Annotated in this window: 54 protein-coding genes and 1 pseudogene (1 of these 55 running past the window's edge); 32 read left to right on the top strand and 23 right to left on the bottom strand. The window is 36.8% G+C overall.

All coding sequences use genetic code 11. The features are described 5' to 3' along the window. The 5 genes from LEP1GSC203_RS05800 to LEP1GSC203_RS05770 all read right to left on the bottom strand — a co-directional run. A protein-coding gene (locus LEP1GSC203_RS05800; RefSeq protein WP_039937341.1) for a hypothetical protein crosses the window boundary here: on the bottom strand, positions 1 to 534 show its 5' portion. Its footprint begins 414 nt before the window's first position; only the first 534 of its 948 coding nucleotides appear in the window; it begins with the start codon at positions 532 to 534; the stop codon falls past the left edge of the window. A gap of 30 nt (positions 535 to 564) precedes the next feature. Beyond that, the gene (locus LEP1GSC203_RS05795; protein WP_002973099.1) at positions 565 to 795 is read right to left on the bottom strand and encodes a hypothetical protein; all 231 of its coding nucleotides are present in this window, start codon (positions 793 to 795) and stop codon (positions 565 to 567) included. 287 nt (positions 796 to 1,082) lie between these two features. Beyond that, positions 1,083 to 1,547 carry an AgmX/PglI C-terminal domain-containing protein gene (locus LEP1GSC203_RS05790; RefSeq protein ID WP_002973119.1) on the bottom strand — a complete coding sequence of 155 codons (465 nt, stop codon included), beginning with the start codon at positions 1,545 to 1,547 and terminating at the stop codon, positions 1,083 to 1,085. Between the two features lie 31 nt (positions 1,548 to 1,578). Beyond that, the gene (locus LEP1GSC203_RS05785; protein ID WP_002973011.1) at positions 1,579 to 1,977 is read right to left on the bottom strand and encodes an FG-GAP repeat protein; all 399 of its coding nucleotides are present in this window, start codon (positions 1,975 to 1,977) and stop codon (positions 1,579 to 1,581) included. 1,130 nt (positions 1,978 to 3,107) lie between these two features. Then, positions 3,108 to 3,380, bottom strand: a complete 273-nt coding sequence (locus tag LEP1GSC203_RS05770) for a hypothetical protein (RefSeq protein WP_002972996.1) — start codon at positions 3,378 to 3,380, stop codon at positions 3,108 to 3,110. Between the two features lie 467 nt (positions 3,381 to 3,847). Between LEP1GSC203_RS05770 and LEP1GSC203_RS05765 the strand changes: the two genes are divergently transcribed. From LEP1GSC203_RS05765 to LEP1GSC203_RS05750, 4 genes are all read left to right on the top strand, one after another. Further along, entirely contained in the window at positions 3,848 to 4,402 is a 555-nt protein-coding gene (locus LEP1GSC203_RS05765) for a hypothetical protein (RefSeq protein ID WP_232225808.1), read from the top strand. A gap of 131 nt (positions 4,403 to 4,533) precedes the next feature. Beyond that, positions 4,534 to 4,935: an LIC11213 family lipoprotein gene (locus LEP1GSC203_RS05760; protein ID WP_156808571.1), complete on the top strand. Its 402-nt coding sequence runs from the start codon at positions 4,534 to 4,536 to the stop codon at positions 4,933 to 4,935. Continuing rightward, positions 4,905 to 5,486, top strand: coding sequence for a YceI family protein (locus LEP1GSC203_RS05755; protein WP_039937336.1), 582 nt, complete (start codon positions 4,905 to 4,907; stop codon positions 5,484 to 5,486). Before LEP1GSC203_RS05760 ends, LEP1GSC203_RS05755 begins: the two co-directional genes overlap by 31 nt. Continuing rightward, positions 5,468 to 6,529: a DUF5777 family beta-barrel protein gene (locus LEP1GSC203_RS05750; protein WP_002973104.1), complete on the top strand. Its 1,062-nt coding sequence runs from the start codon at positions 5,468 to 5,470 to the stop codon at positions 6,527 to 6,529. Before LEP1GSC203_RS05755 ends, LEP1GSC203_RS05750 begins: the two co-directional genes overlap by 19 nt. A gap of 552 nt (positions 6,530 to 7,081) precedes the next feature. Here LEP1GSC203_RS05750 and LEP1GSC203_RS05740 read toward each other — a convergent pair. The 3 genes and pseudogenes from LEP1GSC203_RS05740 to LEP1GSC203_RS19960 form a co-directional block, all read right to left on the bottom strand. Continuing rightward, positions 7,082 to 8,086: a hypothetical protein gene (locus LEP1GSC203_RS05740; RefSeq protein ID WP_002973151.1), complete on the bottom strand. Its 1,005-nt coding sequence runs from the start codon at positions 8,084 to 8,086 to the stop codon at positions 7,082 to 7,084. 255 nt (positions 8,087 to 8,341) lie between these two features. Continuing rightward, positions 8,342 to 9,352: a hypothetical protein gene (locus LEP1GSC203_RS05735; protein ID WP_002973122.1), complete on the bottom strand. Its 1,011-nt coding sequence runs from the start codon at positions 9,350 to 9,352 to the stop codon at positions 8,342 to 8,344. 207 nt (positions 9,353 to 9,559) lie between these two features. After that, positions 9,560 to 9,693, bottom strand: a pseudogene (locus tag LEP1GSC203_RS19960) (helix-turn-helix domain-containing protein); the annotation flags it as partial. 153 nt (positions 9,694 to 9,846) lie between these two features. Here LEP1GSC203_RS19960 and LEP1GSC203_RS05730 point away from each other — a divergent pair. Beyond that, positions 9,847 to 11,286, top strand: a complete 1,440-nt coding sequence (locus LEP1GSC203_RS05730; RefSeq protein ID WP_002973172.1) for a lactonase family protein — start codon at positions 9,847 to 9,849, stop codon at positions 11,284 to 11,286. A 797-nt stretch (positions 11,287 to 12,083) separates the two neighbouring features. On the opposite strand, the gene LEP1GSC203_RS05720 is transcribed toward LEP1GSC203_RS05730, so the two are convergent. Further along, positions 12,084 to 12,329 (bottom strand): hypothetical protein, encoded by a 246-nt coding sequence (locus LEP1GSC203_RS05720; protein ID WP_002973108.1) that lies wholly within the window; start codon positions 12,327 to 12,329, stop codon positions 12,084 to 12,086. Positions 12,330 to 12,861: 532 nt separating this feature from the next. Continuing rightward, the gene (locus LEP1GSC203_RS05715; RefSeq protein ID WP_002972985.1) at positions 12,862 to 14,100 is read right to left on the bottom strand and encodes an adenylate/guanylate cyclase domain-containing protein; all 1,239 of its coding nucleotides are present in this window, start codon (positions 14,098 to 14,100) and stop codon (positions 12,862 to 12,864) included. 655 nt (positions 14,101 to 14,755) lie between these two features. Here LEP1GSC203_RS05715 and LEP1GSC203_RS05710 point away from each other — a divergent pair. Further along, the gene (locus LEP1GSC203_RS05710; protein ID WP_156808566.1) at positions 14,756 to 15,145 is read left to right on the top strand and encodes a hypothetical protein; all 390 of its coding nucleotides are present in this window, start codon (positions 14,756 to 14,758) and stop codon (positions 15,143 to 15,145) included. 4 nt (positions 15,146 to 15,149) lie between these two features. On the opposite strand, the gene LEP1GSC203_RS05705 is transcribed toward LEP1GSC203_RS05710, so the two are convergent. Continuing rightward, complete coding sequence (locus tag LEP1GSC203_RS05705) at positions 15,150 to 16,019, bottom strand: hypothetical protein (RefSeq protein WP_002973007.1); 870 nt, start codon at positions 16,017 to 16,019, stop codon at positions 15,150 to 15,152. A 14-nt stretch (positions 16,020 to 16,033) separates the two neighbouring features. Next, on the bottom strand, positions 16,034 to 16,591 hold the full coding sequence (locus tag LEP1GSC203_RS05700; protein WP_039937331.1) for a hypothetical protein: 558 nt from the start codon (positions 16,589 to 16,591) through the stop codon (positions 16,034 to 16,036). Positions 16,592 to 16,894: 303 nt separating this feature from the next. Here LEP1GSC203_RS05700 and LEP1GSC203_RS05695 point away from each other — a divergent pair, with 303 nt between their 5' ends. Further along, entirely contained in the window at positions 16,895 to 18,217 is a 1,323-nt protein-coding gene (locus LEP1GSC203_RS05695; RefSeq protein WP_002972958.1) for an LA_0442/LA_0875 N-terminal domain-containing protein, read from the top strand. A 126-nt stretch (positions 18,218 to 18,343) separates the two neighbouring features. Next, positions 18,344 to 19,291 (top strand): DUF1554 domain-containing protein, encoded by a 948-nt coding sequence (locus LEP1GSC203_RS05690; RefSeq protein WP_002973107.1) that lies wholly within the window; start codon positions 18,344 to 18,346, stop codon positions 19,289 to 19,291. Positions 19,292 to 19,465: 174 nt separating this feature from the next. On the opposite strand, the gene LEP1GSC203_RS05685 is transcribed toward LEP1GSC203_RS05690, so the two are convergent. Then, positions 19,466 to 20,359 (bottom strand): LysR family transcriptional regulator, encoded by an 894-nt coding sequence (locus LEP1GSC203_RS05685; RefSeq protein ID WP_002973086.1) that lies wholly within the window; start codon positions 20,357 to 20,359, stop codon positions 19,466 to 19,468. 92 nt (positions 20,360 to 20,451) lie between these two features. Here LEP1GSC203_RS05685 and leuC point away from each other — a divergent pair, with 92 nt between their 5' ends. The 6 genes from leuC to LEP1GSC203_RS05655 all read left to right on the top strand — a co-directional run bounded on the left by leuC (position 20,452) and on the right by LEP1GSC203_RS05655 (position 26,392). After that, a complete protein-coding gene (gene leuC, locus LEP1GSC203_RS05680) occupies positions 20,452 to 21,855 on the top strand; it encodes a 3-isopropylmalate dehydratase large subunit (RefSeq protein WP_002973113.1) in 1,404 nt (467 codons plus the stop codon). After that, positions 21,852 to 22,478, top strand: a complete 627-nt coding sequence (gene leuD, locus LEP1GSC203_RS05675; protein ID WP_002972972.1) for a 3-isopropylmalate dehydratase small subunit — start codon at positions 21,852 to 21,854, stop codon at positions 22,476 to 22,478. Before leuC ends, leuD begins: the two co-directional genes overlap by 4 nt. Before the next feature lie 265 nt (positions 22,479 to 22,743). Next, entirely contained in the window at positions 22,744 to 23,685 is a 942-nt protein-coding gene (locus LEP1GSC203_RS05670; protein WP_156808565.1) for a hypothetical protein, read from the top strand. Positions 23,686 to 23,777: 92 nt separating this feature from the next. After that, complete coding sequence (locus tag LEP1GSC203_RS05665) at positions 23,778 to 24,782, top strand: alpha/beta hydrolase (protein WP_002973181.1); 1,005 nt, start codon at positions 23,778 to 23,780, stop codon at positions 24,780 to 24,782. 3 nt (positions 24,783 to 24,785) lie between these two features. Further along, positions 24,786 to 25,148 carry a YciI family protein gene (locus LEP1GSC203_RS05660; protein WP_002973126.1) on the top strand — a complete coding sequence of 121 codons (363 nt, stop codon included), beginning with the start codon at positions 24,786 to 24,788 and terminating at the stop codon, positions 25,146 to 25,148. A gap of 20 nt (positions 25,149 to 25,168) precedes the next feature. Further along, positions 25,169 to 26,392, top strand: coding sequence for an RNA polymerase sigma factor (locus LEP1GSC203_RS05655; RefSeq protein WP_002973149.1), 1,224 nt, complete (start codon positions 25,169 to 25,171; stop codon positions 26,390 to 26,392). 132 nt (positions 26,393 to 26,524) lie between these two features. On the opposite strand, the gene LEP1GSC203_RS05650 is transcribed toward LEP1GSC203_RS05655, so the two are convergent. Next, positions 26,525 to 29,005, bottom strand: coding sequence for a SpoIIE family protein phosphatase (locus tag LEP1GSC203_RS05650; RefSeq protein ID WP_002973042.1), 2,481 nt, complete (start codon positions 29,003 to 29,005; stop codon positions 26,525 to 26,527). Between the two features lie 131 nt (positions 29,006 to 29,136). Between LEP1GSC203_RS05650 and LEP1GSC203_RS05645 the strand changes: the two genes are divergently transcribed. After that, the gene (locus tag LEP1GSC203_RS05645) at positions 29,137 to 29,715 is read left to right on the top strand and encodes an RNA polymerase sigma factor (protein ID WP_002973194.1); all 579 of its coding nucleotides are present in this window, start codon (positions 29,137 to 29,139) and stop codon (positions 29,713 to 29,715) included. 8 nt (positions 29,716 to 29,723) lie between these two features. Further along, positions 29,724 to 30,284, top strand: a complete 561-nt coding sequence (locus tag LEP1GSC203_RS05640) for a ClpP family protease (protein ID WP_002973131.1) — start codon at positions 29,724 to 29,726, stop codon at positions 30,282 to 30,284. Between the two features lie 215 nt (positions 30,285 to 30,499). Here LEP1GSC203_RS05640 and LEP1GSC203_RS05635 read toward each other — a convergent pair whose 3' ends face one another. Beyond that, on the bottom strand, positions 30,500 to 31,900 hold the full coding sequence (locus tag LEP1GSC203_RS05635; protein ID WP_002973010.1) for a beta-propeller fold lactonase family protein: 1,401 nt from the start codon (positions 31,898 to 31,900) through the stop codon (positions 30,500 to 30,502). A gap of 322 nt (positions 31,901 to 32,222) precedes the next feature. Between LEP1GSC203_RS05635 and LEP1GSC203_RS05630 the strand changes: the two genes are divergently transcribed. Next, entirely contained in the window at positions 32,223 to 33,170 is a 948-nt protein-coding gene (locus tag LEP1GSC203_RS05630; protein ID WP_002973091.1) for an MBL fold metallo-hydrolase, read from the top strand. Positions 33,171 to 33,192: 22 nt separating this feature from the next. Here LEP1GSC203_RS05630 and LEP1GSC203_RS05625 read toward each other — a convergent pair whose 3' ends face one another. Continuing rightward, positions 33,193 to 34,755, bottom strand: a complete 1,563-nt coding sequence (locus LEP1GSC203_RS05625) for an aldehyde dehydrogenase family protein (RefSeq protein ID WP_002972971.1) — start codon at positions 34,753 to 34,755, stop codon at positions 33,193 to 33,195. Next, positions 34,745 to 36,094: a proline dehydrogenase family protein gene (locus tag LEP1GSC203_RS05620; RefSeq protein WP_232225806.1), complete on the bottom strand. Its 1,350-nt coding sequence runs from the start codon at positions 36,092 to 36,094 to the stop codon at positions 34,745 to 34,747. The genes LEP1GSC203_RS05625 and LEP1GSC203_RS05620 overlap by 11 nt, the downstream gene beginning before the upstream one ends. Positions 36,095 to 36,169: 75 nt before the next feature. Here LEP1GSC203_RS05620 and rocD point away from each other — a divergent pair, with 75 nt between their 5' ends. After that, on the top strand, positions 36,170 to 37,381 hold the full coding sequence (gene rocD, locus LEP1GSC203_RS05615) for an ornithine--oxo-acid transaminase (protein ID WP_002973132.1): 1,212 nt from the start codon (positions 36,170 to 36,172) through the stop codon (positions 37,379 to 37,381). Positions 37,382 to 37,448: 67 nt separating this feature from the next. Here the strand turns inward: rocD and LEP1GSC203_RS05610 are convergent, their stop codons facing one another. Beyond that, a complete protein-coding gene (locus LEP1GSC203_RS05610) occupies positions 37,449 to 38,492 on the bottom strand; it encodes an alpha/beta hydrolase family protein (RefSeq protein ID WP_002973185.1) in 1,044 nt (347 codons plus the stop codon). Between the two features lie 232 nt (positions 38,493 to 38,724). On the opposite strand from LEP1GSC203_RS05610, the gene LEP1GSC203_RS05605 reads away from it, so the two are divergent. The 4 genes from LEP1GSC203_RS05605 to LEP1GSC203_RS05585 all read left to right on the top strand — a co-directional run bounded on the left by LEP1GSC203_RS05605 (position 38,725) and on the right by LEP1GSC203_RS05585 (position 43,634). Further along, positions 38,725 to 40,446 carry a 7TM diverse intracellular signaling domain-containing protein gene (locus LEP1GSC203_RS05605; protein ID WP_232225804.1) on the top strand — a complete coding sequence of 574 codons (1,722 nt, stop codon included), beginning with the start codon at positions 38,725 to 38,727 and terminating at the stop codon, positions 40,444 to 40,446. Positions 40,447 to 40,535: 89 nt separating this feature from the next. Next, positions 40,536 to 41,435, top strand: coding sequence for a hypothetical protein (locus LEP1GSC203_RS05600; RefSeq protein WP_232225803.1), 900 nt, complete (start codon positions 40,536 to 40,538; stop codon positions 41,433 to 41,435). A gap of 17 nt (positions 41,436 to 41,452) precedes the next feature. Beyond that, complete coding sequence (locus LEP1GSC203_RS05595) at positions 41,453 to 42,142, top strand: LytR/AlgR family response regulator transcription factor (protein ID WP_002973058.1); 690 nt, start codon at positions 41,453 to 41,455, stop codon at positions 42,140 to 42,142. A 253-nt stretch (positions 42,143 to 42,395) separates the two neighbouring features. Then, entirely contained in the window at positions 42,396 to 43,634 is a 1,239-nt protein-coding gene (locus tag LEP1GSC203_RS05585) for a lactonase family protein (protein ID WP_039937323.1), read from the top strand. A 52-nt stretch (positions 43,635 to 43,686) separates the two neighbouring features. Here LEP1GSC203_RS05585 and LEP1GSC203_RS05580 read toward each other — a convergent pair whose 3' ends face one another. Further along, complete coding sequence (locus LEP1GSC203_RS05580) at positions 43,687 to 44,373, bottom strand: SH3 domain-containing protein (protein WP_039937398.1); 687 nt, start codon at positions 44,371 to 44,373, stop codon at positions 43,687 to 43,689. A 209-nt stretch (positions 44,374 to 44,582) separates the two neighbouring features. On the opposite strand from LEP1GSC203_RS05580, the gene LEP1GSC203_RS05575 reads away from it, so the two are divergent. The 9 genes from LEP1GSC203_RS05575 (at position 44,583) to LEP1GSC203_RS05535 (ending at position 52,209) form a co-directional block, all read left to right on the top strand. After that, the gene (locus LEP1GSC203_RS05575) at positions 44,583 to 45,695 is read left to right on the top strand and encodes an MBL fold metallo-hydrolase (protein WP_002973130.1); all 1,113 of its coding nucleotides are present in this window, start codon (positions 44,583 to 44,585) and stop codon (positions 45,693 to 45,695) included. A gap of 242 nt (positions 45,696 to 45,937) precedes the next feature. Then, entirely contained in the window at positions 45,938 to 46,966 is a 1,029-nt protein-coding gene (locus LEP1GSC203_RS05570; protein WP_002973114.1) for a hypothetical protein, read from the top strand. A gap of 222 nt (positions 46,967 to 47,188) precedes the next feature. Next, the gene (locus tag LEP1GSC203_RS05565) at positions 47,189 to 47,746 is read left to right on the top strand and encodes a hypothetical protein (protein WP_002973009.1); all 558 of its coding nucleotides are present in this window, start codon (positions 47,189 to 47,191) and stop codon (positions 47,744 to 47,746) included. 112 nt (positions 47,747 to 47,858) lie between these two features. Continuing rightward, positions 47,859 to 48,740: a hypothetical protein gene (locus tag LEP1GSC203_RS05560; RefSeq protein WP_002973049.1), complete on the top strand. Its 882-nt coding sequence runs from the start codon at positions 47,859 to 47,861 to the stop codon at positions 48,738 to 48,740. Positions 48,741 to 48,833: 93 nt separating this feature from the next. Continuing rightward, complete coding sequence (locus LEP1GSC203_RS05555) at positions 48,834 to 49,367, top strand: hypothetical protein (protein WP_002973160.1); 534 nt, start codon at positions 48,834 to 48,836, stop codon at positions 49,365 to 49,367. A gap of 122 nt (positions 49,368 to 49,489) precedes the next feature. Then, on the top strand, positions 49,490 to 49,942 hold the full coding sequence (locus LEP1GSC203_RS05550; protein ID WP_039937320.1) for a hypothetical protein: 453 nt from the start codon (positions 49,490 to 49,492) through the stop codon (positions 49,940 to 49,942). Between the two features lie 7 nt (positions 49,943 to 49,949). Beyond that, positions 49,950 to 50,474, top strand: a complete 525-nt coding sequence (locus tag LEP1GSC203_RS05545) for a hypothetical protein (protein ID WP_002973168.1) — start codon at positions 49,950 to 49,952, stop codon at positions 50,472 to 50,474. 74 nt (positions 50,475 to 50,548) lie between these two features. Continuing rightward, positions 50,549 to 51,607, top strand: coding sequence for an alkaline phosphatase D family protein (locus LEP1GSC203_RS05540; protein WP_002973056.1), 1,059 nt, complete (start codon positions 50,549 to 50,551; stop codon positions 51,605 to 51,607). Positions 51,608 to 51,642: 35 nt separating this feature from the next. Beyond that, positions 51,643 to 52,209 carry a TetR/AcrR family transcriptional regulator gene (locus tag LEP1GSC203_RS05535; protein ID WP_002973102.1) on the top strand — a complete coding sequence of 189 codons (567 nt, stop codon included), beginning with the start codon at positions 51,643 to 51,645 and terminating at the stop codon, positions 52,207 to 52,209. A gap of 42 nt (positions 52,210 to 52,251) precedes the next feature. Here the strand turns inward: LEP1GSC203_RS05535 and LEP1GSC203_RS05530 are convergent, their stop codons facing one another. The 4 genes from LEP1GSC203_RS05530 to LEP1GSC203_RS05515 form a co-directional block, all read right to left on the bottom strand. Continuing rightward, positions 52,252 to 52,947, bottom strand: a complete 696-nt coding sequence (locus tag LEP1GSC203_RS05530) for a DUF4349 domain-containing protein (protein ID WP_002973000.1) — start codon at positions 52,945 to 52,947, stop codon at positions 52,252 to 52,254. Between the two features lie 149 nt (positions 52,948 to 53,096). Next, positions 53,097 to 54,845: an N-acyl-D-amino-acid deacylase family protein gene (locus LEP1GSC203_RS05525; protein ID WP_002973176.1), complete on the bottom strand. Its 1,749-nt coding sequence runs from the start codon at positions 54,843 to 54,845 to the stop codon at positions 53,097 to 53,099. Positions 54,846 to 54,951: 106 nt separating this feature from the next. Beyond that, on the bottom strand, positions 54,952 to 56,136 hold the full coding sequence (leuA2, locus tag LEP1GSC203_RS05520) for a 2-isopropylmalate synthase LeuA2 (RefSeq protein ID WP_002972990.1): 1,185 nt from the start codon (positions 56,134 to 56,136) through the stop codon (positions 54,952 to 54,954). Between the two features lie 195 nt (positions 56,137 to 56,331). Further along, on the bottom strand, positions 56,332 to 56,985 hold the full coding sequence (locus LEP1GSC203_RS05515) for a sodium:solute symporter family transporter (protein WP_002973145.1): 654 nt from the start codon (positions 56,983 to 56,985) through the stop codon (positions 56,332 to 56,334). Positions 56,986 to 57,170: 185 nt separating this feature from the next. On the opposite strand from LEP1GSC203_RS05515, the gene LEP1GSC203_RS05510 reads away from it, so the two are divergent. Continuing rightward, the coding region (locus tag LEP1GSC203_RS05510; protein ID WP_002972978.1) for a helix-turn-helix domain-containing protein at positions 57,171 to 57,671 on the top strand (501 nt) is incomplete at its 3' end.

Below are 57,671 nucleotides of genomic sequence, written 5' to 3'. Positions count from 1 at the left end.
GATAGAACCTAATGAAAATTGTTTTCCAAATCCTAGGCTTACAAAACTTTCTTCAAAATTACCACGGTTACGGAATGTATTAGCTTGTGCTTTATAATCTACAATGTAGGTATTGGTAGTTAAAGCTTCTAGAAAAAGAAAATACGAGGATACAAAATGGAAACGAAGACCAATGCCAGCAAACAAACGTTGCACATTTCCACCTGCCTGGCGTTCGTTTCCAATTCCTCCGCCAAAACGGATATAAGGATCGAAAACAGAATTTGGTAAAAAATGAATTCCAAAGTCCAAATTCCCAGTTGTGATCGAAGAAATTCTTTGGTCTTTTCGAATTAAAAATGAAACTAATTCAGCCGAAAAGAGACTATCACTTATGGAACTTGAAGAATATTGACGTTGTAATTGGTTTCCCATTAAAAGCACTAAAGTAGGTTCCAACAGTCGTAAGTTAGATGCTTCTATCGATTGATAAACACCCGTTAGTCCAACTGAAATATATTTAAATAATGCATATTGTACTCCCAATTCGCCCAAATGGCTGTTCAATTGGATTTGGTCGGAATTTTATTCGGTAAGACCATAAAAATAAAGGGCTCTTGATTCAGGGCTAAGGCCATCGCGAAAAGTTAAATACGATGGAAAATTATATGTTTCCGCATAACGTTCTAAACTTCCTGAAGACATTCCTAGTCCATAGGAGCCAGAACCAAATAACATGAGATTGCCTTTTTGAAATCCTTCAGCAGATAGGAATTGGGGAACCAAAAATAAAAAAATCCACTTATATTTCCACATGGGGCAATTCTTTGAAAATCGTTGACTTTGCTCAACTTATTTTTTTAGATAATGAGAGAATAGAACTATATAATCACTTATTGGAATATGATATACAATTCAAATTAAATTATTTCCTGCTTATCGAACATGTTCCTTGGTTGTAGGGATTGTAATTTTTCAAAAGAGTATTTTGTTAAAAGCCTTATAATGTGTATTAGTTGCTAGGAATTATTTGATCACAAACGGAAGGTCAATTTTTTTCAATCCTCTTTTTGAAATAATAACGATGATTCGGGTCCCAGGCTTTATTTTGGAAGATTCACATCCTTTTTAAAGAAAAAAGTATATTCTGCATAAGTATTACGTGACCTATCAGGCGGAGGAGGAAATTCCCAAGACTTGATTTCATTTTGAATACAACCGATGAGGGTATCAGATGTAAAATCGGATTGGATGAGTTCCACTTTTTTGGGAACTCCATTGGGTTCGATTTGCCAATCGAATTGGATTTTGCCTTCTTCGATTTTAGGTTTTGTTTCTAAGTATAAATTGTAACAAATTTGAATTTTCCGTTTGTGTTTGGTGATGGTAAAATTCACTTCTCGTTTGTGGTAAGGTGAGAGACCTTTTTTATCCACTTCCATTGAGGGTGGCGTGAATTGATTTCCATTTGAGTTTGGTCGAAGGAAAAGAAAATACAAAATGCTTAAGATAAGGGTAGTTATTGTGACAAGAATGATTTCTTTTTGATAGGGAATCTGTTTTTTCATTTATGAATGTAATTTATGTTTCCAATCCGTTTTACTTTCTAAAAAACACAAAGGCTGCACCAGACGTTAAAGCTGAATTGTTTGTACTCGCAGCGGGTCCATTCGTAATTGTCGTTTGGTTACTTGACTCACCTGCAGCTCCCACCACGATTATATCACCAGAGACGGCTACGGAATATCCGAAGCCATCATTTGCATCTGCATTCGATGCTTTGAGATAGGCCTGTGTTTCCCAGAGTTTGGGCGAATTACCAACGCTAAATCCACAAAAGGGAATAGGAATTTCCGATACGGAAGCGAGTAACAAGGTCTCTATATATGCTTTTGATTTTTGATCGCAGGGGTTATTTAATGTTAATGGATTACAACTTCCGTAAAAAAGAAGCAGCAATATACCTGTGATTTTTCTCATCAATAACGAACGAAGCATGAAATTCTCGTTTCCCATTCAATTCCCCAGGTTCGTTTTTTCAGATAAAAAAATCACTAACATTTGTTAAAAACTCTTTTGTTTCATTCATGATTGGCAAGTTTTTTCTAATTTTCACTGGGAAGGGAATTAGATTTTCTTTATTTTTTCTAGTGCTTGCACTGTTGAAATCCAATCCTACCAGCTTATAAGCTATGATAAGTATACTCGTTTTAGGGAAGTATCGAAAGGGCGCGGTAGCGGTCGCTTGGCGACCGAAGCCCTGGATAGCCCGACCCCATAAAAATCTTTGGAATCATTTGGATTTTATCCTAGTTTGAGTCTGGGGTCTCGCCCGATAGCGAATCCAAAATCCCCCACCCGAGTTCGGGAGGAGGGGAGTGGCTCGTGGAAAGGTGCAAATGCCACAGTAATCTTATCTTCCTGGCAAACTGGTTTCGCAAAAACCGATTTTTATTCCAAAAGTTTTCACCTTTTGGTATGAATTGTAATCTTTTACTTTGTTAGGTGCTACGGAATAACGATTCGATGATTCAATGTTTTATAGACTGGGTGACTGGTTTTTTCTGAAAAAAGGAAAATGAATCTAAGTAGACGCAAGCATCGGTTAAAGTCGTCGTATCCAGACGGGTTTTGGTCCCGGAGGAATCGGGGTAGCGGCCTCTGTATTGTAATCCACTTTCATTTCCATATCATTACCGTTCAAAGCAACCTTCATACAATACTCATTTCAATTTCCAGTGACAAGCGGATCTGCAACAGGTGGTTTGCTGATTCCCTATTTCACCTGCCTCTTGTAGAAATTTTCCAACGGTGACACCGTCGGGTTGAAGAAGAATAGTTACCGGCCGCACGAGAAAAGCATCTATGGAATAATTCTGAAGGAATGCAATCCGAAAAGAAAATGTGATTGTGATGAGTTGAGAACCGTATACGACACTCGTTTGAATCTCTAAATCATTCAATAGAGGTATTTCATTTTGACTCATCACAAACCCTAGAATCAAATTGTCCTTATCAAATAAGGAATTTTCTTTAAAACATGAGCAGATAAAATAAGTCAAACATCCTAAAATCAAAAAGGAAATGGGTTTTCTGATTTTGAGATTTTGCTTTTAACCTATATTAACTTACTGAACAAATTTCCCATTCCTTATCGTTAGTTTGCCGTCTCGATTCGCATTCACTTTGTGTCCTGGAATTTCAAAACTACAAAATGTATAACCACAAAGACCATACAAAGTTCCGTTTGCTGCTATGTTGTGTGTAGATATGCTAAGATTTCCTTCACCTTGCACTTTCACAGTATATGCAGTACTGTCCTGGTTGGTCACGTCTGTTGCTTGTATCGACCCAGCGAATAAAAATAAAATTCCGACTATAATTCTAATTGTATTTTCCATTCCGTCGTTCTCCTTATTTTACAAAGAATATATGAGGTTGCTAGGTTTGTCGTCCTGGGACGGGAATTCGGAGTAAAAAATAAAAAGCCGCCTAGATTCCATAGGTAAAATTTTCATTGATTCAATTGAATATAATTTTCACCGTCTTCTCTTCGTAATTTGTTAGAAGAAAATAAATGACTATTGAAATCCATCGTTACTAATCTTACAAAATTTCTAGAATTATGAATTGATTTGAGGTTCGTTTCATTACCCTAGATACTCAATTCGAATTTATTAATTGTAGTTAGCTGCCTTATGATTAAAATTTCGTGTCCAGTTAATCACTATGGTGAAATATTTTTTGTCAATTTATTCTGAATTTAACTCCTGATTCCAGTCCCCGGACGACAACCATGATTCAATAGAGTAAGATTCAATATCAGGAGAACATCATGTTCTTCTGTAAGGAGTTAAAATTGAGAAAAATGAGAATCTGGAATCAGATATCAATTACTAAAAAAATTTTCATCTCATGCATATTAACTATTTTTATAGTTAATTGCGCAGGCGACAAGAAAGATGATAATGCAAGCGCTTTACTAGCCCCACTTTTGTTATATGCATATCCGACTAACGCGGATTTACCTCAGCCGGCACTGAATACTGCGAATTTGATTGTTGGTGAAGCTAGTTATACAAAGAATATTGGCATTTGTAGAGGGAATTTTGGTGTAGATGACAATATCCAGATTCCAAATAATGATTTTTCTTTGCCTGCATTCTTTTTACATAAAGTTGATTTTAGTAAAACGAGCGATGTGTTTGTAACTGATTTAGGAAACTTTGTTTTGAATGTAGGTATACCTCCTGGTGGTGGCGCGTATGATCCGATTGCATCATGCCCTGTCAAAATCATGGAAAACTCAAATACGATATACGACATCCAGGTAAAAGATTGTCAACTTGATAAAATTCAAGCTCCAGTTACTCCGGCAGTGATTACCCTTTCTTTCCGGGTTAGATGTTCGAAGGGTTTGTAGAATCAATAATAATTTTATCCATAACTCGCTTATGGATAAAATTAAATTTTCACGTTTGGTGCATACTTTATGAAGCACCACTGTTAAAAAAAATAAGGAAGTGATTTATGACTAGTTTAAAAAAAAGATCAATGTTTCTCTTTTTGTTTTGTATCTTATTAGTATCTGCATATTGTAAAAACGAGAAGAGTTCAGACAAAGAAGGGATTTTACAATATTACGCGCTGTTATTAGGTTCTAGTGCACCACTGACCAATATTACTGATGCAGATTGTACGGATCCTGCACCCGCATTCGCAACTCTTGCTCAAGCTGGAACGACCGCTAGTTGTTCTAATTGTCATAACGCAGGAAATGCAAATGCTGGTTTTGATATTACATCATTTAACAGTACACTAAATAGGGTCACAGTGGGTAATCCGAGAGGAAGTTTGTTATTTAATAAGATCAATTCAGGATCGATGAGAATATACAATAATAATTCGATCAACAAAGCGATTTATTGTTGGACCCTCAAAGGAGGAAATCCTTGATCTTCACTCAAGCTAAATTGGGTGTTCTTCTTTCACTAATAACAGTTAGCAATCTTTTCGCTGAAAAAAAGACAAATGATTTGGTTGTGAAAGAAGCCAATGTAAAATTTTTGAGCGAGGCTCCACAGGAAACCATTCAAGGAATGGTTTCCAAAGTGGAAGGTTTTGCAAATTTAGAGACCAAAAAAATTCTGATTCAAGTCGATTTAAGAGCCTTAAAGGTTCCAAATCGGATGATGAACAATCATATGCACGAGAATTATCTCGAAACGGAAATTCATTCCATCACTTCTTTCACGGGAACCATAACAAAATGGGATCTAAAATCTAAACAAGTAGTAATCGAAGGGGAAATCACACTTCACGGAGTTACTAAAAGGAATATTAAGATCCAAGGAAACATTGAGGAAAGGGAGAAAGATTATTCTATCCGTGCAGATTTCGAAATCTTACTTTCAGATTTTAATATCGAAATTCCTAAATTAGTGATTTTAAAACTTAATGAAAAAATTCAAATTCAAACAGAAATTGTATGGCAGTATCAAAAATGAAATATAATTATTTTCGTTTTTTGGTTTCATTCTCCTTTCTAATGTTTGTTTTTCCAACTCTTGCGCAAGAACAAAGAAAGACTGCATTTTTAGGAAGCAGTTTGATTCATATGCCGAGCACCGAAGATGTTGGTAAAAAAAGTATAGACTTTCGATTCAATCATAGGTTCGGTGATGCAAAATCAACTTCTTATGATTTTTTTGGTTTGGATAATGGAACGAATACTCAACTATCCTTGGATTACGGAATCACAGATCGGATCTCTGTAGGAATTGCGAGGACTTCGTATCAAAAAACTTATGAAGCCAGATCCAAAGTTAGACTGTTGACTCAGGATTCTGACTTTCCTTTGACCATCAGTTTTTTCGGAGCCTTTGGGCAAGATACTTCAAAACAAGAACAATTTTTTGGTCCTTATCTGAAACCATCCACAGGAATTTCAAGTATAGACTCAAATCTCGAAAAACAATTAAATACTTATGAATTGAGTTATACGGATAGACAAAGTTATCTTTCTTCTTTTTTGATTTCGCGAAGATTCAATGATTTATTTTCAATTCAGTTATCTCCTATGTTTGTACATAGAAATTATGTAAAAGACAATCTATCCAACGATCGAACTGGAATGGATATTTCGTTTCGGATTCATCTTTTTAAACGATTGGATTTTACATTTGGTACCATTCTCACTCCCAAACGAGATTACATTGGTGATTCATATACAACAGAAAGTCAAAAGACAAAAATTGATGGAACCAAATATTCTACTGCAGAGGTAAATGATTTGATTGCAAATGGCAGGTTGAATGACGCCTATATAAACAATGTTTTACTTTCAAAACCTGTGGAATATGCAACAGTTCCATTTAGTACTGGAATTGATTTTGAAACTGGAGGTCATGTTTTTCAGTTCTTTGTCACAAACAGTCGAACAATTGCACACACACAACTGCTACGGGGTGCAGATTACGATTACAATAAAAAGGAATGGACAATAGGATTTAATATCCACCGATATTTTTCCTTGGATACATCAGACTAATCAATTGAAAAAGAGGGGAAGATTCTTTGAAAACATTCATGGTCCAAAGATTTTGTATGTAGGAAATTCATTTTCCCCGATAGTATTTATTCTCTTGTAAGAAACAATAATTGAAAGAACGATTTTTATTCTCCAATCTTTTCGTCTTGCAAGCCTTAGTTTCAGATTTGTAAAATTTAGGAAATGCGGATGGTTTTTTGCAAAAAATGAATCAGCATCAACCATTTTAATATTAAATATAATTCAATTCAATTCTCCAAAATAAGGATCTATTTTACAAACTTTGTTTCGTCCTAAGTATTTTTGAATTTAGTTTTCAGAAATTATGAAACAAAGTATGGTAGAGTATTTTGATTTAGGGTTCGATGGATCGAATTCAGAGTGGTATATCGGAGTTTAAGTAGGACTTTTCTGAACTTATGAATCATTTAGAATTTGATTCTGGAGGGTTGATAGAATCCAAATATACCGATGTATTATTTGAATCCTACCTACGGTTGGTTTATATTTTAAAAATTAATTTTCACCTGTTCGGATCAACTTCTGATTTTTTTATTCCAACCTCATTCTATGAAAAATAGAAAAATCATGGAATCCTATTCCATCTTCAAAACTAACAAAACTTTGTAACTCCATACACATATGATTTTTTCCATACTCTGATATAGTCATTGTTACGGTTTGAAATCCTGGAGGAAGGGGAGGTTGGGTAGGGTTGAATTGATAGTATGTGCCATTAGATCCAAGAGGTGCTGCTGTTACTGACACAGCATAGATTTCCAATGCAAGGTTCTCGATGTCACCAGGATGTTTGTATTTGGCTCTAAATTCCATCTGACCTCCTACAATAGATGCTTCCATACAATGGTCATTACAGTCTCCAACGGTAGCTGGTGCCAGAGGCGCTCCAATGCAGTCGCGATTGTGAGAAAAATTGATTTCTTTGGAGGAAGAGCCAAATTCATTTCTTGCAACGAGTAATAGTCTATATTTTTCATTGGAACGATGGAGAAAACTAAACCAAAGGTTCCCGTCTGGATTCGGATTTCCCGGAGTCAGTGTTCGAAATTCCAAGGCATTGACAACTGTTCCATCTGGTTCTAATTTCAAATTCCTTCTTCCCAAATAAGCTGTAATCGTTGTTTGGTTGTGTACGGGTTGTTGGAAACTAATGTTATTCACAAGTATTTTCCCATAGATTCCGTACTGGTCTTGTGCAAGCGGTGCATCGGACACTTGGTTTTGTGGGTTATTTAAGACAGGTGCATTTAACGGTTGTCCTGGAGCAGCAGGTTGACCCACAACTGGCGGTATGGGTGGCAAAACAGGTTCTAGTTTCCCATCATTTGGTCCTTGGTCCGATTGTGTTCCAGAGTTCAGTCCCAATAGACCAATCATTGCAGAAGGATCAGAATCCGATTTTTTCTCTGAACAATTCACTAATAGTAGTGAGGTAAAAAGAAGTAGATAAAGGAATGATTGGTAAAACATCTTATCCATAGTTTTCTTTTTTTGAATATTTAAATCCTTATACAATATATTTCTTGACTGAAACATAAGAGAAACTCCTTAACAAAATGGAATATCTATATTCTAAATCAATACTATACTAATTCATTTTGGCTTAGTTGTCTTCCGGGGACGGGAATCTGGAGCCAAGAAAAAACTTTTTTTTCTGAACAAGGGAAGTAAGGGCTAGCGAAATATCTTTCATAGAAAAGTAGAACCCAAATATACCCCAGGTATAATTGGATTCTACTTTCGATTCTATACGAAATTTAATTTTAAAGTGCTTTGTTAACTTTCGTTTTCTTATTCCAACCTCATTTTATCAACCAATAGATTTTGGTGGAATCCGTTTCCATCTTCAAAAAAAATAAAACTTTGTAACTCCACACACATATGATGTTTTCCATGCTCAAACATCGTTGTTGTTACGGATTGAAATCCTGGAGGAAGAGGGGGTTGTGCAGGGTCGAAATCGTATGTTGTGACGTTTGATTCTAAAATAGGCGCTCCTCCCCTTGGAGAGTAACCTGAAATATCAAGCCAAAGGTGACCAATGTCACCAGGGTGTCTGTATTTGGCATGAAATTCCATCTGAGCTCCCACCAAAGATGCTCCCATACAATGGTCGTTACAGTCTCCAACGGTAGCTGGTGCCAAAGGAGCTCCAATACAGTCTCGGTTGTGAAAAAAATTAATCTCTTTGGAGGAAGAACCAAATTCATTTCTTGCAACAAGTAATAGTCTATATTTTTCATTGGAACGATGGAGAAAACTAAACCAAAGGTTTCCATCTGGATTGGGATTCCCTGGTGTTAATGTTCGAAATTCCAAGGCATTGACAACTGTTCCATCTGGTTCTAATTTCAAATTCCTTCTTCCCATATAAGCGGTAATCGTTGTTTGGTTGTGTACAGGTTGTTGGAAACTAATGTTATTCACTAATATTTTCCCATAGATTTTATACTGGTCTTGTGCAAGTGGTGCTTCGGTCACTTGGTTTTGCGGGTTATTTAAGACGGGAGCATTTAATGGTTGGCCTGGTGCGGCAGGCGGACCCACAACTGGCGGGATGGGTGGCAAGACTTCTCCTGGTTTCCCGTCGTTTGATCCTTGGTCCGTTTGTGTTCCAGCGTTTATTCCTAATAGACCAATTGTAGCCGAAGGATCGGAATCAGGTTTTTTTTCCGAACAATTTAAGGAAAATAGAAAGATAAAAAGAATAAGATAGCATAAAGAATTAGAAAACGTCTGACCTATCGTTTCCTTTATTTGAAATTTGAACACACGATATAGTGTAAACTTTGACTGACTCATTAGATACTCTCCCAAACCAAATGAAATAGTTATATTTCGTTTCTAAACCATAGTAAGTCATTTGAGTGGGATTGTCGTCCTGGGACGGGAATCAGGAGCTAAGTGCACCGTTAATTCTGAATAAATGAATCAAATTGAAACAATGAGTAACGGGAGTTAGTAAATTTTACTACAAAGGGAATTGGAAATTTGAACTCTAATATAATATCAGTAGGCCTTTTGTCTAAATTCGGACGCTGTTATTTTTAGTTTTTTTTGAATGCATCATAAAATAAGGAAAGTGATTTGTAGCCAACTTTGAATTCAATATCGCTCACATTCTTTTCCGGATACTTAATCAAATGCGGTTGAATGCACTATGGGAAATCTAAGATTTTTGTTTGAAATTTAACCTACTTGAATGATTGAAATTGTTATGCTAATCAATCCGAATTCCCGTCCCAGGACGACGAACACTAATTTTTTGTTTAGAATAAAATTCTATGGTATTCTAAATGAAAAATCAATTCTATGTTGTAAAATTATTTTTTAGTTTCTTTTTGTGGTTTTTAAATCATCAATGTGCACCGACCAAATTGAATGGTCCATGTGACCCGAAAAGTGAAAGTTTTCTACTTTCCGCCTTGTTGGAGTTTGGTTCTACCGACGAGACTTACTTATGCCCAATATTCTCCGGATTGAATCCTTTGCGTGTGGATTATGGAACTGATTTTCTTGTTTTTAGACAAGGAGAACCTATTGTTAATTTAAACCCATATACTTCAGAGCCCATCGAACATTGTGAATCTACTCCTGCATTGCCACAAGGCGTAAATTTGAATGAATCAACTTGCGCGATTTCGGGAATTCCAATTGTAGGAATGAATTCTACAAAATATTTTATTTTTGCAAAAAGCCGCAGTAAACAAACAACGATTCCACTTGTGATAAAGTCATTGTTTGCTTCCAAATTTGTATTTGTTGGATCAGAGTTAGGTCCTATAAATTCCTATACAATCAATCAAACATCAGGTGCACTAAATGCTGGAGCAAATATTGCTGGAGGTGTAACCGAAATGGAAATTAGTCCCAATCAAAAATATTTAACAATCACCAGTTTTTCTACTAACACGATTACTCAGTTATCAATCAATCCAACAAATGGAAATTTAACTTTAGTGGGATCTTTACCAAGTGGTGGGACTCCGATTAGCATTGCTTACCATCCGACAAAAGAATTATTATACTTAAGGAATGACTTTAGCATTACCACTTTTTCCGTAGATCTTTCCAGCGGGGATCTAAATTTAATTGATTCTTTACCTATGAGCTATACTGGTCTTAAATCAAAAATCGAAGTAGAACCATTTGGAAATTATTTGTACAGTATTAATTCAAATGGAAATATGATTGATACTTATCGGGTTGATCCAATTTCGGGATTATTGAATGGTAATCCTATACAATCGATTTCAACTGTATATAAACCTAATGAATTTGTAAACAGTGCCACAGGCAAAAGCATATATACTGTAAATAGCTTAGACAATAACGTATCGATTTTTCAAATCGATACTAGTTCCGGTATTTTGAATACCTATTATCTACCTAGCCCCACAACTGGAGTCGGTTTGAATTCGATTGTCGGCGATCCAACGGGAAGGTTTGTTTATGGGACTAACACGGACTCGGAAACTGTAGCTAAGTTCGGAACAAATCCTGTGAATGGAGATTTATATTCCTTATTACCGTTTACGACTAGTACTGGCGCGTTAACCCGGCCAATGGGAATTGCAACGGATACCCAAGGTAGGTTTTTGTACATAACAAATTTTCAAGCAAATAACGTGGGAATCTATTTAATCAACCAAAATGATGGAAGTTTAATTCCGAATGGCACTGTCGGTTCAACTAATTTTCCAACTGATATTGTAACAGCAGGTGTTAATCCTTAAGTAATAATAGTAATATATGTTTATATAATATTTAATTAAATGTTAATCGATACTCACGAAAGGTAAAATGAATAATACGATGATAATTCCTGAAGAATCTGAGGGATAAATGGATTGAAAATTAAACAATGGTTTACCAAATCAATTCGTTTAATTCCGAAATCATAAATTTGATTGATTAATATTATTAGATGGAAAAAAGAAAATCTATGCTATTCATAGAGTAGGAAACACTCAAAAGATCGATTAGAAATTTTTTGCTTAAAATACTTTGGTAAGAAATTTTAACCATTAGTTTTTGAGCGAACCATCTTGCAGATCAAACGTTTACTTATCCATTCCGATCTGGGTCCAGTGGAAACTGTGTTGTATACTGGATTTGAGGAATCGAATGCATTCCGTAAATTCTTTAGGCTTGACACAAAATTGACAATTGAAGAATTCAAAATGTTCCACAACCAGCTAGAAAAAAACGAAAATTTGAGTTTCAAATAGATAAAAGGTTAGATGGTTTTCTGATTTAATTAATAGGGACGGTATCGAAAAAGTTATGAAATTACTGCGTTAAATTCTACTTTTGATTGTTGATTATTAACTAATGATAGGGTGTTTTCTCACTATACTATCGAAATAAACCAACTTTTCATTATCATTTGCAAACCAAAACGTAGGCAAAAAAAACTCTTTCGAATGATTATTCGGATTCCAAAGAGAGGATTTAACTGAGTATTCAAAGTTTAATCGAATAAGTTAGAAGCTAAGATTTTTTCCTTACTTTCAATTGTTTCCAACTTAATTTAGTCTTTTTTGCAAACCGTATTCCACTGTGCTTCCAAACAAACATAGGATTGTTTTTTGCCACATCCTTCCACCAAAAAAGCACCGCCACCTAAAGACTTCACTTTGATTTTATCTTCAGGGCAAGATTCTTCGATTTCAAATCGATTGCGAACGACGCCCGATGAGCAATATACACCTAGGGAAATTACTGCGAGCAAAGATATCGACATAATTGTAGAAGCTAATTTATTTCTATATTTCATTTAAAAATCCTATTTCAATCATTTTTAATTCTAACAGAGGAAAGGAGGCATGTCGTCCTGGGACGGGAATCAGGAGTAAGAAAAAATATAAAAGTATAGCCACTTTCAATAAAAGTTACTACCAATAGATGGAAAATAGTAACTGACAATTGTCAACTGTGGTTCAATAAAATAAAACCACTCACCAAGAATTGATATTGAAAATCCTACAATTCATCTTTTCTTTTGATTTTTAGCAATAATAGCATTTTTTACTTTAACCAATGCCATATTGTAATCTGTTAAATACATATTAGATTTCAATCCCAAAAATAAATTTGGATTGGTGAAGCACGCAAGTAATTTATACATCAAAGAAATTTAAGTTTTTGTCTTTAGTTAGAGTGTGGGATCGTTGTCCTGATATAATTCATTCGATTTGAATAGAAATTTATTAAATTCTTGGAATCTGTTTTTTGAAAGTTAGCGATTCGATTATTTGATCTCTCTCAAGGAACATATTTAGGCTTTTGATTTTATTTACGATACCGTTTTAAATATCTAAACAAACAACTTCATACACAGTGATTGGATTTGATTTACCTTTGACGATGACTCTATCAATTTCTCGAATTTCAAAACCATCATCTAAGGAATATTTACCTTCTATTTGTTTGTAAGTTGTCTCAGATATTAAGATCGAGCAATTGTAATGTTTCGTTAATCCTTCGATTCTAGACGCCAAGTTTACATTGTCACCGATTACTGTATAATCCAACCTTCTGTCTGAGCCAATATTTCCAACAATGGCTTCACCTGTATGAATTCCGATTCCCACTTGTAATTTGTCTTGTGGATTCACCATTTTTTGGTTTAACTTTTCTAGTTCATATATCATTGCAACAGCGGATTTAACTGCACGGAGTGCGTCATCAACTTGTTTGAATGGAGCACCGAATATGGTCATGATAGCATCACCGATAAACTTATCAATTGTACCGTTGAATCGAAATATTACATCAGTCATTCGAGATAAATAATCATTCAAAAAAAAGACGACTTCTTCTGCAGATCGTTGTTCTGAGAATTTGGTAAATGATCTGATGTCGGAAAAAAGAATCGTTACCTCTTTGTTTTCGCCACCAGGTTCAAGCTGTGCTTTGTTTTTGTAAAATTCACTCACTAGCTGAGAGGGAAGATATCTTTCCATCATCTGCTTTGCATTTGCCTCTTTCACCATTTCAATATTGGAAACTGTTGTTACATAACCAATGGCAAGGATCATCCCCAATCCAATGATCATGGGAATAAAATCGATAGGATATCCTTCGCCTAATCCAATTGAAATCACGAGAAGAAAAACAAATGCTAAAAAAGCTCCGTAAATCGTGCCTATTTTTGAATGTCTTAGTAGGTTGAATTGGTAAATGAATATGGCGCTAATCATAGCGATAAAATAGATAACACCACTGCCTTTTTGAACTGTTGGATCAAAATAAATCATAAGTCCAATAATGATATAATCTAACGTGATAGTAAAAAATTTCAAATATGGTTTATAAGGATAATGGTTTAGGAAAAGAAGCACAATTCCTGCAAATACCAAAAATACTGTATCCAACAAGAGAGTGATGAAAGTTGGTGTGACAATCGTATAGTTGATCACTTGGAAATAAGATAAATAATCGAGGAGAGATGCGATAGAAAAGATCACAAATCTAACAATTGCTACAGTTTTCTCGTTTTTCATCTCTCTGGAGATTAAAATCTCATCCACGATTGATTTTTTCATTTTATATCTCCAAACTTATTGAATCAAAATACGTCGGTTGGCATTATTGAAATTTGCAAATTGTGTTTTTGCAATCTGATTTCCATAATGGAAACTAATAAGACTGAATCCAAAAATCTCAATAGCTCAATCAAAAACAAACGATAAATGATTGTCTATTTTGATTTCTGAATTGAAAAAGTTTAATCGCATGGTTATATGGAGGGGGAGTTTTTTTATTTGCTAACGAGAGATCGGGGACCAATTGATTTTCACTACTGATTCTGGGTGGAGTATGAAATCTTCAGCTCAATTTAATTTTTATTTGTTCTATAGTTTTTGAAAGGAATTCAATTTTAAAAACCTATCTATTCCGGTTTATACAAATAATTTGAGAGGTGCTTGGAAAAAGATTCTGAAGGGAGTGGAGATATATATGTTAGAAACTTTTTCCTAAAAAAGGGATTATGCAAATGATCTTCTGTGCAGTTATCGATAGTTTGGTGGTGATTGTCTGTTGTAAAATGGTCCGTTGTTTTTTTTGAATGTTTAGAATGATTCTGATAATGAGTTTAAGTTATGATTGTGTTTGGCCGAGTGATTCTTCGAATAAAATATTTTTATAAAAATATATGTATTTTGAATTGTCTTTTGAAGTAATTACGTCGAATTGATTATGAAATGCAAATATTTGTTATATGGAATGGTTCTTACATTTCTGAGTTGTAATCTGAATACCGCGGCTGACCAAAAAAAAGCGGAAGAGGATGCAGAATTACGCAAAACCTTGATTGCTCTTGTGCAATCAATACCTTCATGCCAAACAAATTCCACTGGTACTGTTTATTTTCTTAATACTTCCAATACCAATAGAACTTATGATATATTGTGGGACGGAGTTGTGTGGGCCACTGTAACACCTAACGGAAGAAGTTCGACTTTCACTGTGGCATCGGGTGCACACACACTTTTGTTTCGTATTACGAATACATCAACACAGGCTTGTACTCCCTCCACGCCAAATATTGCAATTTGTTCCAATACATATTATTTTTGCTCTGGTTGATATGTTAATTGATTGAGATTTGTAATGTAGTTTTTTGGTTATGATTTTTAAAAATTGCCCGTAGAGCAAATCCTATAACAATCATTTGGATGGGCATAAATACCAGATCCAAATGATTTTGCGACAGACTGATTACATAGGGACCTTTTAGATTGAGAGGTGAAAGAATTGGAAAACGTGTAAGTAACGTCAGAGTTGTGACAACGATAGTGTCAGCAAAACCAAAATAGTAGTGGAGAGGGAATTTCTTTTTGTCCACGTGATAAAGGACTGACATGATGAAAAGACTCAAAGGTTCCAAAAGCAAGTATTGTAGGCTATCAAAGCTTGGTAGCGACAGGAGTGCAATTCGATAAGCCGCGTGGCAATAGACCCAATGTAATGGTGAGGACCTAAAGATGAAAAATCCGCGTTCAAACTGTGTGGTCTGGAAGCGAACTTTAGCCATTTCCTGAAGCAACCAGACGAGGAGAGCAATACAAACTAAGCGACTTAGGAGTCCGCGATAGGTGTCACCATCAGGAGCGAAAACCATAACAAAAATATTAGCTATCACTGCAAAGTTGATATAACGAGTCATCGGAAGTAGGTACCTTTTCTGTTTATCCTCGGATAAAATAGCAAAAGTAAGCACGGCTCCCAAGCCAAGGGGCAAAAGCAACACGAGCTTGATAAAACCCATGATTTCAATTAAATCATGTTGTAATTTGTTAACGAATTGAATGCCAGCTAACAGCATAAAGGCCATCACGAGCATAAAAAGAATTGTTTGGCGAAAACTTGCCAGGTAGCATGCGAGAAATACAGCTACTATGGCAACGGTACTATTCCAAAGGAGTAACGTGAGATCCAAGCCCTGACCGTTATAAACCATTGAAAGTAAATTTTTCAGTCGTTGTCCTTCTTTCCCCGCGTCCAGTAATACCGAATGACACCGATGAAGGCAAAAAAGACGCAAACAAAAATTCCTGTGGTAGAAAAAATTCCAACTATATCTTTTGCACTGAAGACTTCGATTGGATTCGTTCCCAGTTGAGAAAGTAACGGATTTAGTATCCCAACCCAGAGCACAAACACAAACATAAATGCAGCACCGCGACCTGCCCAGCGGCGTATAATCGCAGGACTTCCTGGTTCGATTTTTTCTCTTACGACTAGATAGTCAACTAACAGACCTAAGGTCACTCCCAGAAATAAACCTTTGATTAGTCCCAGTATTCCCGTGGTAGTGATTAAGGACATAAACGATAGCACGATCAGAAAAAAGAATACTAGAACGATTGTCAGTAGGAATGCTCCTCCCACTCGTGCTGCTGGCAGTGTTCCCGATCCCAGTTCTATAGAAGAAAAGGCACTGGCAAATCCGCCAAGCCCTGCAATGACTTCTGCTACCAATGAAAAGAGAACACTTAGAATCAATACGAAAATCCAGAGTTTTCGGCGCATTCGCTGATTTCATGGTTAGGATAGTTTCTCGCAAGCACTTTGTAAATACTGACTGAAGTTGCGATCTTCTCAGCACAATCCCCGGTTGAAGAATCCATTCGTCTGATTTACTCTTGATTCTCAATGTTAATGTTTGCTTCTTAGAATTTTTTTTTCAAATGAAACTTTCATTTCTTAGAATCATTCTGTCTCGCGGGAAAGGTCTTTTTCTTTCCAATTCGATCTTTAAATTGTTTAATCGATTTGCGGAATTTAAGTGTTGTGTTAAGATTCTCCGATACCAGTTATGAATTGGCTAAAAATATGAAAATAATGATTCCCTTATGGTTCGCGGCGCTTTTTTTTGCAAACTTATCTCTTCGTAGTGAAACGATTCTCCTCAAGTCCGGAGAAAAATGGGAAGGTTCCGTTTTAGCCCAAGACAAAGATTCTGTGACTGTCAAACTTGCAGACGGTAACACAAAAGTGTTTTCGAAGTCAGTGATCCAAAAAGTTTCCTTTGGGAAAAAATCGGAATCCTCCACTCTTAAAAAAGAACCTCAAATTTCCGAAAAAGAAAAGAAAATCAAAGAAGAAAAAGAACTCGCAGAAAAACAAAAACAAGAAGCGGAGGATCTTAAAGCCAAGGAAGGAAAACAAAAAATTAGAGAGGAACAACTTTCTAATGCAAAACGTCATTATTTAGAAGGTTCTTTCGGTGTCGGAAGTGGTGAAAGCCAATCGGAGCTTCGTCCTTTCTTTCAAACCATTCAGTTGGCTGGTCTTATTTTTGGGAGCGGCGGACAAGTTGAGTTACAATCCACTCCTTACAAAACTAAAAATCAAAGTGGGACAGCGCGTTTGTTTTATGCCTGGGACAGGTTTACCTTTGAGATCCGAGGAACGGAAGCGAAGGGAAATTTCGATGTCGGTGGCTTACAAACTCTTTCTTACGGAAGTGGGGGTGGCTCATCTACCAGTACTGACAGTACTACTAATGTTCTTCTTGGAAACGGCGAAACAAAGTTTCAAAAATTTTCTTCCAGAGTTGGTTTTACTCCTTATCCACATCCAGTTTTAGATCTTCAAATTTTGGCAGGGGTGGAGAGAATTTGGACAAAGACAACACAAGAAGTCGATAGTGTCGGAGGGATTACCGCCACCGGAATGAATCCTAACCGAGTGAGTTACCGGGAGACTGACAATTCATTAAAAGGTTATAGTATTGGTATCGGGTATGAATGGAAATTTTTGGATCGGTTCACCTTACAAGGACAGATTTTACATTTAGATATGAAGGGCCCGTCTTCGTTTCGAAGTAACGAGTTCCGATTGGATGCCACTCCTTTTAAATTCAATCAATTTGGCCTAGACTACCAATGGAAAGCCACGGGAACCGAAGTGAATGTAAAATTTTCCAGCAAAATCAAAGGTGACTTAAGTTTGTTTGTGGAAGCAAGCAACATGACACTGAATAACAAATTGCAGTCGGGTTATATCACCGAAAATGATGGCGGAGGCAATTCGGATCCGTCACAAATCTTAGCGAAAGTTTATGCTCCTCAGATATTAATCCCTATGTTATTAGATTCGAAGACGGTGCTTACTTACGTTCAAGTTGGTGCAAACTATCGTTTTAATTTTTGAACCGAAGGAGAATTTGGTTTATCGTGATTATATTCGAATAAAGATAGGCTCGTAAATAAAATATAAAGTACAATAAATTATTGCTTACTATTGAGAATTAAAAAATAATCCTAACTATGCTTCACCATGAATCCAAATAACCAACGACTTATATATCTATTCTCAACTTTTTTCTTATTAAATCTAATGTTAACATATTGCCAACCATTAGAAATTAACAATGTATGCGATTCACGCTCAGAGGTATTTAAGGAAGTTCAAGTATTAAAAATAATTGGAAAAGATAGCTCTCCTCTTTGTGGTAAAGACTATATATCAACAATTATACCATATACAATTTCTGGATCTGTATCGGGGTTAAACAATTCAGGATTAATACTTTCTCTTAATGGAATAGTCACATTACCTGTTGAAAAAGGTAGCAGTGATTTTTATTTTTTGAACATAATTACTAGTGGATCTTCTTATTCGGTAAAAGTTCAGAATCAACCTTCCGGTTTATTCTGTAATATAACAAATGGAGACGGTATCGTAAAAAATGCAAATATCAATACGGTTTCCGTTAGCTGTGCCCCAACTTGTGATCCATGTTTTTTGTTCCTTACAAACTCTGGTTATCCTCCTAACCCAGGAAGTGCAAAAAATTTTGATACGTCTTGTAGTTCCGATGGGAATTATCCTGGTACCGGTAATTATAAAGCTATGGTAGTTGATGGGGTGACCAGAACTGCTTCTATTGGCGCAAACGTTGGTGATGGACAAACTGATTGGGTTTTTGCACCGAATCGAACCTATCATCAAACAGAGGGCGTTATCGGTACGACGAATTCTGCGGGTTTATTCGTTTCTACATTGTCACTGAGATTTTCAGTCAATTCAAAGTATTGGACTGGTTTGAATACAAATTGGACAACAAACACAAGTAATACCTGTGATTTATGGAGAAGTAATTCTGGCTCATTTACCGGAGTTATGGGCCAAGGAAATTCAACTGCAATTTCTGACATTACGGCAGGTTGGACTCCTGAAGCTTGCAATTTAAGTAACCAACAATTGATCTGCGTTGAACAATAGTTACGTTTTTGAAAATTTATTATCTAAACTTGTTTGGGAAATTTTCATATATTGTTGTAACTCTTATTTAATTAAAATAATATCGAATAAAACAAATGAACATTCAGTTTTAAGATATTCCGGTTCTAAGTTTCATCCTTTCATTGAAAGTGATGAAACTTAGTTCTGTTAACTTTAAGTAGCTTCCTTTTCTGATCTCCATTTCTCTGTGGATCTTAAAATTTCTTCCGCGAGTAGCGCAAGTGCAGGCCCTGATTTTTTGCGATAACAGAGGAAAAATTTCCTTTCTGTATTCCAGTCTTCGAATTTTATTTTTTTAAGTTTTGGACTTATAGAATATTCAGATAAAAAACCAATTCCCAGTCCCGCTTCCAATGATTTGATTACGGATTCTACACTTCTTAGTTCCATAGCGATCTTAGATCCAAATTCTTTTGGAAAAGATTTTATTTTCTTTTCCACAGCTTTTCTAAGAGCAGAACCTGGATGGAAAAATACAAAGGTTTGTTTTTTTAGATCATCGATTCTAATTTTCTTTTTAAGAAAAATGGGATGGTCTTTAGCAGCAACAGGAAAGATTCTATCGGATAAAAATTCTAAAACATTGAGACTAGGCTCAGATATGGGACCAGTTAAAATCCCAAGATCAACTTCTCCTTTTAATACGGCATCCTTAGTCTCTTTAGCATCTCCTTCTCTTACAGAAAGAGAAAGTCCTGGCCTTTTTTTTAAGATTTCTTTTAAAATTTGAGGTAAGACCCAGGCTGAGACTGTCCCTCCCGCAGAAATAGAAAAGTTACCTTTTAGTTCGTTATCATTAGAAAAGCCGTTTTGTATTTCTTCCCATAATTCTTTCATTCTAATCGAATACTGATAGAATCTTTCCCCTTCATGAGTGAGTCGAACCGACCTTCCCCCTCTTTCCAAAACACTGACCCCTAGTTCCTTTTCCAAAAGAAAAATTTGTTTTGAGAGTGCAGGTTGAGTTAATCCCAACTGCGATGCTGCTTTTTGGAATGTTCCTGATTCTGAGATTGCAAGAAAATAAACGATCTGTCTGAATTCCATTCGTACATATAACTTTTAGTTATATATTTTATAAAACCAATTTATTTGCATTATATCAGTTTATTTGATATCTTATTTACTAAGAGGGAAAAATGGGACAAACTCTATACGACAAAATTTGGGAAAGTCATAGGATCTTAGAGAATTCAGACTCTGAAACGATTTTATATGTGGACCGGCATATCCTTCATGAAGTGACTTCTGCCCAAGCCTTCGAAGGATTAAGAACGAAAAATAAAGATGTAAGAAGGACGGACCTCACCTTCGGAGTGGTGGATCATAATGTTTCCACAAGAGATCGTAAAAACAGAAATGCAGCAGGACCGATCTCCCGATTGCAGATCGATACCATGGAGAAAAACTGCAATGATTTCGGAATCCGTTTATTTGGTCCCGAAGATCCCGAACAAGGGATTGTCCATGTATTAGGACCTGAGTTAGGATTTACGATTCCTGGATCTGTGATCGTATGTGGAGATTCTCATACAGCAACACATGGAGCCTTTGGGGCATTGGCTTTTGGAATCGGAACTAGTGAAGTGGAACATGTTCTTGCAACACAAACTCTTAAGCAGGCCAAAACAAAATCAATGCTCGTTCGTTTTGTTGGTAAACCTGGATTTGGAATCACTGCAAAAGATGTAGTCTTAGAACTCATAACAAAGATTGGAACCTCTGGAGGCAGAGGATTCACCATGGAATATTCAGGGGATTGGATTCATTCTCTTTCTATGGAAGGTCGAATGACTCTTTGTAATATGAGTATCGAAGCGGGTGCAAGGGCAAGTCTCATCGCACCTGACCAGATCACATTTGATTATCTGAAAGATAGAAAGCTTATCCCTAAAGGAGAAAGTTTTCAAAAAGCGATAGAATATTGGAAAACTTTCTTCACAGATGACGATGCAGTTTTTGATGAGATGATTGAATTAGATATTTCTAATATAGAACCCCAAGTTACCTGGGGAACCAATCCTTCTCAGTCTTTGCCTATAGACGGTATTGTTCCGAATCCAAAAAAAATCTTAGACGCCAGAGCAAAAGAAACTGCCGAGAACGCACTTGCATATATGGGTTTAAAACCAGGAACACCCATTTCAGAAATTAGAATTGATAAGGTATTCATCGGCTCTTGTACGAATGCAAGGATAGAAGACTTAAGATCTGCAGCAGAAGTTGCCAAAGGAAAAAAAGTCCATCCGAATGTGCAAGCTTTGGTCGTTCCAGGTTCAGGCTCTGTAAAACGTCAGGCAGAACGAGAAGGTTTGGATCAAATTTTTATAGAAGCTGGATTTGAATGGAGAGAGCCTGGTTGTTCGCTTTGTCTTGCGATGAACGATGACGTATTAAAACCAGGAGAAAGATGTGCGTCTACTTCTAACCGTAACTTCGAAGGTAGACAAGGCAGGGGCGGGAGAACTCATTTAGTCAGTCCTTCTATGGCAGCGGCTGCAGCAGTGACCGGAAAATTTACAGATGTGAGGAAATTGGTATGAGCGTAGGAAATTGGACAATCCATACGGGAGTGGCAGTCACTATCCCAAGAGAAGATATTGATACGGACCAAATACTTCCTAAACAATTTATGAAATTAATCGATAAAAAGGGTTTTGGAAAACATTTATTTCATGATTGGAGATATCTAGATTTAGAAGGAACGATTCCAAATCCAGAATTCATTTTGAACCAAGAAGGATTTAAGAATGCAAGTGTGCTCATCGCTGGAAAAAATTTCGGCTGCGGCTCGAGTAGAGAACATGCGCCTTGGGCTCTTTCTGATTTCGGATTCAGAGCGATTTTGGCTCCCTCTTTCGCAGATATATTCTCGATTAATTCTGCGAAGAATGGAATAGCACTGGTTCGTTTGAAAGACGAAGAAATCCAATATCTTAATGAATGGGTTTCTAAAAAATCGGGATCTCCAATCAGAATCAATTTAGAAAATTTGGAAGTACAAGCGGGAGACCAAAGCTTTCCATTTCATTTGGATTCTGCTTCTGTGAATCGGATCCGGAGCGGTTGGGATGAAATCGATATCACACTGAAACATTCAAAAGAGATTTTGGGTTTCGAACAAATCCTAAAAAATGAAAAATCATTTTTGGAAGTGAATTGGTAAACACCTACATTTAAATTTTATAGCTTTCGCATTTTATTGTTATACTTTTTCCGAAGAAATGAATTGAGTTTATAAGGGATTTGTATAGGATGCTGTGAGATTAGGATATATAGTAAAGCTCGTGTTATCCGCAAAAATAAAGGAGTTTTTGTTTATGAAGGTTTCGATTGGCATATTTGGAAAAAATAGTCCGTTATGTGTAATTTACTTTTTAACTTGTTTCAGTTTCATTTTTACCTCATGTTCGAAGCAAAAAGACGACCAATTGCCTCTACTCCTTTTAGGACTCTATGCGACGCAAACCTGTGAAACCAATCCGGAACGCTGCGAGTTAAGTACTTTTACTAGTGCAGCTGCTTCTAGCTCAAAAGTTTGGGTAGCCGTCACCTTTGGAGGGAACCAATTTGTCTCAGTTGCCCAAGATGCTGCCCTTACCAACACAGTGATGACATCCCCTGATGCAAAAACCTGGACAGAGCGTACGGCTGGTGACTCGGAACAATGGCTTGGTGTTGCTTACGGAAATAACATCTTCGTGGCTTTGGCAAATTCGGGAGTGACGAACCGAGCTATGACTTCCACAGATGGAATCAATTGGATTATGCGTTCCTTACCAGGTGGTGGTACAGTCAATTGGACCAATGTACTTTTTGGGAATGGACGTTTTGTAGCGATTAGTGCAACGAGCATTGCCACCTCAACGAATGGTATCGATTGGACCAGTGTGGCTCCACCTGCAGGCGGTTACGAAGGTATCGCTTATGGTAATGGAGTCTTTGTCATTGTGGCGTCCGGTGGTCAAGTAGCCACCTCAACGGATGCTACCAATTGGACAGCACGCACAGCTGCTCAAACCAATGATTGGCGAGCTGTAACCTTTGGAAAAAATACATTTGTAGCCGTTGCAAGATCGGGGACAAACCGAGTGATGACCTCTTCCGATGGCATCAATTGGACAGCAAGATCGGCTGCGGAAAATAATGAATGGTATGGTGTCCAATATGGCAATGGCCTTTTTATGGCAGCATCTTTTACTGGTACCAGCCGCGCAATGACCTCGCTTGATGGGATTACTTGGACGGCAAGGACACCCCTTTCCACTGGCCAGTATCGTGGAGTGGCATATGGGAACGGAGCATTCGTATTGGTCTCAATCGCTGGACCAGCATCTGAACAAGTTCAATACGCAACTTGGGCGATTCGATAAGCAGTAGAATCAACATCCCCATCATTTCACTTTTTTACAGTCCCCTGTCCATTTTACCAATCTTCATTGGATATAAGTGACAGGAGATTGGCATGACCAAAATACAAAATTTAATCGAACCATTCAAAGGAAAAAAGAGACTTCGGAATCTCGGGTATTTCTCTGTGGTCCTTCTATTTATCTTCCTATTTGCTTTTACTTTCGCAATCTGGTCGGCGAGTAACCAGATTCTGTTTCCGGTCTGGAAAGGGATCAGTAAGAACTTTGAGAAATGTAGTATCGAAGGTGAAAAAGTTTGGGGAAAATTTTGTGGAAACATCCGCCTAACAAAGGAATTTGAATTTCAAGAAATTTCGGTTCCTTCCCTTAACGGATATAATCTTCCAGGTTGGTTTGTGTCAGCTAGTGATAACGGATCTATCCATGAAAAGGGAGTGATCCTACTGATCCATGGAGGAGGTGCCGATCGAAGAGAGCTGACCCGATTCATCCCGTTTTATCTAAGCCAAGGATTGAATGTTTTAAGTTTTGACCTTTCTTGTCATGGAGAGGCACCATGTTTAGTTCCAGGACTTAGTTTCGGAAACCGTGAATCTAGAGATGTGATCTCTGCATACTTGTATGTATCTAAAAAATATAAGAATATTCTAATGATGGGTTCTTCTGTGGGAGCTTCTTCTGTATTAATCTCTCTTCCTTTTTTAGAAAAGGTAAAAGGATTAATATTAGAAAATCCTATGCTAAGTTTTAATCGATTGATTTTGGATTCTCCAGAATCTGCTAACTTACCCAATTGGATGGTTTACACATTAATCGAACTTGTAAACAGCAGAGGGAAATTTGATTCATTGCTCTGTCCCGAAAATTCTTTACCATTCGCTAGTTCTGTGCCTCTATTGTTAATTCATAGTAAGGCAGATTCTGTAGTATCTTATGAACATTCGAAGTCACTGGCAAAACTTTATCCTGGACCAAGTGAAGTTTGGTTCCCTGATTTAGGGTCTCACGGTTCTATATGGGAAACGAATCAATATGAATACGAAACAAAGGTTCGAGATTTTATCCGTAGAAGTTTCAATGAGAAAAATAGGAGATAAACAATGGAAGAATATTTAATTTTAATGCGTTTAGACATTCTAACGAAGGAGAACCAACCTTCTCCTGAACAATTGCAAATTTATATGCAGCAATATCAGGAATGGGTAAACAGTATCGTTGCACAAAAGAAGTTTAAGTCAGGAACTGCCTTATCAACGGAAGGAAAGGTCATTCAATCGGATCATATCATTACCGATGGTCCCTATGTAGAAACTAAAGAATCTTTAGCTGGTTTTATTATGATTTTAGCAAATGATTTTGAAGATGCTGCCAATATTGCACAAAATTGTCCTATCCTTATGGGAGAAGGAAATAGCGTGGAGGTGAGAAAGGTAGTCGGTATTCATAAGGAAAAAGAACATTAATTGAATCTCTTTGTATATTCATGAATCATTCAGACTTACTTCCCAATTTGTTTCGAACGGAATATACAAAGATAATTTCTGTTCTCTGTAAACAATATGGGTTTTTTCAATTGGAAATTGCTGAGGATATTGCAAGTGAAACCTTTCTGACTGCATCACAAACTTGGGGGTTAAATGGAATCCCAGAAAATCCTATTGGTTGGTTGTATGCAGTCGCTAAAAATAAAGCTAAGAATTTTATCCATAGAGAATCTATTTTGTATAACAAGGTTCTTCCCGTTTATCAAAGAGAAAAAAATATAACAGAAATAGAGCTGGATCTTTCCGATGAAAATATTCTAGACAGCCAACTTCGAATGATTTTTGCCATTGCTCATCCTTCCCTTCCTTTAGAATCCCAAATTGGTTTATCATTACGAATCCTTTGCGGGTTTGGGATTGAAGAAATAGCAAGGGCATTTCTGTCAAATAAAGAGACAATTAACAAAAGACTACTTCGAGCAAAAAATAAACTAAGGGAAAACAATATTTCATTAGAATTTCCAAAACCTTGTGAATTAGAAGAAAGATTGTCCTCTGTGCTTCGAACCATTTATTTACTGTTTAACGAGGGATATTTATCACAAGTCCAAGACAGAATCCTAAGAAAAGATTTATGCCTAGAAGCCATTCGTCTTTGTACTATTTTATTGGAAAATAATGAAACTAACACTTCCGATGTGAATGCACTTCTTTCCCTCCTTTGTTTTCATATTTCTAGATTTGAAGCAAGGTTGGATGGAGAAGGGGGAATTATCCTTTATGGAGATCAGAACAGGGAACTATGGAATAAAGAATTCATTAAAAAGGGCGAATATTTCTTTTTCCAGTCAAGTAAAGAACCAAAATTTTCAAAATACCATTTAGAAGCAGCCATTGCTTATTGGCATACTAGGCCAGAGGATACTGGAAAAAAATGGGAGTCCATTTACGAACTTTACACTCACTTGTTAGAGTTGGAATACTCTCCCTTACTTTTATTAAATAGGGCCTTTGTACTATTTAAGGTAAAAGGAAGAGAAGCGGCACTGGAAGAGTTAAATGGAGTCGAACTAAAAACGAATCCATATTATTATTCCCTTTTGGGGGAATTGTATTGTGATCTAGAGCCAGAAAAAGCAAAAATTTACTTTCGAAACGCTTTGAATTTAGTAACCAAAGATAAAGAAAAATCTTCCCTCTTGAAACGATTAGCACAAATTTAATATGGTTATTATTGTGAAACGATAGAAGTGTAAATATAATTCAAAATAGTCTATAGCTCCAAAAAACTTCTGTCGTTACATTGACGATTATCCTCATTCCTAAATTTGTATGTTGGTTCGTATTAAAAAAAATTAATTTAAAAATTCAATGGAAAGGAGAGTGACATCGTCCTCAAACTTTTCGGAATTCTGGTGTTTCCTTGCCATTTGTAATAAAGTTGAGAAGGCTGATTTTACATTCCAATGGGTTATATCTTTTGCCCACTCCCAGAATCCAGAGTCTCGAAATAGAGTTTGGTCTTTGGAGCGAACATCAAAAATTCCATCAGAAAATAAAAAGAGTTTATCACCAGGTGTATAAATTACGTCATAACTTTTTCCTTCCCAGTTAGGTAGTATTGCCAATGGTTTACCATTCCCGATTAAGGGAGAAAAATTTTCTTTGGCTCCTAAATAAATATCTTCGTGCCCGGCTTTGGACCATGTGAATTTTTTTTGGTTAGAGTCTACTACTACTGCCACTGCTGTAACAAACAAACCTGCTGTGTTTCCATATAAGTAAGAATTCAAACATTTTAAACAAGCTTCGGGGTTATCTTTTGGAGTATTTGGTAGTTGTAAAACGAAATGTAATATTGCGGAAACCATTCCTGCAGAAAAACCATGACCAGAAACATCAGCTAATAACAAAAAGGTTTTTCCTTCACCTAGCGATTGTACAATGTAATAATCCCCTGCAATTCCATCGCTTGGAATAAATTCAACTTCTGCTGAAATCAAACCTTGATCAAAGTTTAATTCAGGTAAAAGTTTTTTCTGAATTCGAATTCCACGCGAAAGTTCTTCTTTGAGATAAAATTCTGTTTCCTTTAATCTTAATGCATTTCGAATTACACTCAAAAGTTCAGGTTCAAGAAACGGTTTGGAGAGGTAGATATCGGCTCCTTCTCCATGTACTTCTTTTCTAGTGGCTGCGTCCGCTTTGGCAGTGAGGAGGATAATTGGAAGTGAATTTAGATGTTCTTTCTTTCGAATTTCGCGAATTAAGTCGAGCCCACTTAATTTGGGCATCATTAAGTCAGTGATGACTAAATCGGGTGTTTCTGAGTAAACGGCCTCAAGTCCTGCTTGACCATCTGCAGCTACTAAAACATGAAAACCTACACGAGTTAAAATGGAACCTAAATAAGATCGTAAATCGGGATTATCTTCAACTACGAGTAGTTTGGTGGTTCTTTTGATTTCAATTTTTTCGGAAAAAACTTTAGAATGGCTCACTAAGTCTGGAATATATTCATGTTTGAATAGGTGGTAATAATTTGAGTTTGTTTCCAATTCTTTGGAGTTATTTGTAGAAATGGGCAAAGTAAAATAAAAATGAGAACCCTTCCCATGTTCACTTTCCACTCCGACCTTACCACCGTGTAATTCAACTAATTCCTTCACTAAAGCAAGTCCCAAACCAGTTCCTTCTTGTTCCCTAGTCAGCGAAGCTTCGCTAATCCCAAATCTAGAAAACAATCTACGGATTTGACTTTCTACCATTCCAATTCCGGTGTCTCGAACAGAAACAACTGCTACGTTTTCGATTTTTTTTAATTCTAAACGAATTTTTCCACCTGCTTCTGTAAACTTAATTGAGTTTGATAGATAATTGAAAATACATTTGTCTAATTGTTCTGGATCGGCTTCAACAAATACAGGTTCTTCACATAATATCAATTCAAAGTCAATGTTTTTACGTTTTACATAGGAAGTAAAATTTTCTGAAACTTGTGTTAAAAACTCATTCAAACGAAGGTTAGATTTTCTAAGTTCCATTCTTCCTGAAGTAATTTTTTGGAGATCTAAAAGTTGATTTACCAGACGCGTTAGGCGTCTTGATTGATTGACTACAACTTTTACTTCTGATGGTGATAATCCTTCTCCTCTTTGAAGAGCTGATTCCGAAGGTCCAGAGATTAATGTTAGCGGAGTTCTCAGTTCATGGGATATGTTTTGGAAAAAAGCTGTTTGTGCTTTGTTTTCTCTCTCTAAGGAATCTTCCGCTATGTTAGCTGCTAGTGTAAAATAATATGCAAATCCTGCATGAAAGAGAGTAGAAAATATAATATTGGAAACGTTGATTAAGGCAAGAAAATTCTCATTCCAAATATATACGGGTGAGTTGGTCATAGAATAGTAATAAGTGGAGGCAAACAGTAAACATCCGATGACAATACTTCCAAACTTTAGAAAGTTTTTTCCAGGTGGTAAAAGAAAAATTCCGGTGGCAAAAAGCATCATATAGTATTGGTAACCGGCGCCCCAACCAAAAAAGTACGTGGCTGCTAATGCGTGTAAAAATACTTCTGAAAAACATAAATATAGTGAAGTGAATAGATATTTTTTCCTGTTGATCCATATGGTAAAGGCAAACCAAAATACACTTCCGAAATTGAAAATTGCCATTTCCCAGGCACCTACTAAAGTAAAGAAAAAAATAAAGGTAAAATGAATGAGGGCTGCTAATACATAAATGGAGTTAGTTGCAACATAATACCTTTGGTAGCGGAGTTCCACACCAGCAGGAGCTTGAAACAGGGAACGAACAAAGGCAAAAATTTGAGACATTCTGGAGGAAAAGAACCAATAGGCCAATGAAAAGTCAAGAAATCCTTATTTCTGATTCATATGGACAAAAAAGCGCCAGGAAAATACTTTTTTTTAGAACTAAATTGTGGTAAACAGGGACATTGAAAAGTATGAATGACATATCCTACATTGAACTTTTGAACCAAGCTAAGTCTGGTGATCTTCGAGCTTGGGCTGATTTACAAAATCGATTTTCTAGTTTTGCCAATCAATTTGCCTGTAAGATTTTGAAAGATGAAGATCTTGCTCAGGATGTAGTTCAGGAATCTTTCTGGGACTTATATCGTAATCTGGAAAAAATCACCACTCCCGCTGCTTTTCCCTCTTTGCTCAAGAGAACTCTGATCAAATATGTAGACAGAATCTTGAGAAAGAAAGAATCTCAGAATTTAATTTTTGTAGATCCAATTCAAATCGATCAAAATTCAGAAAAGTTAGATTTTTCCCTTTTGGAAAAAGAATGTTTTGAAACAATTTCTAAGAATGTCAAAAAATTAGATCCCGACGATCAAAAGTTAATCGAACTTTATTATTACCAAAATTATTCTCTAGTCGAAATTTCAAAATCAGAAGGTAAAACTTTATCTTTTATCAAAAAAAGACATATACGCGTTAAGAGAATTCTTCGAAACGGAATTGGTGAAACCTTTCGACCGGAAGCCAATTCAAGTTTTATGGTGGCGGCTTAGGGAATTTTATGGAAGCTACACAATATTATTCTAATGGACAAATAGAAAACGTATACCTCGAACAAAGAAAAGTTTTTCTTTGGGGAGAAGTTAATGATAATTCCGCAAGATATCTAATTGATCGATTCTTATATCTGGAAGCATTGGATCCCACAAGACCAGTCACTTTATATATTCATTCTCCTGGCGGATCTACTTATGCAGGTTTGGCGATATTGGATGTAATGAAGAGTTTGCATAATCCCGTTCATACAATCTGTTTAGGCATGGCCATGTCATTCGGTGCAGTCCTACTACTATCTGGAGCCAAAGGATATCGTTTTGCCTACCCTCATAGTAAAGTTTTGATACACCAACCGCATGTTATGGGAGAATTTAAGGGACCTGCAGAAGATATCCGAATTTTTGCTGAATCAGTAAGAAGGGAGAAAGACTTGTTAAATCAAATAATGGCAAACGCAACGGGACAACCTTTAGAAAAAATTATGGAAGATACAGAACGTGATACTTGGTTTTCTGCAACAGAAGCTCTGGAATATGGGGTCATTGATAAAATTATAGGTATATGATTGTAGCGGTATCATAAGTTAGTATAACAACCGTTTGTAACTTCAGTTATTTTTCCGAAGGTTTTTTGACTTTTAGCATTTGGAATTCTGAAAAGGAAATGATCCAGATGGTCTATGGAACGGAACCTAAAACAGATGGCTTAGATCATAAACAAGCGATCTTAGAAAGAAAGCAAAATGATTTTCATAAAGAGTTTACTACTCTCCGTTTTGAATCATTGGGCCAGGCGAAAAGGTTGGGGAACACTTGGAGTGGCAGAAGCTGGATAAGGATTTCCCGAGTTCATTAGGCTTGGGGCTCCCGTTGTTGGATCCACTTTGAATTGATAAAAATTGTTAGAAGCTATATTGCTAACAAAACCATAGGTACCAGTTGGATCCAAAGTTACAAATTGTAAATTCGAACCAAAGTTCAATATTGAATTTGCAGATGAGATGGAACCATTGTTTGTTGATATATCATGTTTTGCTAATGTTGCACCCAAAATATTTACTGTGTAAAAATACTTTCCTGAAGGATGCATGACAGCGCGAAAGTTTCCAGTTGTCCCTGTAAATGGACTTCCTGGAATGGCTGTTAGGTTTCCAGTGAATGAATCAATTTGCCTGCCTATAATAACACCTGCGCTGGCAACGGAATATAAGTAGTTGGAAGTTGAATCAACTAGAAGTGCTTCCATATTGGGAACTCCCGTTCCAAAAGGAGAACCAGCTAAATTCGATAAGGCACCCGTGTTTTGATCTACCGAATAACCTATGATAGGTTCTGTTCCGCCATTTCCATTCACGTAGAGAAATTTTCCATCAGGAGTGATTGCTAAGTGGTTTAAACTACAGAAACAAGATTGGCTATAGTCATTAATCTTTGTGAGGATTCCTGTGTTTTGATCAAAGGAAAATGCCGTAATACTGGCACCACTAAAACTAGATACATAAAGAAATCGATTGGTAGGATGAAAGGCAAAAAATACAGGATCCATTGTTGTAGCTCCTGCATTGGCATTAAGAGAAGATAAAATTCCATTTTCTAGGTTTACCGCATAACTAGAAATATAGGAAATTCCAAATCCGCCAGAATAAGCAAATTTGCCATTTGGTGAAAAACTAGCTGAATTGCTAGTGAGTGCATAAGGTGAGCTAGAATTTGCGACTATTGCACCCGTATTCATATTGAGAGAATAAAGTTCTGTATTGGCACCCACAGAAAAGCTAATGAAATAACGATATACTGTAAATGTATCGAAACTTTGAGAAGAACCTTGCCTATTTTGAATTGTGATGGGTCCCGATTTTGCGCCGTAGGGTATGCGAATTGTTAAGCTTGTATTGGTTGCGTTCTCAATGGTTGCTTGGACAGAACCTGAAAAATTCACTGCGTTTTCTGAAGCCTGCGGGGAAAAATTGATACCATCAATGATGATCGTTTCTCCTTCGACACCCGAAGTTTTGGAAAGAGAATAGATCCTTGGTTGTATGAGAAAGATCGCAGATGCAAATTGAATTTGAAGTTTGGAAAACTGATCCGTTTCAGGGAAAAAATATGGTTTCCATAAGGGATGATAAAAACAAGAAATAGAAAAAAATAAATTCAATATTAGAACATTGGATTTTCGCATCTTGGATTGGCCCTAAAGAGTGATTTATCTAATTGTGTCAATATGCGAAATGCAATAATTTATTTCCTATTTTAGTATTAATTCTTAAAAAAATACATGTATCCATTGATTCTGGAATGGATAATTTCCTATTTTCTGTTCCTTGGCTGCAAGTTAATTTCTCAATCGAAACATGTTGGTTTTTTAGTCGTATAGACATATAGCTTTTAAAATCTGAACCCCTAAGATTTGATAGTGAGTAATAGAAATTCTTCTCTCTATTTTTGGCGTGACTGTTAATTGGAATTCATTCGACTTAGCTTTAACGACAGGTGGTGGATTGATGTTTTTTAGAACAAATCTAAGTGTATTGATAGTATTTTATATTTTTGGGTTATCTTGTCAGGTAACCTCACATAAGGTAACTCCTTATGTTTCGAACAGTTCTAGTGAAACCCTTCCTTTATCTCCCAAACCAAAGTCTTTTGTTGAATTTCAAACAATCAAAGTGGCAGATTGGGAAGCATCACTTGCTGGACTTTTGGACTTGGATGATCCTAAAGCAAAAAGTGCGGGTTTAAAAGACCGACTAGAACCAATTGCTATTTACTTCTATGTCATCAAACACCCTAAATACGGAAGTTTTATGATCGATTCCGGTATGGGGGAAAATTTCCCTAAAGGTGAGGAGGGAAGTCGTGTCAGCTCTATTGTGGAATCGCAGATGCATTTTGATAAACTAAAAGTTTATGAAACGACTAAAGCATATTTGATAAAAAACAAAATAGATTTAAAGGGAGTATTTTTCACTCATTTGCATTTGGACCATACCCTTGGAGCTTATGAGATTGATAGGTCTGTTCCTTTTTATGTAGGCCCAGGGGAAGTTACCACTCGGCAATTCATCAACCTTTTTGTCCAAGGATCCACCAATCGTTTGTTAGGAGAAAATCCAAACTTAGTGCAACTCGATTTTGGTAAAAGTGAAAGTGAAATCGCCGTGTTAGATTTTTTTGGTGACCAGAGTTTTTATGTTCTTTCTGTGCCAGGGCATACACCAGGAAGTTTAGCATTTTATATTCCTGCAAAAGAAGGTGCCCACTTGGTTCTCGGGGATACTTGCCACACAGGATGGGGATGGAACGAAAACGTCACTCCTGGTTTTTTTACAACAGACCGCAAACTCAATCGTAAAAGTTTAGATTTTCTAAAGGGATTGGGAGCGAAACAGAATCTTAAGTTTGTTTATCCGGGCCACCAAGAAAGAATTTTAATTTCAGAAAAAAAGTAAGGATATAGGTTTTTACCATTTCTTATTGGAGAGTATCTCTTGAAAAACCTTGGCGCATAGTATTTTCTGTATACGTTTTTCCTTCTACAAAAAGATGAATATAGTCGGGTCCACCTGCTTTGGCACCGGTTCCCGATAGTTTACCTCCGCCAAATGGTTGTCTGTTGACAACTGCACCCGTGATCCCTCGGTTGATATATAAATTACCCGCTTCTATTTCCAATTTTGCTTGTGCTATATGTTTTGGGTTTCGAGAAATCACTCCACAGGTAAGAGCATAATCAGAATCATTGGCATAAACAATCCCTTCTGAAAAACTAAAAATCTTTTGTATGGATAGTAAGGGTCCGAAGATTTCTGATGTCCACATAGAAGAATCAATAGGTGGTTCATACAAACTTGGTGGAATATAAAATCCTGTATTTGGAACAGAAGAAGTTCGACCGATTAAAAAACGCTCATTCTCTTTTTGTAAATTCGAAAGCCGCAAATAACTTTCCTCATGAATGACTGGACCAATTCGATTTTCAAAATCTAGTGGAGAACCAATCAGTAAACCATCCATAGCAGCAATTAGTCTTTCTTTTAAACGATCATAACAATCGTTATGTACAAAAAGTCGAGAAAGTGCACTGCATTTTTGGCCTTGGAATCCAAAGGCCGAAGATAGTATAGATTGGATTGCAACGTCTAAGTCAGCATCTGCATCTACAATCATCGCATTTTTCCCACCTAACTCACAAATCACTTTTTTTATGATTCGTTGTCCGTGAGGGACTAGTGCAGTCTTTCGAAGTATGGAAAGACCCACATCCCGAGAGCCAGTAAAATTGATCACAGAAACTTCTGGGTGAGTGACAATGGCTTCTCCTATTTCGGAACCAAGCCCCGGTAAAAAATGCAAAACACCTTTTGGTACACCTGCCTCCCAAAAACATTTTGTGATCTCATATGCTGTGGCAGATGTTTCTTCTGCAGGTTTTGCGAGGACAATATTTCCTGTGACGAGGGGGCCTGCACACATTCCCGTAAATATGGCCATGGGAAAATTCCATGGGGAAATAGAACCGATGATTCCTTTTGGTTGGTAGTAGTATGAATTGTCTTCACCTAACAAATTGATATGTTTGTCCGCAAGTTGGTTTTTGGAAACCATCGCATAATAACGGCAAAAATCAACTGCTTCCGCAAATTCTATCTCTGCCTCCATAATATGTTTTCCTGTTTCCCAAATGCAGACAGCAATAATAAAATCTTTTTTACTGACCAAAGTATCTGCGACTAAATTCAAAATTTGAGACCGTTTGTCTTGGGAGAGGTGTTTCCAATGGTTTCCTTCCTCTTTCGAAGTTTGGATTGTTTCCTCTAAGTCCTTGGCATTCGCAAGAGATACCTTTGATACAATTGACTCTGGTGACCATGGGTTTTTATGAATAAAAGGATTTGGAGAAAATTTCTCTAGTTTACCAGTTGAGATGGGAATTTGGAAAGGGATTAAATCTTTAATAGAGTTTAGTACAGAATGTAAAGTGGTCCTTTCTGTGTTGATTGAAAAATCCCGAATGGTTTCATTTTTAAATTCCATTTATTATTTCCTCTTTTGGGTTGGTAATCAAGGAATCTAAGTTTTTTCCAAGACTCATTTGGTACAAAAAACCTTGGTTAGAGGTATTCTCTAGTAATCTTCTGATTAAATAAGCCATTCCAGGAAGTAAGGCACCTATCGGAGAATATTCTCTGATAATGATTCCCATGGATTCTAAACCGGCTTTGTATTTGTTTGCCATTCCATATAACATTTGAATTTCAAAATCTAAAATCGAGCGGTTGTTCGCATGATATAGGATAAATGCAAGTGAACGAAGGTTATGTGTTCCAAAGGCAGGGCGAAGGAAAGGACTTGAATCTAAAAGAAAGAGAACATTCTCTTCGAATTTTATATCTGTTTCTCTCTTGGTATCAAAAACAGGAGAAATCCAACCTCGTTCTTCTGCTTTGATGCGTTCGTATTCTAAGTAGGCACCCTTTACAAGCCGAATGGTAATGGGCACTCCGCGATCCTTTGCATACTCTTTCCAAACTTTCAAATCCTCTGTAGATGATCTTAAATAAGATTGGACAACGATCCCAAAATGTTTGTATTTTTTGAATTCTGCTTCTAAAAATAATTCCTTCGCTACTCGACAAATGATTGATTTTAGATCGTATTGTTCCATATCTAAATTGATTCCTATTCCCTTCTTCATTGCCAATCGTAGGAGGGGACGAAGCGTTTCTTTTAAATACTTACCACTCATTTCTTCGGCTTCTGGATAAAGTCTTGTTTCGATGCCTGAACATTTGATAGAAATATTGGTTCTTAGTTTTGGATCTATATCTAGCGGAACTTCCGGTAATAGTTCCAGAAGTTCCGAATATTGCCTGAGGTATTCTTTTGCTTCTTTGGGAGACACTGCGGTTTCACCTAATACATCATATGTGCGCGGTCTTATAGATGAGTTCAGTTTCTTTAAATTCTTTGGAGAATCAGTTAAGATGAAAAATTTTGCAAATACTTTTACAATTTTTAGTATCAGAGATGATACAAGTTTGCCTAAACAGAAAGTTTTGATTAAAAATTGAATAGAGGATTTTAAAAAAATAGGAATTTCCGTGTCTTCATCAAATAGATAAATTTTAAAATAGGGATATATTTTTTTTGTTTCGAGAGAAGGTAAGACATCGATAAATTTAAAAATCTGTAATTTTAACTTGGGATAACGAAATCCAAAGTGAATGCTCTTGGAAGTAGTATAAAATACAAATCTTTGAATCAAAGATCCAATTTTCGTATCGATGATTTTTGCAATACTGAGAATTTTTGTATCATCATATTGCATTTGTTTTGTAAACATAATGTAACAACCAAATTTGATCCTAAACACAAGATTCTTTTAAAAAATGAGAGTATAAGATATGAAAGGAGTTGTAAACAATAACTTAAATGTTTTTATTTCCCAATGGGAAAATTAACAGAATTACTTATCGAAAAAGAAACTCAGTTTGGAGCTTTTAATTATTCTCCCTTGCCTGTTGTGTTAGTAAAAGGGAAAGGCATTTATCTTTGGGATATAGAAGGGAAAAAGTATTTTGATTTTCTTTCCGCTTATAGTGCTGTGAATCAAGGCCATTGCCATCCAAAGATTGTTGATGTTTTTCAAAAACAATCGGCAATTCTGACTCTTACTTCCCGAGCATTTCATAACGACAAACTTCCGTTATTTACTGAGTTTATGTGTTCTACCTTTGGATATGACCGCGTGTTGCCCATGAATACTGGTGTAGAGGCAGGGGAAACAGCCATCAAACTTGCTAGAAAGTGGGGATACCAAAAGAAAAAAATTCCAGAGAACCAAGCAAAGATAATCTTCTGTGAAGGAAATTTTTGGGGTAGGACCATAGCAGCCATCTCTTCTTCTACGGACCCAAAAAGTAAAAATGATTTTGGTCCTTTTCTTTCTGGTTATGAAATCATACCTTACAATGATTTGGTTGCATTGGAAACGGCCGTATCTGATCCAAATGTTGCCGCCTTTATGGTCGAAGCTATACAAGGAGAAGCAGGTGTGATTGTTCCTCATGAAGCATATTTAAAAGAAGTTAGAAGAATATGCAAAATTCATAATGTACTATTGATTGTTGATGAAATACAAACTGGTTTAGGAAGAACGGGAAAACTACTTTGTTCTGACCATTCCGAAATCAAACCAGATTTATTACTTCTTGGGAAAGCTCTTTCGGGTGGAATGATGCCCATTTCTTGTGTATTAGGTTCTGCGGATATACTTTTGCTTTTAAAACCAGGGGAACATGGTTCCACGTTTGGAGGCAATCCGCTTGCATGTGAAGTAGCCATCACCTCTGTAAAAACAATTTTAGAAGAAGGAATGTCTGAGAATGCAGAGAGTATGGGGATTTTATTTCGAGATACCATTGAATCTTGGAAACATTCTTTGGTGCATTCGGTTCGAGGGAAAGGCCTCTTAAATGCAGTGCAATTTGCCGATTCTGTAGATGCCAAAAAACTATGCCTTGAGCTAATGAAGACCGGAGTTTTGGTGAAAGAAACGCATAAAAACACGGTTCGGTTTGCACCTCCTCTTGTGATTTCAAAATCCGAGATGAAACAAGCTTTGGAGATAATCAAAACTGCAATTGATTCTTTTCTCTAACCAATATAAGGTAAGAAAATCTTTTTAGAAATTGTAAACTTTAATAGTAAGAAGTTCTAAATCGGAATCATTTGCCATCATAAGCTTTTCGAAAAAAATACGAAAAAGAGGATATGAGTTTGGGTACTTCGAATAAAGTTTTGAAACCAAAACCAGTATCGCCATGGGAAATTAGATTTGTGATGCAGAGTTTACAATCTACACCACGTGCCTGCAACTTTTCATATAACATAGAAGACTCATTAGCTGGCACTACATCATCCTTTAAGCCATGAATCAATAAAATTGGTAAGTTGAGAGTATCAATATGATTTGTAACTGATAAAGCAGTTAACAACTCTCTGTTTTTTCCGCCTTTTTTAAGTATGATTTCCCAATGTTTCATTCTAAAATCTTTATTGTATTTCAATTTTTCAAAAAACTCGCGGTCTGTTTTTTTCATTTTTGAATAATGAGGTTCCAAAAGATTGTCTTTGTATTTGAAATAGTTATCTAAAATCGCAAGTTTAATGGCCTTAAATAAACTTTTGTTTTCTCCAATGGACAAGGGGAGAAAATTCAGTAAAAGAATCATTCGTCCGTATTCATCCAAACTCTGGTTTGCAAACAAATTTCCAATAATATCATCTACATTGGCAAAGGCACCGATCGCACAAACGGAATTAATTCGTTCGGCAATTTCTTTTTCGCTTACTGCGATAAGACTTAAGGATCCTGAAAAAGAGGGTGCAAAAATGGATACTTTTCCAGAAGGACTTATCTCTTTTTGTTTAGAGATGTAAGTAATGGAATCTTTAATATCTTCAATGTTACGAAGAGAAATTTTATAATCACAAATTTCATCGTAGAATGGACTCACAACCGTGTAACCTAATTGATTTAGGCTTCGATTGACAATGATAAACCTCGGATCACGGTTTCCTAGGGGAGCAAGGCCATTGATGGTAATTATCGTGCCCAATGATTTTGATTTTGTCATATAACAGTCTGCACGCAAACTGCCGTTGCGTATGGGAATCGAAATTTCCCGAACATCTGGCAGTGTTTCATCTTTACTTTGTAATCCTATAAGGAAATGGATTGATTTGATCCAAGCTGATAGTCTATTCATTGAGTCATTTTACCAAAAGCATTGCTCTTTATCGGAAAGATTCTAAAAGTTACATTTGAAATCAATCCAAATCCAATTTACCGCCGCCAAACAAAAACTTTTACTTTACAACCAAGGTAAATTCGAATAAATTTTGTCAGAAATGTTCCCACTCCGATTCAGTGTTGTTCTGCTATTTGTTAGCTCTTTTTCTCTTTCGGCGCTTCCTACTCCTTCGCGATTGACAACGTTTTTGAAAAAAGGAACGGGGGAATACCCCATTGGATACCATATGGAAATCCTTACCCTAACACCTGATAGTGACCTAAGATTTGAGGAAGTTAGGAAAACGAATTTATTTGAGGAGAGTAAATCTCTTTCACCCAATTTTGGATTTACAAAAAATATTTATTGGGTTCGTTTTGAACTACATAATGAATCGAACGAACGCGACTGGTTCATTCATGTATCCTATCCGTTGTTGGATAAAATAGAATTCTACGAATTGACTGATAAATCTTGGAAACAAATCATCACAGGTGATTCTTATGTTTTTTCTGCGAGGCCACTAGAGGAAAAAAGTTTTATTTTCCCAGTAAAGTTAGGTCTTCAGAAAAATAAAACATACTATTTCCGTTTTGAAAGTGAGGGAACTGTTCAGTTTCCGATAACTGTTTATTCACATGAAAGATTTTTGAAGTTGAAAGAGAAGGAAAATTTATCTTTAGGAATTTATTATGGAATCGTTTTTGTATTAGTAATTTATAATTTAATACTATTATTTATGCTTAGAGATTGGGGGTATTTGTATTATCTTTTGTATGTAAGTTTGTATGGGTTATCTCAGTCGGTTCTAAATGGGTTAGCGTTCCAGATTTTCTGGCCTAATTCTCCCCATTGGGCAAATATCAGTTTACCATTTGTGGGAGGATTTTCTTTGTTTTGGGGACTTCAGTTTACTAGAAGTTTTTTGAATACAAAACGAAACACACCAACTTGGGATAAAATCATCTTTGTGCTAATGGGTTTGATGTTGTTTTTGATGTTATCATCCTTTGTTTTTTCCTATTATGTAAACATCTATTTATTGGCTTCCTTTGTGATCTTGTTTGCTCTTTCTGTTTTTCTCGTTGCTGTTGTTTGTTGGGACAAAGGATACAAGCCGGCACGCTACTTTTTAATCGCTTGGGTAGCTCTTTTATTTGGTGTGGGTATTTATTCACTGAAAGGATTTGGAATTTTGCCTGCGAATATATTTACCGAGTATGGACTGCAAGTTGGTTCAGCGATTGAGATGTGTTTACTCTCTTTGGGTCTTGCTTATAAAATTAAACTAGCCAACTCTGATAAAAATCGGGCCGAAAGACTAATGACTTCTTATAAAGTCAAACTTCAGGATGCAAAATTAGTTTCTTCAAGGTTAGAAGTTGAATTGTTAAAAAACAATATACATCCTCATTTTTTATTAAATTCGATCAATGCAACCATCATCTGGTTGGATGAGGATCCAGAAACAGCCAAACAATTACTCACTGCTCTTTCTGATGAATTGCGATCTATCTTAAAGTTAACCAATAAAAAAACAATTTCTATCAGTGAAGAGATAAATATTTGCAAACGATATTTGGAGATTATGAGTCTTCGAAAAGAATCAAAGTTTGAATTTAAAACAGAGGGGGTGAGCCCCAAAGATATGATCCCGCCCATTGTTCTTTTGACATTGGTTGAAAATGGTGTCACACATGGTTATCAAGGTAAAAATTCAGGAATCTTCACATTAAAGAAAAAGAAAGATAAAAATAAAACAAAATACATTCTATTCAATGACGGACTTCCTACAACTAAATCCGATTCATTGGGAACTGGTATGAAATACATAAAATCAAGGTTACAAGAAGCCTTTCCTAATAAATGGGATTTTACCTCCAAAATGGTCACAGGGGGTTGGGAGAATACCATCACAGTAATGGAGTAAATTAGGTGCCATTCACACCTTTAGAATGCACTTCGCTCCATTTCTTTTGTAAGTTTTGATGCCATCATTATCCTACCCCTAAGGATAAAATGATGAATACAAAAACACTAATGATAACCTTTCTTTTGTTATCTGCAAATATTAGTTTTGCAGAACCTCTGATGAAAAAGGAGGATAAACCTTTGGTAAGTCAAGTTCCTGAGGAAACGCAGAAAATTAACTCAGATCTGGATAAATATTACGCAAAATTAAAATACCCACCAGGTTTTTATGAAGGTGCTTTTTTAATTAGTTTTATGGGGGGAGGAACATTGGCACCTAGCGGATCATTTATTAGTCACGAAAAAAACTATGATAGTGCATTACAATATAAGATTGTAACAAAAGAAGTGAGCCAAGACTATTATCCTCAAGGTTCGATACGCAGTCAAGATCCAGGTTTGTACTTTAAACCGACATACACCCCGGGAGTTGCATCTCAGTTTGATTTTGAATATGGATGGAAAGAAAAAATAGGACTTGGATTTACTGTGATGCAAAATTCTATGAATGCCAAAAGACAAGATGTAATTCCTGGTTTATCATATTATAAAGAATATGTTGATCCCATTCCCCGTGAACGGACAATTTATCGCGGAAATTCAATGAGTTTTCTTGCCACCTACCATCCCATACCTAGAAATTTTTTCGATCCTTATCTTGTGGCAAGGGCTGGTGTTGTTTCCTTCACAGGTGAGGCACATTCAGGAATCACTCATGACAGGTTTGTTTATAGCAACCAGATCTCTAGTGGTATTGGAAGTATCGTAGGGGTTGGAGCAGGATTGAATATTTATTTAGGTCGGTATTTTGGAATTAAAGCAGAAGTAGATTATTATCGAGAATTTTTAAAAGCGGATCAGTTTTCCATGCGTACTTTAAATTCCTACCAAGCAATGATTGGTGTATTTGTGAATTTATCAAACGTGCAATATCGACTTGAACAATAATTAAATAGGAGTAGAATTTGAGAATTTTAATCGTAGAAGATGAAATTGTAGCGGCTAGGGGACTCGAACGAATGTTACGTGAACTTCTAAAAACTAAAATTACATCTCTACGTATTGAAAAAAGTTTAATTGGCTCTCAGTGTTTCATTCAAGAAAATGAAATCGATTTATTATTTTTGGATCTAAATTTGGATGGTGATATAGGTTTCGATTTATTAAAAGAGACTTCTGCTGCTTCTTTTTTAACCATAATCACATCCGGAAATACTGCAGAGGCAATCAGAGCATTTGACTACGGGGTATTAGATTTTGTTCCGAAACCTATCTCCAAAGACCGAATGATAAAAGCACTTCAAAAGTTTCAAACAAACAGTGTCGGAACAAAAACGAAATACATAGGCATTAAACAAGAAAGTAGTGTAAACTTAATTGCAACTAAGGACATTTTGTATGTTCAGTCTTTTGACAAACGAGTGAAGGTATATAAAAAAACTGGGGAAATGTTTGTTCATAACAAAAGTCTTGATTCGATTTTTAAAGTATTGCCTGCACATTTTCTGCAGATTCACCGGTCTTTTCTTGTGAATGGAAAACAGATTAAAAAAATTATCACTTCGAAGGGTGGCTCATACCAAATAGAACTTTCAACAGGAACTTTGCTAAAGATGGGCCGAAATTACTATAAAGAATTAAAATCAAAATTATAAAAGAGTATGTTTTTTTTTGCGTTAGGGATCTGGAGGGTTTGGTTCGCTGTTAGGCGAACGGGAGCGAAGCGGACCCCGAAGGAGCCCGGCCCATTTTTGGAATAAATTTCCAAATTAGAATCTAATGGGAACGCCCCTTGAATACTTTTCAGTTGCGAAAATAAATTAATATTTTTAATAGAAAACACGAATTAAGTTTGAGGTTTTTTTATCGGAAAGAAATATCTGCTTAGTGAAAAGCATTGTATTCGGAATGAATCGTCGTCCATTGATTGCCCATTCTAAAAAAATTCTTTGTATGATTTCCCTTTTGGCAATATTTTTCCAATGCCAACCTACAAAACTCAATGCAACCTGTGATCCTGACTCCGCTTCCTATTTCGAAACCTTAGCTGTTCTCATTGGCACTGGTGAAAATACTCATTTTTGTGGTGCTAAGATTAAGATCCCAAGGATCAAAATTCCCCGTTTTTTACTTGTTACCAACGTAGGTTTGTCCACAGCCACAAGCAGTATCAACGTATATCGGATTAGTCCTACCACGGGTGAAATTTCGCAGGTGGATGGATCCCCATTCCAATTGACTAACCGCCCACGTTTTTCTATAACCAATGCGGCAGGGGATACCGTGTATGTGGCTAACATCGGTAATACTTCTGTTTCTATACTGAAACTGAATCCTGAAACGGGTGCTTTATCTATCAAACATCCCGATTTGGTTCTTCCGACAACTCCGTATTCCTTGGCTTTAGATCCAAATGGTAACTTCCTATTCGCTAGTTCAGAAACGACTCAGCAAATCCATCGTTTGGCAATTGATCCCACGGGAAATATTTCAAGCCTAACGCCTGCTATCAGTACTGCAAATCCTACAGCTGGCGCTGTAGGAAGGATGGCTTTTGATTCGAAGGGTAAACATTTATACGCGGGACTGACCTGCGCTTCGGGAAATATATCTGGAATTCAGGCGTTTGCATTAAATTCTACGACTGGAGGTTTAACTTCGATTAATGTATATCAAACGGGTGAAAACAATCTTTCCTTAGCTATTTCGGCAAATGATCAATTTGTTTATGGATCTAATTATTTTTCTAATGATGTATTCCCTTTGATAAGAAATAGCGAGTCTGGTGGTTTATTAGTCCAAACTTCTATTTCAGCTGGAGTTGCTCCAGGTTTCACAATTTCTGATCCATGGAACCGGTTTGTTTTTGTTGCCAATAGTGGAACTGGGCAAGGGACCATTTCTGCTTATTCTATTCAACCAGTGACCGGGTCTTTAACGCCTATAAGTGGGTCTCCCTTCCCATCGGGATTTAGTCCAATTGGACTGAGTATTGACCCAAGCGGAAAGTTTTTGTATTCCTCTAATACGGAAGGTGGAACTGTCTCTGGTTTTTCTATAGGAAGTGATGGAACACTTTCGCCTTTGGGAGGATTTCCTGTGACCGCAGGTACCAATCCATTTTCAATAGAAATCGTTTCTTATTAAATTAATTTAGATTGGTATCCATTTTCTTTAAAGCAGATTGTATCTACCGAGTTTAATCTCCACCTTCCACAAAGAATATCATCATCCAGTTTTTGTTTTTTTTGGAAAAACCCACTCGGTGGTCCATGGGACTACGTAAGTATTGTTCGCAAATGTAACCCACTTGGCCATCGGAGATACAAACTTTTTTCCAATTGCATGGTTCATTGGGAACTTGTTTTGGGATTGTCTCATCATATTCATTTTTAACAAATTCCCAGCTAAGCTGTGTTACTATGGCACCTTTTTTAGAAGGTTTGTTTCTGATATTCACCGTACTGCCTGTAATGAGAGAGAAACTATAAGAATCAATGGATTCGGGTGTTAGATTAAATAAAAAAGGAGCAGACCAGATATTGTCTTTATAGGTAAACCCTAGATTGATGGTTTGAGAAAGTTCATCCCAGAACTCTGAATTTTTGGGATTTTTATCAAGTTTCCAATATTTCAGAAATTTTGATTTTCCCATTCCATCTTCATCAAATGCAAACGAAATCTTGGGATCGATGATTGAATCAATAAATTTTATATCTTTTTCCTTCACTGATTTTTCTAACTTTTGTTTGAAGGTAAAAAAATCTTTATCTTCCCTGGAAGTATCCACCGGTTTTAGAAATACAGGTTCAAATGGTTCACAAGGTAAAAGTTGGGTATAAAACGAAGTGAATAGCATGGATATAACTACGATTTGTTGTCTCATTTCATTTCCTGGTTTGATCTTTTGATAAATTTGTTCATCATTCTCTAAGAATTGCAGATAAAACAACAAATTTTTACAGGTTTTAGAATGCTTTCGTTATTTTCGAAATGTATTGTCCGCTTATTTTCTATTAGAATTCCAAGAAAGATTTTTACAAATTCTACAATTCAATGTAGTCTAATGAAAGTTACAATTCAGGTAGGGATGTTTTGAAAAAATTTACGCTCATATTCATATTATCTTTTGCAGTGATTCTGTTTCATTGTAAGGCCTTTGGAAAAGATCCAGAGGGTGCTCACCTTGAAAAAATTAGAAAATCCACACATTATGACGAAACCAGAGAACAGTTTGTAAACCGCAGACCCGATGTGTTAGAGAAAATGCGAGAAGGCCAAAATTTCTTTTCTTTAACATTCAAATTTTTCTTCGGTGGAGATAAAAATCAAAAGCCTGATGTAAAATTGCCGGAAGAAAAACCAGATTTTGCTGAGTTTTTAAAACCAGACGAGAGTATTAAATTTATTTGGTTTGGACATTCCACTTTTCTTGTGAACATCGAAGGAAAAATACTTTTTTTTGACCCTGTTTTTTCTGAATCCGCTGCTCCCTTTAGTTTTATGGTAAAACGGTTTCAAGATGCCGTAGTCAAATTGGAAGAATTGCCCGCTATCGATTATATCGTTATTTCGCATGACCATTATGACCATTTGGATATGCAGACCATTGATTTTTTTAAAAATACCAATACGAAATTTATCACTCCTCTTGGAGTTACTTCTCATATGAAAGAGTGGGGTGTTCCCGAAGACCGCCTAATGGAGCTTGATTGGTGGGGTAGTTTTGATATCGGAAAAGTAAAAATTGTTTGTACACCGGCGCAACATTTTTCAGGTAGAAGAGGAATGAATGGCAATAAAACTCTTTGGTCTTCTTGGACAGTGATTGGGGAAAAAGAAAGATTCTATTTCAGTGGAGACTCAGGTTATGACGTTCACTTTAAAGACATAGGTGATAAGTATGGACCTTTTGACTTAACCTTTATTGAAAACGGCCAATACAATCCGATGTGGGAAGCCGTACATGTTTTACCCGAACAAACAGCCAAAGCACACTTAGATTTAAAAGGAAAAAGATTAGTCCCTGTTCACTGGGGAATGTTCAACCTATCACTGCATAGTTGGTATGAACCAGCAGAATCATTGGAGAAACAAGCTGAGATTTATAAAATCGATTTATTGACACCTAAATTTGGACAAATGGTTAAAATTCGTGAACCCAACCTAATGGAAAGATGGTGGAAAAAGTTGATCCAGAAAGAATGAAACTAAGTTAAAATTTTAAACGAGGATCTCTAGCGCTTCTAAATTGGATCTGTATTTTTTTTAGAATCGCAGTTTTGCACCTATGTAGCAAAAATCCATACAAAACAGTCGTGAGTGAGAGTGATATAAGCCAAGTTTTGCAAATTAGCTATTTCCTAATATTCGTTAAATGGAAAATGAGATTTGACAATCCATTCAGACATTCGAATGATGAATGTTAAATTTTAGATGGTGTTCCCAAAATGAAAAAAATCTTTTTTACTGTTCTTTTTTCAAGTGTGCTTATTTTTTCCGCAATTGGTTGTAATCCGACTAAAGAAAATAATGATTCCCTTTCCTTATTATTACTTGGTGCTCTTGCCTCCTCAAGTAACTCGACCGAAGACTTAAGTTGTCAAAACAAAACACTCAATTGGACAATTCAAAATTCAGCAGCAGACAATGTATGGAGTGCGGTTACTTATGGAGACAATAAGTTCGTGGCAATCGCAACGAATGGAGCGAATCCAGCAATGACTTCCCCTGATGGTATCACTTGGACAGCGCACCCTACGTCCGAAGGCGGATCATTTATTTCTCTTACGTATGGAAATGGACTCTTTGTCACAGTATCCCCAACGGCAACTGTCAAGGTGATGTCTTCTCCTGATGGTGCTACATGGACAGATAGAAACGCAGCGGTATTAAATTCATGGACATCTGTAACTTTCGCAAATGGAACCTTTGTTGCTGTTTCCTCAAACGGTGCGAATCAGGCAATGACGTCACCCGATGGAATTACATGGACATCACGTACTATTCCAGTTGCCACGACCCCATGGCAAATAGTAACTTACGGTAATGGACTTTTTCTGGCATTATCTTCATCGGGAAAAGTGGTTACTTCTCCCGATGGCATTTCTTGGACTGAACGTAATGATGTTGCAAATAATATTTGGACTGGAGCCAAATATGGGAACAATATTTTCGTAGCCGTCTCTGGAACCGGTATTGGTAATCGGGCCATGTCTTCTCCCGATGGCATTACTTGGACGCCACGGGCAGCTACGGAAGCAAACACATGGACTTCACTTGCTTATGGAGGTGGTCTTTTTGTGGCTATTTCCCAAGATGGGACCAATCGGATCATGACCTCGACCGATGGGATCAATTGGAAAGCACAAGCGGCCCCAGAGCAAAAATCATGGAAATCCATTACCTATGCAAACAAAAAATTCGTTGCGGTTTCTTTCGATTCGCCTTCTAAAGTAATGACTGCCAGTTGCGAATGATTTTTTTAATATGTGTTAGGTGGTATTGAGAACCAACACATAGTTAGAAAACGACGAGAAAATCAAAATCCGATTTTCGAATTTCATCCAGATTGGGTTTTGGTTTTCTAAACAACAGATATGAACCTCACCCTTCTATTGTAAACATATAGAACTATCAATTTTTTTTAAAAACATTTGGTTAGAAATTAGAAAGGCAATTTTCTGAATTGCATCTTCAATATGAACTTTGAAAATTTAGAATATTTGGGACGAGGAATTCTTTGGGAATTGTATTCTAGCATTTTTGCATTTTTTGTTTTTTTACTATCTTTGATTTTCATTTATAAAAAGTTCTTTTTCGGATCTATGTTTTTTCTGTTATCGGTAGTTTGTTTAATCTATCTCTACATTTCCTGGAAAAATAGAATTCACAAATGTTCTGTTTTTATTGATTCAAATAACAATGATTTTGTGGTAAATTTAGGAAATAAAAATATTGTTTTTGCTATGACAAACTTTGTTTCCTTTTATTTGGATGGTAATTCCGAAAGCGACCAATCCTATATAAAAATTAATTTAGTTAGTGGAGAATTTTATTTTTTTAGAGGCAATTTGCAAAATTCAGATATTCTGAAGTTGTACCATAATCTTCAATTACTCTCTCATTCAGAACATTTACAAATCAGTGAGAACCTAGGTCCCATTCAAATCACTGCCAAAATTGTAATCGCTGTATTTTTTATATTTTTAACACTATTTCCGATTTACTTGATTATCAGTGCTTTTTTGGAAATTTGATACCTTTTTCCTACATTGGTTCCTCTAACTTTTTTTGGAATTGGAGCACATTGACGATTTTTTTTGCCCAGCCCTTTCGTTTCTAACCTCTTCTTATTAAGAGGTGGTAACGATGTCAAAAAAAATCATTTGGTTTTTTAATTTAACTCTAAGTTCCATAGCAATGTATTGTTTTTTTCTCTTGAGTTGTGCTCCCAAGGAGGGGAGTGCCAAAGAATCTTGGTTTGCGAGTTTACTTAGTCTTAGTACTCCGTTTTTGGAAGATAAAAAAATACCAGAAACCTTTGGATCAGGTTTAGAAAATTCCTATTCCATCCGTTCCATTTCACCAAACATAGTTATGGAAAATTCTAACTTCTTGATCGAAGGTGAAAATTTGAGTCATTTAACAGAAAAACAATTGTTTGGTGATGATTATTCCAAATTTTTGCAATTTACCGAAGTCACGGATTCAAAAATTACCGTGTCCCTTCATCTTTGTCCGGATTCAACTTTTGTATTGCGATCTACTGGGAAAACTGATAGTAATTTTCAATTTTCTATACCTTGTCTCGGATCGTTTCGTCATTCCATTCGTTCCTTAAAGTTTGATCTTGGAATACCAATGGAACCAATTTCTCCTAACTATTCGGGAAATTCATTGGATCTTTTACGAAGTTTAGGAGAAATCGAATTTGTAATTGATTCCCCCGTATCTGCAGGAATCCAATTGCATCCAGTAACGGGAGTTTTCTTTGGGACACCAACAGAAACTACAAAAAATGAATTTCGATTCTTTACTGTATCGGCTCAGTTAAAAACAAATCCCAATTTAAGAATCCAAACGTCTTTTCAATACATTGTAGTCACAGATGAAGAAAAAACAAATCGGACCTGTCGGTCGATTTCGCAGACATCCACTTGTATGTTTCCTTCTCCCCATGTTTGTTCCAATTCTTCTCAATGTTTTACGAGTCGGTTCGCATGTGAAATGGATACAAAATGCGGATTTTAAACTTTTTTCAAAAGAGTACTATTTTTTGATTCAATGGGAGAACCAAACGGACAAAATCCTTACCTACTTAGAAAATACTAAGTAGGTTTTTCAATGTTAAAATATTTGGTTTGGTTACCACTTCTAACCCTTTTCTTTTGGTCTTGTTCAAACGAGAAAGAAGAGGGACTAATTCCCGGCACTCGACTTACCGGAGATTCTATGGCAGATGCTCTTGTGCTTTATGTTCTAGTCACTCCGCCTTGTCAGTACCTCACGAATGAAAATGCAAATTCCCCTTTTGTTTTAGGTGCTAACCCAATTTCCATTTGTAGTGTTTCAGCGGTGAGTGGTTCAATCACTGTACAATCGAATGGAACATATGAGGTCACTGCAACGTCCGGGAGGCAAACTCTCACTTCCTCCAGCTGCAATTCCAGTAGATTTGATTATGTTGTGGCTTTGAAGGAGGGAGGGACGGAACTTTTTTCATCCACTTTTGTGGGTCCCAAACAGGTTGTTTTGGAAACAGGGAAAATGTATTCGTTACAATCTTCAGGCCTTGTCAATCCTTCCGATTACCAATGCCAGGGAAGAGCAGTATCCTCGGCAATCACACCTTACCGAATCAATTTTAGAAAATTATGATCTAAATTTTCGCCAAGGTGACTTTTCTTTTATTCATAAAAAGTTTCCTTGGCACTAGGTAGTTTCCGCAATTGCGGATACCCCCCATCGCATAGCTGTTAGTTTGTCGCTATAATGCAATCATGAAATTCATCGTTGTGATTCTATTCCTTACGGTTCATTGCACAAGCCTTGACAGAATGTTGATTTTGGGGATTAAAAATCCTCCTCCATACGACAAGGGGTATCACCAAAATCTTGTGATTACAGAAACGGGGGAATCTTCTGAATGTCTCTTACCTGCTAACGCACAATATCCATTTCCGCGCATAAGTTATTGTTATGTGGGAGGAAGAGAAAATCGGGTGGGATATATTTCGAACGAACCCCTAAAGGAACCTTCTTCCTATATAACGATCATTCCTGGATATGTTCGGGTAGGTCATGCCAATTTGGAATTTTATAAAGATGTCACACTCGGGCGAGGGCCTTTCCACAACCGTTCCTTAAAAGAGAATATATTAAGACAATCCATGCAACAGAGTCATGCGGAAAGACATTCAGGAAAAATTCCAACGATTCAGTATTCTAGGTGAGGTTCTAATGAATTCTTATTTTCACAAAACCATAGTTTTGCGATTGTTAATTCAAGTTTTGATATTAGGATTAATTCTCAAATGTAGCACGTTAGATAAAAAAACAGCAATGAGAGGATTTTATCAGACTGCACATCTTCGGCCTCACCAACAACTGGCTTATGCCGAAAAATATGGATACAATTCTGAGTGTTTGGTGCTGATGGAAGGCCCTGTCCCTAGCCGGATGGAACCATGTTCAATTGGGGATAGACGATCAGGAAGGGACATGTATCAGGAAACTGAAGTTCAAGTAGCCGGAGATTTTTTCCCTGTGGAATGGCCAGTGACTGGGTATATATATGGGTTACATGTAAACAATGAATATTACCAAGATGTGATTCTATATAGTAATTCTTTTCATCGAAGAGATTATCCTTGGTTTTATCCTACGTATACCTATCGCAATATATACAGCGGGCAAGTAATGCGAAATAACACCGGATATTATAATTCAATGTATCCTTATGGGTTATATATGAGAGGTCGTTAGAAGATTTCCGATTGACGAATAGGAAAAATTCCCCAAGAATTAGAAACATCTTCTAAGTTTTTCGTGAATTCAATATGAAATTACTATCACCTTTTTTTTCTTTGATCCTATCCATTGCGTTTGTGATCATCTTTTCATTTCGTGTCGAGGGAAAAGATACCAAAAGTCTAAACATTGGTTTTGGATCTTGTTTGCACCAAGACAAGGAAAGTCCAATTTTGACCCAGTGGAAAAGTGAATCCTTTGATCTTATCCTTTTGTTAGGTGATAATATTTATGCCGATAGTTTGGTTGCCAAAGAAAAGATACCTGCTTACAAAAAACAATTTGCTCGGCCAGAGTGGAAGAGTATACTTTCAAAATCCAAAATCCTTGCTGTTTGGGATGATCATGATTATGGTATCAATGATAGCGGTGGTGAATACGTAGATAAAGAAAAAAGCCGCGAGGTTTTTATTTCCCAAATGGGATCATTAATGCCCCAAGGTCAAAAATTGGGAACAAAGGAGGGGAGGGGAATCTTTCACTCTTACTTTCTCACATTCCAAAACAAAAAAGTTCATTTTGTAATCCCAGACACTCGATTTTTTCGTTCGCCTTTAAAAAGAAAGTTTTGGTCCTATTTTACAGGTAAAAGCCAATACAATCCTAATGACGATGAGGCTGCGACAATTCTTGGAGAAGAACAATGGAAGTGGTTGGAAGATGAATTGGCGAAACCATCGGACCTACTTGTTTTTGTTTCTGGAATTCAGGTGATCCCCACAGAACAACCATTTGAGAAATGGGGAAATTTTCCCAAAGAAAGGGATCGTCTATTTCAACTTTTTGATTCAGCCAAAACTTCCGATTTGGTCATTCTTTCTGGGGACCGTCACATTGCGGAAATTTACGAATATCCATTCTCTGAAAAACGTAAGTTAATAGAAATCACTTCTAGTTCCCTCAATGTCCCTTTATCATTTCTGCCATTGGAATACGATTCTGAATTTAAACTTGGCTCTGCTTTTAAAGACGAAAACTATGGAACCTTATTGATTCAACTGAAAGCAGGAAAATTGGTTTGGCGTTCCCAGATCAAAGACAAAATTGGGAATGTAGTCCTTGAATACAATCAAAATGATTCTAAATAAAAACATTTTTAAGAAACAATAAGAGGTAACTCATTTTGAAACCCAAACAGAAAATCTTAGAAAGTTCCTTTGCTTTGTTTCGTGAAAAAGGATTCCAAGCGACTGGAATTGCAGAGATTTTAGACAAAGCGGGCGCCTATAAAAAAACTTTATACGATCATTTTAAATCAAAAGATGATATTGGATTTGAATACCTAAACTATCTTTCCGAGCAACAAAGGATTGTTATGTTAAAGGTATTGGCAAAAGCAAATGATATGCCTGACTTCATTGAAAAATGGGTCAATTTTATTGTCAGAAACCAAAGAAATACTTCTAGAAAGGATTGTCCCATTGCCCTTTTTTCCGGAGAAATTTCCCACTTAAGTCAATTTGATACCTACAGAAACAAAGCCGTACATCATGTTTTAGAAACTGTCGAAACTTGTATTTTAAACTTTGCCCCAAACTTGAGACAAGACCTGGTAAAATCATTAAGTTATGAATTGTATATGAGTTATTTGGGTGGACTTCGGTTGTATGCTTTAACTAAAGATAGGAAAGTCATTGAACGAATGAAGTCGCAGATGGTTTCTTCTGCAGAGCGCATAATCAAAAACTAAATTTCGTTAAGCGCCCATTAGTCGGGATATGTTTAATTTTTATTAATCAGGGATTTCTGTTTTTTCTTTAGGAATCTCTTGGACAAACATCCAAATAATTCCATCTTTTACTTTCCCAAGTCCAAGATAGAGCCAGTAAAAAGGATAACCCAATGGACCTGGTTGGTATTCTTTTTGAACCACAGGTTCCCATTTTTGAAGTACTCGGACTTGGACAGAAGAAAGTTGTACGGAGCTTGCAAGGTATTTCAACCTTCCTTCCCATCTTTCTATGGCTTCTGAAACTTTATTAAGTTCTGCTTCTACTTTTAAAATTTCTTCCACTGTTTTGGCCGCTTTTAGAACTTCCAAAAGTCGAAGTCTCATTTTTTGTGCATTCTCCATTCGAATTTCTGTATCAGTATAATCTTCTGTCACATCTTTTGCCGAAACATCTTCCGAATAGTTTTGTGATTGGTTCCTTAGAGTAAACAAAAACTGTTTTAACTTTTCTGCCGGAATTTTTAATTGTACGACTCCATTGGAACTGTATTGAAGCGCATAACCACCATAAGACTCTGCAAGTTTGATGATTTCTGTAACCTTGGACTCAATTTCCTTTGATTGCAAATTGACATTCACAGAATACACCATCATTCTTTTTTGAACTTTCAGTTCAGTTTGAGTCGTTTCTGTTTTGGGTGAGGGCGACGCAGATGAAGGCGCATAATCTTCGGCTTCACCGTATGACCGGCTCATTGGTCTCTCCCTCTCCATTGATTTGGATGAGGAACATTGGACAAAAAATAAAGAAAGGCTAAGTAGGAATAGAGGCTTGAGTCGATTTTTTGAGATTACCATGTTGGATACAGAGATTAAGACTTTCTGTATCCAACCGCAAATCTTTTTTAAGTGCCGATAGTAGATTCTAAAAAGCTGCCATACCCCTTTTCTTTTCCAAGGGATGCCACAGGTTTCCCCTGATCCACAGCAAGTTTTCCGTTGATGTATACTTTTTTGATTGTATCATCGTTACGTCTGACCCAACGATTGAAGTCTTCCATAAAAGGCATGGGTGCTTCTACGTCTTTGGCAAGGGAGTCGTCAAGTTTTGTAGGATCAATCAGTACTAAATCTGCTCTTTTTCCTTCTTTGATATAACCTGCGTCAATTCCAAACCAATCACCAATTTCTCCTGTTAGACGATTAACTGCTCTCTCTAATGTCATAAACGGCTTATTTTCTAACTCTGCATCACGTACCAACTTTAACATTCGGAGAGGAAAGTTATAATGAGCCATTCCCCTTAAGTGAGCACCAGCATCAGAAAATCCTATGAGGATGTCGGGATAGGAAACAATTTTTTGTAATGGTTCCTTTCTGTGGTTTGCCATAACAGTATACCAACGCACTTTGTTTCCGTGTTCGGCCACTAAATCTAAGAAAGCTGTGACAGAATGAACTCCTCTTTCTTTCGCAACATCATCAATGGATTTGCCAATCAGTGATTTGTCGGGAGCATCTACGATTTTTGTTTCCCGAAAGTTTCTATGGAAAACACGAGGTAAAAACCAATTGGTCCATTGGCGTTTAAACCAAGACCGGTAAGTTGGATCTTTCATTAATTGTTTTCTTTCCAACTCATCTTCAATATGATTTGCTTTTGCACCTGCCGCAAACTCTTCAAAAACTACTACATCCATTCCATCGGCATACAAATCAAATGGTTCTGGGAGGGCTTGGAATTTGAAGTCAGACCTAAAGATTGTATTGGTAATTCTACCAATGACACCGAGTAATTTATACAATCCAGGATCAAACTTAACATCCATTAAAGAAATGATCGTAGTTTTGAGTGGTTTACGAAAAAGACCAAAACCTTCTTTTAAGAACATCAAAACATTGATTTTTGTAGAAACATTGGGAACACCTTGGAATATTTTTCCTCTTTTTCGAAGTGTTTTGTTTAGGTATTGGTATTCACTCCAATTGGCAAATGTAGAAGGAAGAGGGCGAGATCTAAATCTAGACCCATCCATTTTATCCCAAACAAGGGTGTTGATTGATAGACCCATAAACCCTGCGTCTAGTGCCTCTTCCAATAGTTTGTTCATTGTCTCTAACTCTTGTTTTGTGGGAACTTCCCCTTTGGTTAAGGAACGTTCGAGTCCCATAACATGGGCACGAATGGCAGAGTGTCCTGCAAACGAAGTGACATTGGGACCCAGTGGCATACTATTTAGATGTTTTTTATATTCAGAAGCCGAGTTCCAATTTTTTTTACTTTCGAGGATGGATAAAACATTCTTTCTTGGAATCGCTTCCACTCGGCTAAACATATCTGCTAAGTCTGTAGGGTCACCCACAGCTAAACTTAAAGAACAACTTCCAAGAGAAATGGTTGTGACTCCATGACGAACTGACTCAGATAAATCAGGTGCCATTTCGATCTCAGCATCGTAGTGGGTATGAAAGTCGATAAACCCTGGTGTTAGCCAAAGACCTTTGGCATCGACTACAGTTTCCCCAGAACTAGGACTCATTTCTGTTTTAGAGATAGAACTGACCACTCCATCCCTAATTCTAACATCACCAACAAAAGATGCATTTGTGCTACCGTCAAAAATTCTCGCCTGTTTGATGAGAGTGTCTGCCATGAATACCTCCAGAAAAACCAAACGAAATTATGGCAGATTGACAAAGTTTTGTCAATGATTCGAGTGAATTCCCATAAAAGATTCTCTGGACGAAAGCCCCCCTTGTTCAGGAGATAATCATGAAACGACTTGCTAAATCCACTAACTCTGCTTCGGTGATTTCTCGGTTGTTTTCTCTGGATGAAATTGCCTTGGCTTTTTCAAACAATCTATGGATTTCTTCGTTTGGAACGAATATCCCTCGGTTTTCCAATAAAAATTGAATGGCCCTATGCCCCGATTGGTTGGTAAAGGAGATGGTTTCGGAATCATTTCTTCCAACAAATTCGGGTGAAAAAGTTCGGTAAGCACCTTTGGTTTGTTTTATGGTCTTCGCTACTCCATCTTGGTGGATTCCTGACCTATGTGAGAAGATATCTTCTCCAATAATTGGGGCTTTTTCTCCAATGGGAATCCCTGTCATCTCGGCAATTCGTTTAGCAGTAGGATAAATTCTTTGGAAGTTGATTCCTAAGGATTCGCCATTTTGGTGTAAGGCGATGGCTGTTTCATACAAATTAGTATTTCCTGCTCGTTCTCCTAGACCATTCAATGCCACTTCGATTTGTTCTGCACCTACATACACACATTCTACAGAAGTGGCAGTTGCCATTCCTAAATCATTATGTGTGTGCACAGAAACTTTGGCTCTATCCCCAATAAAATCTTTCATCTCCTTTACCATATTCACAAATACCATAGGCCTGTATCGTTCGACTGTATTGGGTAAGTTGATGATATTCGCGCCGGCAGCAATGGCAGCAAAGAAGGCTTCCTTGGTGAAGGCAAAGTTTTCAATCGCATCTCCAAAATGTTCCCCAGAAAATTGAATCTCAACATCCGGACCAACAATGGACCTTGCAAAAGATACAGATCTTTGGATTTTTTGGATCACTTCGGATTCAGAAATTTTTAATACATGGCGAATGGAAAAATCACTGACAGGATAAACAATATGCATTCGAGGTTTGTTTGCATATTGGATGGCTTCCCATGTTTTTGCTATTTCCGTATCATTGGCGCGGGACAATCCAGCAATCGGAATTCCAGCTTGTGCTCGTTTGGCTAGAGTTTTACTTGCAACAAACTCAGTTTCATTGGAAGAGGGGAAACCCACTTCGATCCCATCGACATTCAATTCGATTAACAAATCAAAGACTTCGATTTTTTCATCTAAGGTCCAGGGTCTACGTAATGCTTGGTTTCCGTCCCGTAAGGTAACGTCTTGGATTTTAATTTGATTTGGTTTCATGGTTCCTCCACATCCGCTGCCACTACCACCGGAAGGAGGACCAAATATAAAAAAAGCCCACTTCCCGGTTGGGAGTGGGCTTTGTCACACAGCACGTTCTCCCTCGATCTATAAAAGTTCGAGGAGGAGTAGTAACTGAATGTTAGCAGATAATTTCATTGTTATCTTTTAGACGAACTTACCCGCAGCTTCCTGTCAATTTTTTTTAACAGCAAAGCGAGAAATTTGTACAAGGAAAATTTGGATTCCAAAACCAATAGGGATGAGAAGGGTAAAGGCAATTTTAAATCCAAGGCCAATGGCAACGGTAAGAAGGATGCTTGTGAGAAAAAAAACCGAAAATACAAAGCTAGATACGGGCAATTCTGCTTTTCCTTTAGCCAAAAAGAAAACGGCAATGGATGGCCCTAGGGTATAGGAAAAGATAGTCAGACCCATTTCCAGAATCCCTTTTTCCCAGGTTTGGATGAGAAAATAAGGAACAAGGCTTGAAAGAAACAAAGTGAGTCCAAAAAATATAGAGAGGGTACGTGGGCTAAACCAGCGGTCCATCCCCCAATCACGGGCCCAAGTGAGAGAGAGGGAGTTGATGGTAGAGCTAAGGGTAGACATGGCACTGGCAAGGATGGCCGCCACAAGGATTCCAAGGAGGGGGGAAGGAACTTCATTCACAATGAATTGGCTAAAGACCTTGTCTGGAGCCATGGTTTGGCCGGCATAAAAAAGATAAAGAAGGGATCCAATCAAAAGAAACAATACAAATTGAAGGAGGACAACGATCCCACTTCCAATCAAAATCTTTTGGCCTGAAACTAAGTTTTTTGTAGCGATCACTCGCTGAACAAGCATTAGGTCGGTTCCATGGGATCCAATAGAAATAAAAGCACCACCAATCAGTGCAAATAGGATAAAGTAACTATTGTCACCCGGGTCTGTACTAGTTTCATCCCTTACAAATTGATCTCACAACATCCTTTACAAACAAGAATTTAATTCTTCGATTCAGAACACGATGTACACACCAGGAGTGTGTCATGGCTTGGAAGGAGACAAACGTGTTTGAAGAAAGAATGAAATTTGTTGTCGCTTGGAAACGTGGTGGGTGGTCTCTCACTGACCTTTGTCATGAATTCAATATCAGTAGAGTGACGGGGTATAAATATTTAAAGCAATACAAACTATATGGGATCGATGGGTTAAAAGACAAAAGCCGAAGACCGAAATACCATCCACACCAAACTCGAAAGAAAATCATTGAACTAATTTTACAAGAGAGAAAAGACCATCCCAGGTGGGGAGCAAGAAAACTCCTAGCATCACTCTCAGCTCGGTTTCATATGATTAGAAAATGGCCACATCCAAGTACTGTAGGTCGTATTCTCAAACAAAACAACCTTATCAAACCTCCCAAAAGAAGGATCCGTAAACAATCCATCGAACAACCATTCTCGCATGCACTCGGACCCAATGATATTTGGTGCGCTGATTTTAAAGGTCATTTCACTGTTGGGGATGGAAAAAGATGCACTCCTTTG

The organism is Leptospira terpstrae serovar Hualin str. LT 11-33 = ATCC 700639, assembly GCF_000332495.1.
GTDB classification, from domain to species: domain Bacteria; phylum Spirochaetota; class Leptospiria; order Leptospirales; family Leptospiraceae; genus Leptospira_A; species Leptospira_A terpstrae.
The sequence above is the reverse complement of the archived record's forward strand: the minus strand, read 5'-3'. Positions and strand labels throughout refer to the sequence as shown.

What these genes read in the sequence shown, in the direction of transcription:
- LEP1GSC203_RS05795 (WP_002973099.1), bottom strand. Translation starts at nt 795, where the DNA reads ATGTGGAAATATAAGTGGATTTTTTTATTTTTGGTTCCCCAATTCCTA.
- LEP1GSC203_RS05790 (WP_002973119.1), bottom strand. Translation starts at nt 1,547, where the DNA reads ATGAAAAAACAGATTCCCTATCAAAAAGAAATCATTCTTGTCACAATA.
- LEP1GSC203_RS05785 (WP_002973011.1), bottom strand. Translation starts at nt 1,977, where the DNA reads ATGCTTCGTTCGTTATTGATGAGAAAAATCACAGGTATATTGCTGCTT.
- LEP1GSC203_RS05770 (WP_002972996.1), bottom strand. Translation starts at nt 3,380, where the DNA reads ATGGAAAATACAATTAGAATTATAGTCGGAATTTTATTTTTATTCGCT.
- LEP1GSC203_RS05765 (WP_232225808.1), top strand. Translation starts at nt 3,848, where the DNA reads ATGAGAATCTGGAATCAGATATCAATTACTAAAAAAATTTTCATCTCA.
- LEP1GSC203_RS05760 (WP_156808571.1), top strand. Translation starts at nt 4,534, where the DNA reads ATGTTTCTCTTTTTGTTTTGTATCTTATTAGTATCTGCATATTGTAAA.
- LEP1GSC203_RS05750 (WP_002973104.1), top strand. Translation starts at nt 5,468, where the DNA reads ATGGCAGTATCAAAAATGAAATATAATTATTTTCGTTTTTTGGTTTCA.
- LEP1GSC203_RS05740 (WP_002973151.1), bottom strand. Translation starts at nt 8,086, where the DNA reads ATGTTTCAGTCAAGAAATATATTGTATAAGGATTTAAATATTCAAAAA.
- LEP1GSC203_RS05735 (WP_002973122.1), bottom strand. Translation starts at nt 9,352, where the DNA reads ATGAGTCAGTCAAAGTTTACACTATATCGTGTGTTCAAATTTCAAATA.
- LEP1GSC203_RS05730 (WP_002973172.1), top strand. Translation starts at nt 9,847, where the DNA reads ATGAAAAATCAATTCTATGTTGTAAAATTATTTTTTAGTTTCTTTTTG.
- LEP1GSC203_RS05720 (WP_002973108.1), bottom strand. Translation starts at nt 12,329, where the DNA reads ATGAAATATAGAAATAAATTAGCTTCTACAATTATGTCGATATCTTTG.
- LEP1GSC203_RS05715 (WP_002972985.1), bottom strand. Translation starts at nt 14,100, where the DNA reads ATGAAAAAATCAATCGTGGATGAGATTTTAATCTCCAGAGAGATGAAA.
- LEP1GSC203_RS05710 (WP_156808566.1), top strand. Translation starts at nt 14,756, where the DNA reads ATGAAATGCAAATATTTGTTATATGGAATGGTTCTTACATTTCTGAGT.
- LEP1GSC203_RS05705 (WP_002973007.1), bottom strand. Translation starts at nt 16,019, where the DNA reads ATGGTTTATAACGGTCAGGGCTTGGATCTCACGTTACTCCTTTGGAAT.
- LEP1GSC203_RS05700 (WP_039937331.1), bottom strand. Translation starts at nt 16,591, where the DNA reads ATGCGCCGAAAACTCTGGATTTTCGTATTGATTCTAAGTGTTCTCTTT.
- LEP1GSC203_RS05695 (WP_002972958.1), top strand. Translation starts at nt 16,895, where the DNA reads ATGAAAATAATGATTCCCTTATGGTTCGCGGCGCTTTTTTTTGCAAAC.
- LEP1GSC203_RS05690 (WP_002973107.1), top strand. Translation starts at nt 18,344, where the DNA reads ATGAATCCAAATAACCAACGACTTATATATCTATTCTCAACTTTTTTC.
- LEP1GSC203_RS05685 (WP_002973086.1), bottom strand. Translation starts at nt 20,359, where the DNA reads ATGGAATTCAGACAGATCGTTTATTTTCTTGCAATCTCAGAATCAGGA.
- leuC (WP_002973113.1), top strand. Translation starts at nt 20,452, where the DNA reads ATGGGACAAACTCTATACGACAAAATTTGGGAAAGTCATAGGATCTTA.
- leuD (WP_002972972.1), top strand. Translation starts at nt 21,852, where the DNA reads ATGAGCGTAGGAAATTGGACAATCCATACGGGAGTGGCAGTCACTATC.
- LEP1GSC203_RS05665 (WP_002973181.1), top strand. Translation starts at nt 23,778, where the DNA reads ATGACCAAAATACAAAATTTAATCGAACCATTCAAAGGAAAAAAGAGA.
- LEP1GSC203_RS05660 (WP_002973126.1), top strand. Translation starts at nt 24,786, where the DNA reads ATGGAAGAATATTTAATTTTAATGCGTTTAGACATTCTAACGAAGGAG.
- LEP1GSC203_RS05655 (WP_002973149.1), top strand. Translation starts at nt 25,169, where the DNA reads ATGAATCATTCAGACTTACTTCCCAATTTGTTTCGAACGGAATATACA.
- LEP1GSC203_RS05650 (WP_002973042.1), bottom strand. Translation starts at nt 29,005, where the DNA reads ATGTCTCAAATTTTTGCCTTTGTTCGTTCCCTGTTTCAAGCTCCTGCT.
- LEP1GSC203_RS05645 (WP_002973194.1), top strand. Translation starts at nt 29,137, where the DNA reads ATGAATGACATATCCTACATTGAACTTTTGAACCAAGCTAAGTCTGGT.
- LEP1GSC203_RS05640 (WP_002973131.1), top strand. Translation starts at nt 29,724, where the DNA reads ATGGAAGCTACACAATATTATTCTAATGGACAAATAGAAAACGTATAC.
- LEP1GSC203_RS05635 (WP_002973010.1), bottom strand. Translation starts at nt 31,900, where the DNA reads ATGCGAAAATCCAATGTTCTAATATTGAATTTATTTTTTTCTATTTCT.
- LEP1GSC203_RS05630 (WP_002973091.1), top strand. Translation starts at nt 32,223, where the DNA reads ATGTTTTTTAGAACAAATCTAAGTGTATTGATAGTATTTTATATTTTT.
- LEP1GSC203_RS05625 (WP_002972971.1), bottom strand. Translation starts at nt 34,755, where the DNA reads ATGGAATTTAAAAATGAAACCATTCGGGATTTTTCAATCAACACAGAA.
- rocD (WP_002973132.1), top strand. Translation starts at nt 36,170, where the DNA reads ATGGGAAAATTAACAGAATTACTTATCGAAAAAGAAACTCAGTTTGGA.
- LEP1GSC203_RS05610 (WP_002973185.1), bottom strand. Translation starts at nt 38,492, where the DNA reads ATGAATAGACTATCAGCTTGGATCAAATCAATCCATTTCCTTATAGGA.
- LEP1GSC203_RS05600 (WP_232225803.1), top strand. Translation starts at nt 40,536, where the DNA reads ATGATGAATACAAAAACACTAATGATAACCTTTCTTTTGTTATCTGCA.
- LEP1GSC203_RS05585 (WP_039937323.1), top strand. Translation starts at nt 42,396, where the DNA reads ATGAATCGTCGTCCATTGATTGCCCATTCTAAAAAAATTCTTTGTATG.
- LEP1GSC203_RS05580 (WP_039937398.1), bottom strand. Translation starts at nt 44,373, where the DNA reads ATGAGACAACAAATCGTAGTTATATCCATGCTATTCACTTCGTTTTAT.
- LEP1GSC203_RS05570 (WP_002973114.1), top strand. Translation starts at nt 45,938, where the DNA reads ATGAAAAAAATCTTTTTTACTGTTCTTTTTTCAAGTGTGCTTATTTTT.
- LEP1GSC203_RS05565 (WP_002973009.1), top strand. Translation starts at nt 47,189, where the DNA reads ATGAACTTTGAAAATTTAGAATATTTGGGACGAGGAATTCTTTGGGAA.
- LEP1GSC203_RS05560 (WP_002973049.1), top strand. Translation starts at nt 47,859, where the DNA reads ATGTCAAAAAAAATCATTTGGTTTTTTAATTTAACTCTAAGTTCCATA.
- LEP1GSC203_RS05555 (WP_002973160.1), top strand. Translation starts at nt 48,834, where the DNA reads ATGTTAAAATATTTGGTTTGGTTACCACTTCTAACCCTTTTCTTTTGG.
- LEP1GSC203_RS05550 (WP_039937320.1), top strand. Translation starts at nt 49,490, where the DNA reads ATGAAATTCATCGTTGTGATTCTATTCCTTACGGTTCATTGCACAAGC.
- LEP1GSC203_RS05545 (WP_002973168.1), top strand. Translation starts at nt 49,950, where the DNA reads ATGAATTCTTATTTTCACAAAACCATAGTTTTGCGATTGTTAATTCAA.
- LEP1GSC203_RS05540 (WP_002973056.1), top strand. Translation starts at nt 50,549, where the DNA reads ATGAAATTACTATCACCTTTTTTTTCTTTGATCCTATCCATTGCGTTT.
- LEP1GSC203_RS05530 (WP_002973000.1), bottom strand. Translation starts at nt 52,947, where the DNA reads ATGAGCCGGTCATACGGTGAAGCCGAAGATTATGCGCCTTCATCTGCG.
- LEP1GSC203_RS05525 (WP_002973176.1), bottom strand. Translation starts at nt 54,845, where the DNA reads ATGGCAGACACTCTCATCAAACAGGCGAGAATTTTTGACGGTAGCACA.
- leuA2 (WP_002972990.1), bottom strand. Translation starts at nt 56,136, where the DNA reads ATGAAACCAAATCAAATTAAAATCCAAGACGTTACCTTACGGGACGGA.
- LEP1GSC203_RS05515 (WP_002973145.1), bottom strand. Translation starts at nt 56,985, where the DNA reads ATGCTTGTTCAGCGAGTGATCGCTACAAAAAACTTAGTTTCAGGCCAA.